Source organism: Brachybacterium sp. AOP42-C2-15 (assembly GCF_052377065.1).
Lineage (GTDB): Bacteria > Actinomycetota > Actinomycetes > Actinomycetales > Dermabacteraceae > Brachybacterium.
The window spans coordinates 1-56,052 of record NZ_JBQSWK010000027.1 but is presented as its reverse complement, the minus strand read 5'-3'; the positions used below and the strand labels follow the sequence as shown (position 1 = coordinate 56,052).

Sequence of the window (56,052 nt, the reverse complement as noted above, 5' to 3'; positions counted from 1 at the left end):
CCGCATCGAGGAGATCGACGAACCCACCGCCGGCGCTGGCGAGGTGCTCATCGACGTCGCCTTCTGTGGGATCTGCGGCACCGATCTGCATGAGTACCTGGACGGTCCGATCTTCTGCCCCACCCCGGACACGCCGACGTCCTGGACCGGGGAGACGGCCCCGGTGACGCTCGGCCACGAACTCTCCGGGGTCGTGGCGGCGCTCGGCGAGGGCATCACCGACCTCGAGGTGGGTGACACGGTGGTCGTCGAGCCCTACATCCTCAAAGACGGCACCGACACCGGTCCGGACTCCACCGACTACCACCTCTCCGAGGGGATGAACTTCATCGGCCTCGGCGGCGGCGGCGGGGGCGGCCTGGCCGAGAAGCTCGCCGTCCCTCGCCGCTGGGTCCACAAGATCGATCCCAGCATCCCGTTGGACCAGGCCGCCCTCATCGAGCCGCTCGCCGTCGCCTATCACGGAGTACAGCGCTCCGGCGCGAAGGCCGGTGATATCGCCGTGATCGGCGGCGCCGGCCCCATCGGACTGCTCACCGGCGCGGTGCTGCGGGCCCTGGGCGTGACAGTGGTGATCTCCGAGCTCTCCTCGCTGCGCCGCCAGAAGGCCCTGGACTCCGGCGCCGCCGATCACGCACTGGACCCGGCCGCGGTCGACGTGGCCCAGGAGGTGCACGACCTCACCGGCGGCAAGGGCGCGGACATCGCCTTCGAGGCCACCAGCGTGCAGGCGGTGCTGGACACCCTGATGGATGCGCTGCGACCCACCGGGGTGCTGCTGAACATCTCGATCTGGGGCCACCGCTCCGACTTCGACATGCACAAGCTGGTGATGAAGGAGATCGACCTGCGTGGATCGATCGGATACGTCAACAACCACCCGGCGGTCATCGAGCTCGTGGAGAGCGGCAAGATCGATCTCGCTCCCTTCATCACCGGGCGCATCCAGCTCGAAGACCTGATCGACAAGGGGTTCGACACCCTCATCCATCGCAACGAGACGGCCGTGAAGATCCTGGTCTCCCCCTCCGGCAAGGGCGTCGACCCGGCCTGAGCCGGGGTGCCGTGACGTTCGGCGGCCGCGATCGGAGCTCCTCGCCTCGCGGAGCTCCGGTCCCGCTGTTTCTCTCGGCGTCTCCGTGCAGCCGCGGGAGCGAAATCTTTGGGCGGAACCGGAACTGAGCGTCATCCATCTCGCGCCCCGCCTCCTCGCCCCGTCGGCCCGCACCTGATGGAATGTCCCCATGAGCCGACGTCGCCATGACCGCCACCCGCTCGGACGGGGCGTCGCCCGCCAGCGCTCGAACCGCCATGCTCTACACACTTCACGACATGCGCCCTCCCCCGTCGAACCAGCGGCGGAGAACCCTCTGATCCGGGTGCTCCGCCCAGCGCTGCGTTCCGATGATCCGTCCGCGTTCTGGGTGGCTGCGGCGCCGTTGGTCACGGAGCTCGCGAATCTGGAGCACCAGGCCGAGGTGCTGCCCGAGGGGGTGGACCTGCTCGACACCTTCCTCGAGATCAACGTCGCGGAGACCACCGCGCTGCTGCACATGGTCGCCGCGATGAGCCCCGATGAGGGTCTCCGCTCCCGGGCGCAGGTGGGACTCACCGCCCGGCGCCAGCCGATGCCGCCGCAGGTCTCCGGGCTCGCGCAGGCGTCCGTCGCCGAGGCAGTCGCCTTCTCCGACGGCGCCGGGGAGAACCTGATGGTGGAGCTGGTCCTCCCCCGCGGCGTGCGGGCCGTGCTCATCTCCTACATCCCGTGGAGTCCGTCGCCGTCGGCCCCCGGGCGCGGGAAGACTCCTGACGATCTGCACTACCAGTCGATCGTCCGTATCCCCGCCACGGCCAGCAGGTCGAGTACTCCGTGCTGTCGATGCCGAAGGCGAGGGCGACCCACAGCGCCCGCAGCCGCCCGTGCTCACCGCAGATGACCGCCGGGGCCCTCGAGCGGGTGCGCCGCCGGACTGGGCGGCTGCGGCGGGCTTCCGAGCTCGACGTGGATCTCCTGGGCGAGCAGCACGGACATGTCACGTCGCCATTCGGGCAGGCCGTGGATGTCGTCGTGGACCAGCTCCCACGGCAGCGCCGCTTCGACTCGCCTGGCCACCTCCGCCGCCCCGACGTCGAGCGGGAGGTCCAGCTGCACTGGCCGCACCGTCGCGGCGGTGACGGTGAGGCGGATCCTGCCGTCCCTCAGGTCACGACCGATCAGCAGCACGCCGGAGCGGCCGAGGTTCGACAGCGACAGTCGACGGAACGCCGCCCGGGTCTCGAGCGCGGCCCGCGGGACGAGGAAGGAGCGGATCAGCTCCCCCGGGGCGAGCGCGGTGCGCCGGTCGCCCGTGACGAGCTGTGCGACCGGCAGGCGCCGACGGCCCCCGCCCGGCCCCCACACGGTCGCCTCGGCGTCCAGGCCGGCGAGCAGTGAGGTCATCGGCCCGGCGGGCAGCGCAGCGGCGACGTTCCCGCCGACGGTCGAGGTGTTCCAGATCTTGAAGGAAGCGACGAAGGCGTCGCAGCAGGGGCGGAGCATCTCGGTCGCCGGCCACTCCTCGACGCCCGGGAATCCGTCGGCGCGGGGCTGCGCGGTGACGCCGGGACGGAGCACCCGGTAGGGCGCCTCCGTGCCGGGCAGGGCGTAGAGCTCGGCGATGGTGCAGGTCGCGGCCAGCTCCAGGCCCCCCTCCCGCACGGTCCACGGCTCCCATCCGGCGGAGCGGAGGTCGAGCAGACGGCGCAGCCGGTCGCTGCCGTAAGAGAACAGGACCGTGCCGCCGCCGAGCCAGGCATCGCCCTCGCGGAAGTCGTCGGGGTCGGCGGTGGCGCGGACCTCCTCGACCGTAGAGAGGTCCACGGACTCAGGCCTCCGTCCCCATGCGCCGCAGCACCAGCCGCTCGAGCAGCGAGACCAGGCCGTAGAGCACGAGCGACGCCGCGGTCACGACCACCACCGACGCCCACACCGAGTCGTAGCGGGCGCGGGAGACGTCCGAGACGATCTGGTAGCCGATGCCCTGGCCGGTGGCGAGCCACTCCGCCAGCAGCGCCCCGGTCAGCGCTCCCGGGATGGAGATGCGCAGCGCGGTGAACAGGGCGGGCAGCGAAGCGGGCACGGCCACGGCACGGAAAGCGGTGAACCGGCTGCCCCCGAACACTGAGATCACGTCGATCATGGCCGGGGAGGCGGAGCGCAGGCCGAGCACGATCGTCACCAGCGCGGGGAACAGCACGACGATCCCGCCCATGGCGGCGACGGTCGCGGTGCCCCGGCCGAAGATCAGGATGAGGATCGGCGCCATCGCGACCAGCGGCACGGAGCGCAGCAGCATGGCCAGCGGCAGCAGGGCGTCCTCCACCCCGCGGACCAGGGTGAACCCGGCCGCGACGATCATCGCCAGCGCCAGCCCCGCCACGAAGCCGATCGCCGCGTCGGCGAGGGTGATGCCGAGGTTGCCGAGCACGGCGGCGCGGTGGTGGGCAGCGTCCTCGTCCAGTACGAGATGGCCGACCACGTCCAGCGGACCCTTGCCGATGAAGCTGGAGACGTCGAGGACCCGCAGGCCCCCGGCCCAGATCGCGAGGACCACGGCGAGCGAGATCAGCACCCCGAGGAGGGTGCTCGAGAGGGATTTCAGGGCGTGGGTCATCAGGACCTGCCTCCTTCGGTGCCGGTGGACCAGGGGGTGGCGAAGCGGGCGACGAGCGCGAGGATCGCGAAGGCGACGCCGGCGAGCAGGCCGCACACGATCGCGACTCCCCACACCCGCTCGATCTCGAGGGACTGCTGGGCGTTGACCATCGCAGGGCCCAGGCCCCGGTCGACGCCGCCCACGTACTCGCCGAGCACCGCGCCGAGCAGCGCGCCCGGCGCCGCGATCTTCAGGGAGCTCAGGACGCTGGGCAGGGCGGAGATGACCTGGACGGTGCGCAGCTGCGTGAGGCGGGTGCCGCCGTAGACGGTGATGACGTCCAGGGCGGCCCGGTCGGCGCTGCGCAGGCCCAGGATCGAGCCGACCAGGGTCGTGAAGAAGACCGACAGCGCGGCGAGGACGACGGCGGTCCCGGAGGGGGCGCCGGAGGCGGGCGGACCGAGGACGATGAAGATGATCGGACCGATCGCGACCAGCGGCAGGCAGTAGCTGATGACGCCCAGCTGGGTGATGATCCGCTCGAGCGCGGGCACCAGCATCACCACCGCGGCGAGCAGCAGGGCGAGCGCGTTGCCGAGGAGGTAGCCGAGGCCCGCCTCCGCGAGGGTGACCGAGGCGTTGCGGGAGTAGTAGGTCCACCCGTCGGCCACGAGCTGGGCGAGGATCGCGCCGGGGGTGGGGATCGCACCGCCCTCGGCGGCCCCGGCCCCGGAGAGCACCGTGCCGGCGAGGATCCACCACCCGGCGATCACGGCGAGGGTGCCGAGCACGCCGATCGCCCAGCGGGGCAGCGGCCGACGGGCGGGCAGGGAGGGGACGGCGGGGATCTCGTCCGCGACGGCGGTGGTGGGGGTGGCAGCGGTCATGGCATGGTCCTCCTTCTCCCGCGTCGGCGGGCTCACGCGCTCTCGGGCAGCGCGGCGGCGTCGGCCGGGGCGCCGAACAGCACCTCCGAGGCGTGGTCGCACAGGGCGTGGAACTCCGGGGTGCGCATCATCTCGGGGGTGCGGGGGCGCGGCAGGTCCACGTCGAACACCTCGACGATCCGGCCGGGCCGCGCGCTCATCACGGCGACCTGGTCGGAGAGGAACACGGCCTCGGAGATGCCGTGGGTGACCATCAGGGTCGTCGCGGGCTTCTCGGTCCAGATGCGCAGCAGCTCGAGGTTCAGGCGCTGACGGGTCATGTCGTCGAGCGCGCCGAAGGGCTCGTCGAGCAGCAGCACCTCCGGCTTGACGACGAGGGCGCGGGCGATCGAGACGCGCTGGCGCATGCCGCCGGAGAGCTGGCCCGGCTTCGCGTTCTCGAAGGCGCGCAGCCCCACCAGGTCCAGGAGGTCGTCGATGTAGGGCTCGTTCTCGAGCTTCCCGGCGACCTCGAGGGCGAGACGGATGTTGCCGCGCACGGTGCGCCAGGGCAGCAGGGCGGAGTCCTGGAAGGCGATCCCGAGGCGGGAGCTGGCGCGCAGCTGCTCGGGGCTCATCCCGTCCACGAGCGCGGTGCCGGTCGTCGGCGCCTCGAGACCGGCGAGGATCCGCAGGATCGTGGACTTGCCGCATCCCGAGGGGCCCAGCAGCGAGAGGAACGAGCCGCGGTCGGTGGCGAGCTGGGTGTCCTGGAAGGCGGTCACGGGGCGGCGGCCCGAGGTGAAGGTCTTGCTCAGGCGCCGGAGGTCGATGCCGGTGGCGCCGGCCTCGGGCATCTTGACGCGGGACGGGATGGGGTGCTGCGTGGTCATGGGGTGCCCTTCAGATCGAGGTCTGGTCGGTGGCCGAGGAGTTCGGGTCAGGAGCCGAGCAGGTCGGGATGCTCCTCGTAGACCTCCTGCAGCAGGGTCGGATCGAAGAAGGAGCCCTGGTCGACCTCGTGGCCGGCGAGCGCCAGCAGCTCGACGTTCGTCGCGGCGAGCTCCTCGGAGATGGTGAACAGGCCGTTCGCCGCGGTCTCCTCGCTGACGACGAGCTGGTTCTGGGCCTCGGCCTGGCGCTGCTCCTTCTCGGGGTCCAGGCCGAGGTCCGCGCCGTACTCCTCATAGGCGAGCCGGGCGGACTCCGCCGGGTCGGCGAGGGCGTCCTGCCAGCCGCGGATCGTGCCGAGCAGGAAGGCCTTGAGCTCCTCCCGCCGCTCCTGGACGTTCGCCGCCGTGGTGACGAAGGCGCCGGAGACGAAGGGCAGGCCGTTCTCGGCGAGCGGCAGGTTCACGGCCTCCAGGCCCGCGAGGGCGACGGTGATCGCCTCGTTGGTGAGGGTGCAGATCTGCCCGTCGACCTCCCCGTTGATCAGGGGCTGCGGGTCGAACTGGACGGTCACCCGCTCGACGTCGGCGGGGTCGATCCCGTTGATCTCCAGGAGCGCGTCGAAGAGCACCTCGTTGGTGCCGGTGGCGACGCCGATCCGCCGGCCGACGAGATCGGCGGGGGTGGTGATCGGGGAGGCGGAGGTGGAGCAGATGGTGAAGGGGTTGCGCTGGAACTTCGCCCCGAGCAGCACGAGCGGCGCCTCCTCCCCCGCGACCATCGATCCGGCGGCGAGCGGGGTGGTCATACCGACGAGCGCGGAGTCGGAGAGGACCATCGCCTCGGAGGAGGTGCCGCTGGGCCCGCCGGGGATGAGGGTCACCTCGTCGAAGCCGGCCTCCGCGTAGTAGCCGCGGGAGTCGGCGAAGTACTCGCCGGCGAACTCGGTGGTGCGGATCCAGTTCTGGTTCACCTCGAGCCCGCCGAGGCTCCCGGCGTCGGCGCCCGACCCGTCGGCCGCGGAGCACGCGGTCAGGGCGAGGGCCGGGGCGGCGAGCGCCCCGCCCAGCAGCAGGCGACGGGAGGGACGGAGCCGGCGCGGGCCGACGAGGGCGGGTCGGGGATAGGACACGGGAGCCCCTTTCTGGGAGGACGGTCCGGCGAGCCGCGCACGGTGCTCCGAGGTCGGTCACCGCACCAGGTCTTCCGGTGGCGGCCACGCTATGGAACGACTGTTTCGCCAGCGGTGCGCTCCTGTTTCGGCGGCGTAAACCCGGGTCCACCGGCACCCGGACCCCGGCACGACGGCACCCGCGGAAACATGGCCGACACGTCCCGCCCCTAGCCTGACGGCGACCGGAGGGTGCGAGTCCGCACCGTCATCAGACCGCCGGGAGGCAGCCCATGGACCAGCACGCATCCACCGCCCGTTCGACCTTCGGCGTCACCATGCCGGACTGGGTCGCGGAGGAGGTGGCCGCGCTCGGCGCCGCCCCGAGCGGCGACTCCCCGGCCGCGCGCACCGTGCTCATGCGGCTGCTGAACCGGCTCGCGGAGCGGAACGTGCGCGAGGGCGGCGGCGGGCCCTTCGCCGCCCTGGTGCGCGACGGCGCGAGCGGGGAGATCGTCGCGGCTGGCGTGAACCGGGTGCTCGCCTCGGGGCTGTCCTCGATGCACGCCGAGGTCACGACGCTCTCCCTCGCGCAGACGCGGCGGGGTGCCTGGGATCTGGGCGCCGCCGGCGCGGCCCCGCTCGAGCTGTGGGTCAACGCGCGCCCGTGCGTCATGTGCTACGGCGCGACCATGTGGTCGGGGGTGACGCGCCTGGTCATCGCTGTGGACGGACCCGAGGTGGAGGAGCTCACCGGCTTCGACGAGGGCCCCATGCCGGAGGACTGGATCGGCCGGTTCCGAGAGCGGGGCATCGAGGTGGAGACCGACGTGCTGCGCGAGGAGGCGGTCGAGGTGCTGGCCGGCTACCGGGACCTCGTCTCCGCGGGCTCCGCGACGCTGTACAACGCGCGGGGCACCGGGGTGCACGCGGGCTGAGGTCCCGTCAGCCCATCACCCCGGCGGCCTTCATCGCGAGGTACAAGCGGTCCCGGCTCATGGGCAGGGACGTCACCCTCACCCCGACGGCGTCGCGGACCGCGTTGGTGAGCGCCGGGGCGACGGGCGTGTACGGGCTCTCGCTCATGGACTTCGCGCCCAGCGGGCCGAGCCGGTCGCTCGTGGTCGCGAAGAGCACCTCGGTGCGGGGGACGTCGGCGTAGGTGGGGATGTGGTACTGGCGCAGGATGTCGGTGCTCACCCGCCCCTCCGCCTCGACCACGACCTCCTCGTGGAGGGCGGCGCCGAGGGCCTGCGCGGCGCCGCCCTGCACCTGGCCGCGGCACTGGTGGGGGTTGACCACGAAGCCGGCATCGGCCGCCTGGATGCTGCGCAGGATCCGCAGCTCGCCGGTGCGGCGGTGCACGGCGACCCGCACCCCGTGGACGTTGAAGGCGACGGAGCGGGGCGAGCCGTTCCAGTGGGCCTCCGCCTCGAGCGGCCCCGGGGAGTCCGGGCCGGTGGTGCTCGCGGCGAGCTCGTCCCAGGGGACGAGGGTCGCGGTCACCCCGTGGCGGAGACCGGCCTCCTCCCCCGCCCAGTCCGCCGGGTCCGTGGTCGTGCCGCGGAGCTCCGACGCCCTCTCGGCGAGCCGGCGGGCGAGGGCCTGCGCGGCGTGGAAGGTCGCCTTACCGGCGACCACGGTGCCGGCCGAGCCGTACGCCCCGGTGTCGTGGCCGACCAGGGCGGTGTCAGACTGCAGGATGCGTATCCGCTCCGAGGCGCAGCCGAGCGCGGCCGCGGCGAGCTGGACGTGGACGGTGGTGGTGCCGTTGCCGAACTCGGCCGTGCCCGCCCGCACCTCAATCCTCCCGTCGCCCCGCAGGGCGAGCCGGCTGTGGGAGTGGTGGCCGCGCGGCGGCACCGTGTCCAGCATCGACAGCGCCATGCCGGTGCCGATCGCCCAGTCGGGGCCGAGCCCCGCGGCCCCCCGGGCACCGCCGTCGGCCCCCTCCGCCGGGGCGGCGAGCGCCTCCTCGACCAGGTCCAGGCACTGGTCCAGGCCGTAGGAGCCGTACTCGACGTCCGTCGTGGGCGTCGGCGACGTGGAGATCATCGGATCGCCCTCGCGGATCACGTTCCGGCGGCGGAACGCGAAGGGGTCCAGGCCCAGGGCACGGGCGAGCTCGTCCATCACGGACTCGATCGCGAAGACGGTCTGGCTGAGCCCGTAGCCGCGGAACGCCCCGGAGGGGACGGTGTTCGTGTAGACGACCTCTGCGTCCACCGCCTTGGCCGGTGCGCTGTAGACGGCCAGGCATTCGCCCGTGCCGTGGAACATGGTGCCGGGGCCGTGGTTGCCGTAGGCGCCGGTGTTCGACAGCAGCGAGAGGTGGATCGCGGTGAGGCGACCGTCGGTGTCGGCCCCGGCCCGGACCCGCAGCCGCATGGGGTGGCGCACCGAGGTGGAGGTGAACTGCTCGGTGCGGGTGTGCTCGAGCTGCACGGGCCGGCCGGTGCGCAGGGTCGCGAGCGCCACCAGGTCCTCGGTGAACACCTCCTGCTTCCCGCCGAAGCCGCCGCCGACCCGTGGAGCGACCACCCGGACCTTCTCAGCGGGCAGGTCGAACAGGCGCGCCAGGGTGCGGCGGGCGAGGTAGGGGACCTGGGTGCTCGAGCGGACCACGAGCGTGCCGTCGGGGTCGAGGGAGGCGATCGAGGCGTGGGTCTCGAGGCTGACGTGCTGGACGCGCTGGGTCTCGAACTCGCGGTCGATCACGACGGCGGCACGGGCGAGGCCGGCCTCGAGGTCCCCGACCCGGGTGTGCAGGACGGCGACGAGGTTCGTGGCCGCGTCGGCGATGCCGGAGCCCTCGGTCTTCTCGCCGTGCAGGGCCGGACCGGTGCGGGCTCGGGTGGGGTCGGTGTTCGCCTCGAGGAGCTCGTAGTCGACCTGCAGGGCGCGCACCCCGGCCTCGGCCGCCGCGACGGAGTCGGCGAGCACGGCCGCGACGCGCTGCCCGACGAAGCGGACGGTGTCGTCGAGCACCCGGGTGTCCAGAGGGTCGTCGGCGAGGTGCTCGTGCTGGCCGGTGGAGAACAGGACGTCCGGGGCGTCCTCGTGGGTGAGGACGCTGTGCACGCCGGGGACGGCGAGCGCGGAGGCGGTGTCGATCGCCCGGATCCGGGCGTGGGCGTGCGGGGAGCGCAGCAGCTTCAGGTGCAGCAGCCCGGGCAGCGTCGCGGGGTCGACGTCGAGGGTGTACGGCTCGGTGCCGGTGACGACGCGGCGGGCGGCGGGGGCGCCGAGGCTGCGACCCGCGGCCGCCCCCTCCTCGACGTGGACGCAGCCGGCGATCGCGTCCTCGATCGCTGAGTAGCCGGTGCAGCGGCAGAGGTTGCCCTTGAGGGAGCGGGGCAGGTCGGCGCGGTCCCCGTCGGTCAGCGCCGCGGCGGTCATGATCATGCCGGGGGTGCAGAACCCGCACTGGAAGCCCTGCGCCTTGCGGAACGCGCACTGGACGGGGTGCTCGGGCGGGGTGGCAGGGCCCGCCGGGGCGGGCGGGGTCGCATCGGCCGACGGGGCTGCGGCATCTGCCGGGATCTCGGTGGGTGCGGGGGCGGTCGCGGCGAGGCCGTTGATGGTGGTGACGGCGGAGCCGGCGGCGCGCACGGCGGGGACGACGCAGCTGTGCACGGGCTTGCCGTCCAGGTGGACGGTGCAGGCGCCGCAGTCGCCTCCGTCGCAGCCCTTCTTCACGCCGAGCCGGCCGAGGTCGCGCAGGTAGGTGCGCAGGCACTGGCCGGGGCGGGGCGGGGCCGCGGCCGGGGTGCCGTCGACGATCACGGGGGCTCCGGCCGGGGGTGCGGGGCGGGAGGTCTGCGGGGTGGTGGTCATGCGGGGATGCTTCCGTGCAGGGGGCCGGTGGTGGTGCGCAGCGGCTGGGCGGCCGCGCGACCGGTGCGCTCGGCGACGACCTCCGCCATGACGGAGAGCGCGAACTCGGCGGGGGTAGAGCCGCCGAGGTCCAGGCCGATCGGCGAGTGCAGGGCCTCGAGCTGGGCGATGGTCACGCCCCGTTCGAGGAGGCGGCGGATCCGCTTGTCGTGGGTGCGGCGGGAGCCCATCGCGCCGACGTAGGCGACCGGGAGGGAGAGCGCGGTCTCGACCAGGGGGTCGTCGATCTTCGGATCATGACCCAGGCACGCGATGACGGTGCGGTGGTCCAGCCGCCCGGCCTCGTCCTCCTCGCGGAGGTAGCGGTCGGGGCGGGCGACGACGATCCGGTCCGCGGCGGGGAACCGCTCGCGGGTGAGGAAGGTACTGCGCGGGTCGACGACGGTGGTGTCGTAGCCGAGGGTGTGGCCCTGGGCAAGGAGGGCCGCGGCGAGGTCGGTGGTGCCGCTGACGATGAGGCGCGGGGCGGGGCGCCTCACGAGGAGGAACAGCTCGGGGGCATCGGGTGCGGGCAGGGTCGGGATGCCCTCGGCGAGCAGACCGCAGTCGGTGGGGAGGGAGACGATGCCGGTCTCGCCGGCGGCGGTGCGGGCGGCGAGCTGTGCGGCGAGGCGGCGCACGAGCGCGGGGTCGACGAAGAGCACGGGCTCGCTGGCCCCGCCGGTCGCGTCGGCCTCGAAGGTGGCGCCGGGCCCGTCGGCCCCGGCGAGCAGTGCCGCGAGCGGGCCCTCCCACTCCCCCGCGTCGTCGGCGAGCGGGACGGGCAGGGCGAGGCGTCGGCTCGGTTCGTCGAGGCTCCACAGCAGCGCTCCCGGTGCACCGTCCAGCAGCGCGTCGAGTCCAGCGGCGGGGTCCGGGGCGGCGAGAGGCTGGACGAGCACGTCGATGCTGCCGCCGCACATGAGACCCACCTCCCAGGCGGCGGCGTCGGTGTAGCCGTAGGTGCGGCGCTCGGGCACGCCGGTGGCGAGCACCTCGAGGCCCTGCTCGATGAGGTCTGACTCGACGCAGCCGCCGGAGAGGGAGCCGCGCACCAGCCCGCCCTCCCCGATCACCATCGTGGTGCCGAGCGGCCGGGGCGCGGAGCCCTCGGTCGCGACGATGGTGGCGAGCGCGAGGGGCTTGCCGGCCTCGAGCCAGCGAGTGCAGGCCGCGGCGAGGGCACCCTGGAGCGGCGCGGCGAGGGTGTCGCTCATGCGCCCGCTCCCGCCTGCTCCGCGCCGGGCGCCGTCGCCCCGTGCCCCGTGAGGAACCGGCCGCGCGGGGACGCGTCCTCGTCGGCCGTGAGGATCTGCCCGCGCAGCACCGCATCGACCACCGCGCCCTGGAGCGCGAGGCCGTCGTAGGCGGAGAGCGGGTGACGGTGAACGAAGCGGTCCGCGCGCAGGGTCTGGGGGCGGGCCGGGTCGTAGAGGATCAGGTCCGCGTCGGCGCCCACCTCGAGGCGGCCCTTGTGGGCGAGGCCCACGAGGTCGGCGGTCGCCCGCGCCATCCAGCGACTCACCTGGGCGATGTCGATGCCGCGGGTGCGGGCCTCGGCGGCGACGGCGGTGAATCCGGCCTGGAGTCCGGAAATCCCGCCCCAGGCCTGCTGGAGGTCGGGGGCGCCGCGGTGCTTCTCCGCCGGGGAGGACGGCGAGTGGTCGGTGACGATCATGTCGATGAGCCCGGCCTCGAGGCCCTGCCAGAGGGCGTCGCGGTTGCCGGCGTCGCGGATCGGCGGGCAGCACTTGTACTCCGGCGACGCATCCGGCACGGCCTCCGCGGCGAAGCACAGGTAGTGCGGGCAGGTCTCGACCGTGAGCGGCAGACCCTCCGCCTTGGCCTGCTGGATGAGGTCCAGGGCGCGGGCGCTGGAGAGGTGGAGCAGGTGGGTGCGGGCCCCGGTCTCGCGCACCGCCTCGATGAGCCCCGCGATCGCAGTGACCTCGGCGGACTCGGGCCGGGAGGCGACGAAGTCGGTGTACTTCGCGGACGGCACCGCCGGGGCGGCGTCGATGGTGGAGGCGTCCTCGGCGTGGACGATCACGAGCCCGTCGAAGCTGGCGACCTCATGCATCGCCGCGCGCAGCTGGGCGGCATCGACCGGCGGGAACTCGTCCACCCCCGACGGCAGCAGGAAGCACTTGAAGCCCATCACACCCGCCTCCCACAGCGGGCGCAGCTGGGCGGTGCTGCCGGGGACGATCCCGCCCCAGAACCCGAGGTCCACCGCGAGTGCGTCGCGGGCGGCGGCCTGCTTCACACGCAGCGATGCCACGTCGATCGTGGGCGGGATGGAGTTCAGCGGCATGTCCACGAGGGTCGTGACCCCGCCGAGCGCGGCGGCGCGGGTGGCGGTCGCGAAACCCTCCCATTCGGTGCGACCGGGCTCGTTGATGTGCACGTGGGTGTCCACGTTCCCGGGCAGCACCTGCAGACCGTCGGGGACGACGAGGGTGCCGGGCAGGCGCGGTGCCCCGTCCGGGAGCGGGCGGATCACGGTGATCCGGCCGTCCTCGATGTCGAGCTCGGCCGCGACGAGCCGGTCCCCGAGCAGCATCTCGTGGGCGCGGACGGTGTGCAGCTCGCCGGAGCTCGTCCCGGCTTTCGTCGCGGCCGTCGTCCCTGGTCCTGGCATGGTCCGGGGCCTCAGCAGAATCCGCCGAGCCACTCCCAGGCGGCCGGCTGGTCGGGCTCGCCGGGGCGGGTGACCGCGGCCTGCATGAGCCCGTAGGGGCGGTCCCCGGCGATGAACACCTCGTTGTCGTTGCCGAGCTCGAAGGGGCTGAGGTCCACGAGGTAGTGGTGCTTGTTGGGCATGACCATGCGGATCTCGGCCAGCTCCGGACGGGCGGCGAGCACGGCCTCGCCGATCGCGAAGAGGGTCTGCTGCAGGGACAGGGAGTGCGTGGTCGCGAAGGTCTCCAACAGCACCGCGCGCACCGCCGCGAAGGTCTCGTCCGGGTCGACGCCGGAGGTCCCGTCGGCCGCGACGGGCTCACGGAAGCGCCAGCGGGCGGTGACCTCGGTGGCGAGGATGCGGTCGGTGGTCTCGGGCAGGGTCGTGTACCGGTCCCGCGGGAAGCCGTGGAACTCGCTGCCGGTCGACTTCAGGACCACGAGGTCCTTGATCCCGCCGATCACGTGGGTGGCGCCGTCCTGGACGGTGACGGCGGCGGTGCGGACCTCGGGGCCGGTGCGCACGAAGGAGTGGTCGTGCCCCTCACCTGCGGCGGTGATGCGCTCCCAGCCGAACTGCTCGGCCTCCCAGCGCCCGCCGGTCAGCCACGTGCCCTCGGCCATGAAGTGCTCGGCCAGGCGCAGCAGGAACCGCTCGGGACCGGCGACGCCGTACTGCTTCGCGAAGGCGTAGACGGTGTTCTTCTGCGTGTCGGTGGCGATGACGCGCGCGTTGTCGCCGGTGCGGTAGCAGTCCTCGAAGTCGCCGCGCAGCATCGAGGTGACGTTCAGGTCCGTCAGCGCATGGCGCAGGGCGGAGCGGCCCACGTGGACGAGCCGCACCTCGGCCTTGCCGTACTGGTTCCGGCCCAGCACGGCGGTGGGGGCGGAGCCGGCGGGCGCGGAGCCCGCGGGGGTGGCCGACGGGGCGGGGGTCTGCGGGGTGGTGGTCTCGAGCATGTCAGCTGCCTCGGTAGGTGGAGTGGGCGAAGGGGCTCAGCAGGAGCGGCACATGGGCGTGGGCTTCGTCGAGGGAGAAGGCCACCTCGACCTCGGGGAAGAACGTGTCCTGGCGGCGTTCGGCGTAGTAGGCGCCGGTCGCGAAGCGGAGACGGTAGGTGCCCGGCACGAGCGCGATCGGGCCGAGGTCGCGCACGCGCCCGTCGGTGTCGGTGACCCCGGTCGCGACCTCGGAGCCGCCAGCATCCAGGAGAGTCACGGCGACGCCGACAGCGGGCCGGCCGGTGCCGGTGTCGAGCACGTGGGTGGTGACGTGGCTGATGACGGCGTCCTTCCTCCGGCGGTCGGCGGGTCCCGCGCGCCGCCTGCGACAGGCTGCGCGGCCGGCTCCCACCCTGGTTCCTCCACGCTAGAAATCGAGTGCGGCCGGACCGTTTCTCCCGTGTAAAACATGTGTTTCGCGGGTCTGCTCTGCAGATGTAACCACCGTGAAACAGGCCCAGACGCCCGCTGAAACACACGATCCCTAGCGTCGGACTCGCCGCCACTGCCCCGAGGCGCTGCACCCCTTGAGAAGAAGGCGAACGCCATGAAGATTCCTCGCACCTCTGCCTCCACCCCGACCCGACGCGTCGTGATCGGCACGTCCCTCGCCGCGCTCGGCGCCCTGTCGCTGGCCGCCTGCGGCGGGGCCGACGCCGAGTCCGCCTCCGGCGGCTCCTCCGACGGCGGGGAGGGCGCGGCCGACTACGGCACGCTCGACATCAACCTCTCGTGGATCAAGAACGCGGAGTTCGCCGGCGAGTACATGGCCATCGACCGCGGCTACTTCGAGGAGGCCGGGTTCTCCGAGGTGAACCTCATCGCCGGCGGACCGTCCGGCACCTCGAGCGAGACGATGGTCCTCTCGGGCTCGGCGATCATGGGCACCACCTCGCCGCTCGGCGTGGCGCCGCTGATCCAGGACGAGGAGGCGCCGCTGAAGATCATCGGCACCACCTACCAGAAGAACCCCTTCACGATCATCTCCCTCGGCGACGCGGCCCCGATCGCGACCCCGGCGGACCTCGTCGGCAAGAAGATCGGCGTGCAGACCGGCGTGAACGAGACCCTGTTCGACGGGTTCCTCGCCGCCAACGGGATCGACGCGGCCCAGCTCGAGAAGGTGCCGGTGCAGTACGACCCGCAGCCGCTCGTGAACGGCGAGGTCGACGGGTTCTTCGGCTACCTCACCAACGAGGCGCTGACCCTGGAGCTCGCCGGCGAGGACGTGGTGAACCTGCCGCTGGCGGACAACGGCCTGCCGTTCATGGCCGAGAGCCTGGTGGTCACCCAGGAGAGCATCGAGACCCGGCGCGAGGCGCTCAAGGCCGCGCTGCTCGCCCTCATCCGCGGCTGGAGGGACGCCGTCGCCGAGCCCGAGGAGGGCGCCCGGCTGGCGGTCGAGGAGTTCGGGCAGGATCTGGGCCTGGACCTGGAGAAGGAGATCCGGCAGGCGGAGGAGCAGATCGACCTGGTCAGCACCGAGGAGACCACCGCCAACGGGCTGCTGACCATGTCGGCCGAGCTGATGCAGCAGAACGTGGAGGCACTCGCGGGAGCCGGGTACGAGCTCACCGTCGAGGACTGCTTCGACACCACCCTGCTCGAGGAGGTCTACGCGGAGAACCCCGACCTGATCTGACATGGGGGAGCCGACGGGGGCGGACCGCAGGGTCCGCCCCCGTTCCCGTGCGCGCGGGGAGCGGCCGCCTGCCGCTCCGGCTCAGCTGCCCTCGAGCTCCCCGAGGGCGTCATAGGCGGCGGTGATCCGGCTGATGCGGCGGGCCCCCTCCGGCCCCAGCCGGTTCAGCACGCCGTTCGACAGCACCGACACCAGCGCCATCGCGGTCGAGTAGGAGTCGAAGGCGCCGTCGGAGTCGATCGGGCACTCGAGCCAGCAGTCGGCCCCGGCGGCGTAGGGGCGGGCGGTGCCGTCGCCGATCAGCAGGCACGAGGCCGGTCCGTCGGAGATCGCCGAGGCGAGGTCGGGGAAGGTGGCGGGACGTCGTCGGAAGCCGACCAGCACCACCAGGTCGTTCGCGCCGATGCCGACCAGCTCCTCCCCCAGCGCCTGGCCCGGCCGCGGCGCCACCCGCACGTCCTCCCGCGCCTGGATCAGCTGCTGGTGCAGATGCAGGGCGACCGGATAGCTGTTGCGCAGGCCGATGACGAGGATCCGCCGCGCCCTGCTCAGCAGGGCGGTGGCCTGCTCGAGCCCCCCGGCGGAGAGCACGCTGAGCAGACGGTCGTGATTCTCCCGCTCCGCGCGCAGATGCGCCTCCAGACCGGGCCCCAGTCCCGGCACGCCGGTCCGGGTGGGCGCCGCGAGCGGCGTGCCGGCGCTGCGCATGGCCCGGGTGTGCTCCTTGACCTCGCGGAAGTCCGCGAAGTCCAGCTTGCGGAACAGCCGACTCACCGTCGCCTTGGACACCCCGGTCTCGCGACTGATGTCCGCGGCGCTGAACACGGCCAGGTCGCCGAGGTGCTCGAGCAGGAAGTCGCAGATCCGCCGCTCCTGGGGCGTGAGCTCGGCATACCTGCCGTCGATCCGCGCGTCGATGCGGGCACCGCTCATGCCGCGCCCGCGGTGTGCAGGACGGCCGCCTCGAAGGCCTGCAGGGCGACGGCCACGTCCTCGACGGTGACGGACTCGTCGGGGTGGTGGCTGACGCCATCGGCGCAGCGGACGAACAGCATGCCGATGTCGGTGACGGCGGCCATCGCCATCGCATCGTGACCGGCGCGGGAGAACAGCTCCATCGGCTCATCATCGCCCGTCGCACGGATCCCCGCACGCACCGCATCCATCAGACGGGGTGCGCAGCGCACGGCCGGGGCCGCGTGGATCTGCTCCACGTCCAGCGTGAGCCGCCGCTCAGCGCAGGCGCCGCGCACACGCTCCAGGATCCGCTCGAGCACCTCGTCGCGCAGCCGGTCCGTCTCGGCGCGCAGGTCCAGCGACATCTCCACCCGTCCGGGCACCACGTTGACCCCGCCGGGGAACGCCTCGAGGCGGCCGACGGTCGCGATCGCTCCGTGCTCCCGGGCGATCCGCTCGATGTCGAGCACCGCACGGCTCGCGCCGATCAGCGCGTCGCGGCGCCGCTCGTAGGGGGTGCCGCCGGCATGCCGGGCCTCCCCGTGGATGGTGAGGGCGAAACGGCGGGCGCCCGCGATCGAGGTGACCACGCCGAGGGGCCGGTCCGCCGCCTCGAGGAAGGGGCCCTGCTCGATGTGCACCTCGAGGTAGCCGGCGAGGTCCTCGCGGCGCAGCGCCGCCTCGTCGATCCGGGCGGGGTCCAGGCCGAAGGAGGCGAAGGCCTCGGCCATGGTCACGCCGTCCGCGTCGGGCAGGTCGAACCACTCGGGCTCCCAGGTGCCGGCCAGCGCGCGGCTGCCCAGCAGGGTGACGCCGAAGCGGGTGCCCTCCTCGTCGGCGAAGGCGACGACCTCGAGGGCGAAGGGCAGCTCCGCGGCCCGCTCCCGCAGCCGGGCGACGGTCTCGACGGCGAGCAGCACCCCGAGGATCCCGTCGTACCGCCCGGCGTCCGGCACCGTGTCCAGATGGGAGGCGAGCACCAGGGCGGGCAGTCCTTCCCGGGAGCCCTCGAGCCGCCCGCGCTGGTTCCCGGCGGCGTCCTGCCAGGTGCGCATCCCGGCGGCGGTCATCAGTTCGGCGGCCACCGGGTTGTGGCGGGCGTGCTCGGGGGTGAGGTAGGTGCGCTCGATGCCGTCCTCGCGCGCGGAGATGGCGGCGATCCGGTCGCAGTCGGCCATGATGCGGCGGGCTGCCTCGAGGGCGTCGGCGCTCATCGCGCACCTCCCGCGCTCTCAGGGGTCGCTCCGTCGTAGTGCTCGAGGGCCGCGCCGACGCCTCCGCCGCCCCGCACGCTCACGCCGCCGCGGCGGAGCACCTGCTCGAGCGCGGCGAGGGTGAGCAGCACGGCGTCCCGGCGGGCGTTGTAGCCCATGGTGCCGATGCGCCACACCGTCCCGTGCAGCGGCCCGAAGCTGGTGCCGATCTCGATCCCGTAGTCCTCGAGCATCGCGGCACGGGCAGCGTCCCCGTCGATCCCGTCGGGGATCCTCACGGCCAGCACGTTGTGCATCCGGTGGGTCTGGTCCCCGAACAGCTCCAGCCCCAGGCCCTGCACGCCGGCGGCCATCGCTCCCCCGTGGAGACGGTGGCGGACGACGGACGCCTCCATCCCCTCCTCGACCAGCAGCCGGGCGCACTCGCGCGCGGCGTACAGCATGCTGGTCGCCTCGGTGTGGTGGTTCAGCCGCTGCTCGCCCCAGTAGTCCAGGATCATCGAGAGGTCGAAGTAGTTCGAGGCGATGCGTCGGCCGCGGCCGGGGCTGCCGTCGGCGATCCCGGCCTCGACGTGCCGCCGTGCGGCGATGACCTCCCGTGCCCGAGCGGAGAGGGTCAGCGGGGAGCTGCCCGACGGGCCGGCCAGGCACTTCTGCAGTCCGGCGGTGGCGGCATCGATACCCCACGCGTCCACCGCCAGCTCGTTGCCGCCGAGGGACGCGGTCGCGTCGGCGTACAGCAGGGCGCCGTGTCGCGCGGCGATCGCGCCGAGCTCCTCGAGGGGCTGGTTCATGGTGGTGGAGGTGTCGCCCTGGACAACCGCGAGCAGCTTCGGACGCTCCCGCGCCACGGCCTCCTCGATCCGGGAGACGGGGACCACCTGACCCCACTCGGCCTCCACGGTGCTCACCGCCGCGCCGCAGCGCTCGGCGATCTCCACCAGCAGGTGGCCGAAGCGGCCGAACACCGGGACCAGCACCCGATCCCCGGGCTCGAGCAGGGAGACCATGACCGCCTCGGTGCCGGCCCGGGAGGTGCCGTCCACCAGCAGGGTCGCCTCGTTCGCGGTGCGGAACACCTCGCGGTAGAGGGTCTGGGTCTCGGTCATCCAGGCGGTCATCGCGGGGTCGAACTGGCCCACCAGCGCGGCGGACATCGCGCGCAGCACGCGCGGATCGGCGCTGATCGGGCCGGGACCCATCAGGAGCCGATGCGGCGGATCGATCGGGGCGGTGCTCATGGGTGGGATCCGTTCTGGGGACGTTCCTGGGGCGAACCCCCAGTCAATGCAACAGACGTTTCACGGGTGTTTCGGGCCGGGGTCAGTCCGCGATCAGGGCCTCGAGGCGGAGCAGCGCGATCTGGCGGAGCTGCTCGGCCCGTTCGGCCCGCTCCGCCTCGTCGTCCTGACCGAGGCGGCGCTCGAGCTCGGCGAGCATCTCGGCCTGGCTACGGCCCGCGGCGCGGATCAGGAACACGGTGCCGAAGCGTCGCTCGTAGCGGGCATTGGCGAGGACCCACGCGTCCGGGTCCTCGACCCCGGCCTGCTCGGCGGAGGAGTGCGCCGACTCGGCGGCGCTCAGTCCCGCGGCCCGCTCCCCGATCCGCGGGTGATGGGAGAGCGCGCCGAGAACGTCCTCGGTGCTCCAGGCGCGGGCGCGGGCGGACGCCTCGGCGAGCAGCGACTCCCGGCCGGGGTACGGGCGGGCGGCGATCAGACGCCTCACCCAGCTCTCGATCGGGGCGCAGGCGCGCAGCTGCTCGGCGAGCCCCGCGGGCGGGGCGCTGTTCAGACGGTCCAGGGCGGTGCGCGGTGTCATGCGAATCCTCCTTCGAGGCGGGCGGCGAGGCGGATCAGGGCGAGGTCGCTGCCGGGCGGGCCGACCAGGGTGAGGGCGGTGGGGAGGGCCGGTCCACCGGGAGTCGGCGCGGTGGACAGCGGGACGGCGACGGCGGGCAGCCCGGCGAGACCCGCGAGGCAGGTCAGGCGGAGGGTGCGGGCGCGGTGCCCCTCGAGCACAGGCGAGCCCGCCGCGGCCTCGTGCAGCAGCGGGGCGACGGACGACGCCGCCGGCACCACCAGCACCCCGTCAGCGAGCCGCGCGCTGATCGCGTCGACGGCGCGGGTGCGCACCGCGCGGGCGGCCTCCTCGTCGGCGGGAGTGAGCGAGGCGGCGGCGTCGAAGCGGGCGCCGACGTCGGGGGCGAGCGCCTCGCGGTGGGCGCGCACCCACCCGCCGTGGGCGGCCCAGGCCTCCCGCGCCTGGAGCACCCGGAACGCCTCGGCCCAGCTCTCCAGCTCCTCCGGCGCGAGCGGTGCGGCGGCCTCGAGGCGCGCCGCGGCGGACCAGCGGCGCAGCGTGCTGTCCAGGGTTCCGGCGACCTCGCCGTCCAACAGATGCTCGAGGCCCGGGACGGGGCGCAGCACCGGATCCTCGAGCACCGATGCCGGCTCCGGCAGGAGGACGGTCGCGGCACGGGCGAGCAGCGCCGGATCGCGGGTGAGCAGGCCGACGGTGTCGAAGCTCGGCGCGAGCGGGAGCACGCCCTCCCGGGAGACGGCGCCATAGGTGGGACGCAGCCCCCACAGCCCCTGGAAGGCGGCGGGGACCCGGATCGAGCCGCCGGTGTCCGTGCCGAGGCCGATGCTCGCGTGGCCGAGCGACACCGCGGAGGCGGGGCCGGAGGAGGAGCCGCCGCTGATCCGGTGCGGGGCACGAGGGTTCGGAGGCGTGCCGTAGTGATGGTTCGTCCCGGCGAGGCTGTAGGCGAGCTCGTCGGTGGCGGCGATTCCGCGCACCTCCGCACCGGCCGCCAGCAGGGTCTGCAGGGCGGCGGCATGGCGCGGCGCGGGGCGGGCCCGGTCGAGCAGGGCGGGGCTTCCGCCGCCGAGCCGCTGTCCCTCGACGGCGATCACGTCCTTGACGGCGATGCTCTCCCCGTCGAGCGACCCCGGTCCCTCGCCGGGCGGGCGCGAGGAGGGGAGCAGCGGATCGCCGACCACCCGCCAGATGCGGCGGTCCAGGGCGGGGGCGGCGACGGCCACGTGGGCAACGGCGACTTTCCAGCCGTCCTCGCCCCGCCGCCACACCTGGGTCTGCTGGCCGCGGCCTCCGCGCAGCAGCTCGGTGGTCGCCACCACGGCGGCGTGCTCCGCGCCGAGGGCGCGCACCTCGAGCGCGACGATCCGCCTCGCCGGCGCCCCGCCGCGCCCGCCGCGGAAGGCGCTGATCGCGTCGTGGCCGCGCAGCAGCCCGACGGCGTCCCCGCGCAGGGTGTCGGGACCGGGCGCGAACAGCGTGTCGAGCATGGGGAGATCGTCGGCCATGAGTGCGGTCTCGTAGGCCCAGAACGCCTCGAGCAGGCCCGGGATCTCGGGTCCGTGGGCGACAGGTCCGTCGGTCGAGGGCGCAGCGGCGGGGCCGTCGGTCGAGGGCGCGGGGACGGGTGCGGGTGGGGTGGACGGAATGCTCATCGACGGACCTCCGCGAAGTCGGCCGTGCGGATACGGGCGTGCACGCCCTTGACGACGTCCACCACCTGGGAGATGTCGAAGTCGGTGGCGGCGCTGAGATAGGCGTAGGCGTGCTCCGGATCCAGGCCCCAGCGGGCCTGGAGCAGCGCGATCGCGTGGCGCACGCAGTCCTGGACGGCGCGGTCGAGGTCCTCGTCCATGCCGGTGGGGACCAGGTGCTCGGCGGTCTCCGCGAGGGGCCCGGCGATCTCGCCGAACTGTGCGACGGCCTCCTCGCGGGCGATCACGTCCAGCTGTAGCCGGCTGCGGAGGCTGGCCTCCATCGCGGTCAGCGCCACCTCCCCGTCGCCCTGCGCGAAGTGGGGGTCGCCGAGGTAGGCGAGCGCCCCCTCGACCTGCACCGGCAGGTAGAGGGCCGAGCCGGCAGTCAGCAGGTTCAGGTCGATGTTGCCGCCGTGCGCGCCCGGCGGCACCGAGTGCGGGCGCTGCGTGCCGGGAACGGCCACGCCCATGATCCCCAGGAACGGATGCAGTGGGAACCGGATGCTGCGCTCGGCCCCGGCGCGCGGCGCCATGGTCCCGAGCAGGCCGTCGGGTCCGTCCTCGACGCCGGCGAAGACGCTCACCGTGCCCTCGCCGCGCGGATACTCCCCGGGCAGGGCGCCGCGGCCATGGCGGTTGGAGACCACGCCGTAGGGGACGCGCGGGGTGTGCTCGAGGATCGTGATCCGCAGCAGGTCGCCGGGGCGGGCTCCGGCGACGTGGATCGGTCCGGTGACCACATGCGGGCCGTCGCGTCCGGGATCGCGGCGGCCGTGTCCGGCGGCGATCGCGATCGCGTCGGGCAGCACCTGTTCGGGGTCGACGCCGTGGGCGGCGAAGAAGGCGAGCGGGTCGCGGCCCTGGTCCTCGAGGATCCCCTCGTGGCTGAGGGTGTCCACGACCACCTCGTCGCCGGGATCGAGGCGCAGCACCGGGGAGTCCGCGGCGCAGGGCAGTCGGCCCCAGACGGTCGTCGCCTCCTCCACGGGGAGATGGACGGCTCCGGGCCCCGGGCCGTCCCCGGGGGCGCCGTCCGGTCGCAGGATCTCGGTGGTCATGCTCCTCCTCAGGTCGCCGCCCACGCTAGCGGCGGGGTTTTACGCGCCTGTTACACGGCTGTGCCGTCGGGGTTTCGCACGATGCATAGCGTCCGAGCCATGACGGACACCTCCTCCCCCGACCTCGCCGCCGCCCCGGAGGCCGCACCCGCCGACGGAACCCCCGTCGGACCCCCGGCGCGCGATCCGCAACGAACCCACCTGCGCCTGATGCTCACCCTCACCTTCGCCACCGGCATCGTCGATGCCGTCGGCTTCCTGGGGCTGGACCGGGTGTTCACCGCGAACATGACCGGCAACGTGGTGATCCTCGGCATGGCGCTGACCGGGGCGGACGACCTCCCAGTGACCGGGCCCGCGCTGGCCCTGGTCGGCTTCGTGCTGGGCGCGGTCCTGGCCGGCCGCGCCCTCGGCAGCCTCACCGGGGCCTGGTCCGCGATGTGCACCGGCCTGCTCTGCGGCGTCGGGACGCTGGTGATCTGCCTCGGGATCCTGCTGATGCTGTGGGCAGATGCCCCGCACCCGGTGCTGCTGGGGGTGACCGGGGCGCTGGGCCTGGCGATGGGGGCGCAGGCCGCGACCGCCCGGGCGATCGCGGTGAAGGACGTGACCACCGTGGTCATCACCTCCACGATCACGGGCCTGGCGATGGACTCCCGCCTGGCCGGAGGCTCCGGGCCCCTGTGGGCGCGGCGCCTGCTCGCGGTGGCGCTGATGCTGGTCGGCGCGACCGTCGGGGCACTGCTATTGCGGGTGCATGTCGGGGCGGGCCTGGTGCTGGCCGGTCTGATCTGCGCGGTCACCGCGCTGATCGGGCACCGGCGGGGTCGGGTCTGAGATCGGGGTCGGGCGCAGGGCCGGCCTGTGTCAGCGGGCCGCGCGCAGCCCCAGCCGGGCGAGATCCACAGCGGTGTCGAGATCGCTGCCGTCGTCCAGGTCGCGGCAGTCCACGAGGTCTACGCGCCCTGCGTGAGCGCGCAGCCAGTCGCGCGCGCCACGGTCCCCGTGGGCCTGAGCGGCGGCTTCCCGGGCGTCGGCCGCGTCCATCAGCACAGGATGGCGGCGCAGGAGTCTGCCGTCCGGACCGGGATACGCCGCTGCGGTCGCGCGTCCCGGCCGATGCGCCCGGAGCAGCCGACGCACCAGCTCGGCGTCGAGCCCCACCTGATCCACCAATGCGATCAGCAGATGCGGGGCACGGGCGGCGGCCACCCCGGCGCGCAGCGAGACGGAAATGCCGAGCCGCCACAGCGGGCTGTCGACTACCACCGCGCCCGCCTCGCGCGCCACCGCGCCGACCTGATCGCCGTAGGCGCCGACGACCACCACCACGTCCCGGCAGCCGCCCGCGAGCAGGCGCCGCGTCTGCACGGCGACCAGCGGCTCGCCGTCCTTCTGCAGCATCGCCTTGGGACCGCGGCCCAGACGGCGCCCCTCACCGGCGGCAAGCAGCACGGCCGTGGTGTCCGGGAGCTCGCGCTCGTCGGGCGAGGGGCGGGGGCGGGTCTCGGACTGTGACACGGGGGCCTCAGGCGCTCTGCAGCTCGGAGACCGCCAGGTCGAAGCGGTAGCCGACGTTGCGGACCGTGTGGATCGCGGAATCGATGCCGGTGCCGAGCTTCGCGCGGAGGCGACGCACGTGCACGTCCACCGTGCGGGTCCCGCCGAAGTAGTCGTATCCCCACACCTCCTGCAGCAGCTGGGCTCGGGAGAACACCCGTCCCGGGTGCTGGACCAGGTACTTCAGCAGCTCGAACTCCTTGAAGGTCAGCTCGAGCGGCTGCTCGTCCAGGGTGGCGGTATAGCTCGTCTCGTCGATCACCAGGCCGCCCACGGTGATCAGCTCGGGTCCGACCTCGGGGGCGGGCGCGAAGCGGAGGGCGAGGCGCAGCCGGGCGTCGACCTCGGCCGGTCCGGAGGCGGGGAGCAGATAGTCAGCGGCTCCCCAGTCCTGATGCGCGGCGGCCAGGCCGCTCTCGGCCATGATCAGGACGAGCGGCAGGGTGAGCCCGGCCGCCTCGAGTCGGGTCACCATGTGCGGGGCCCAGGTGAGATCCGCGGTCGCGTCGAACACCGCGACGTCGCATTCAGGGGCGCGCTGCAGCTCGGGCTGCGACGCCCCGGCGTAGTGCACGGTGTGCGGCAGGATCGCGAGCGCCCGGAGGACGGGGCGATGCAGGGCGAGGGGTGCCGGGGAGATGTGCAGGACGCGCAGACCGGAATGCGAGGGACGGCTCACCGCGGGACCACCTTCTGGATCAGGACAGGGCGGCTATGAAACGTCCCCGTCGCGTTCCCCCACTCCACCGCAACACTCATTTCATGCCCATGCCGGAGTGCCGCCGAGACCGAAACGTGACCAGCGGTCCATGGGAGGGAAGCTCGGCGGCGGAACCGCCAGGGCGCCCGGGCGGTGGTCTCCGACGCTGCGGTCCTCGCGCTCGGGAGCTCGCGGGTGGCGGTGCCGGGGGCGGGGGACTGCCGCACCGTCAGGTGACAGTTTGACCTGCCCGTGCGGCAGTCCCGCTTCACAAGACCCTGTCAGTCATCGAGAAGTCATCGACGACGGCGTGGAGCAGACACCACTCCATCGCGCTCGGCGAGGACGACGGCCAGGTGGTACTCCCTGACGTCAGCACATCGTGGCTCGATCGAATGCGCACGGCCGATCAGCGCGGCTCCGTCGTGTAGTGGGCCGGCGCTGAGCGCCGTGCGGAGAAAACTGCTGCGGACACTCTCGGAGGCGACATGGCATGGATTTCCGAGGAGGAGTGCGAATAGCGCCGTGGTGAACGCCGTCGCGTCCGGCACCTGTTCGAGGGTGTCGAGGAAGAGTTCGACACCGTGATGACGCAGATCAGTCATGCTGCGTACGGGAAGGCCGCGGTCGATGAGCTGTGCCACGATTCTCCGCACGCATGACCCCGCCCGTCACCCTGGACGTGGGGGTCGACGTGCTCGAGGCGACCCCCGAGCAGCTCCGCCATCTGCGCGGCAGCCGCATCGGCTATGTGCTGCAGGACGCCCTGGTCTCCCTGGATCCGCTGCGCACGGTGGGCACCGAGATCGCCGAGCCGCTGCGCGCGCACCGGGTGCCCGCCGCGCAGCGCCCTGCCCGGGTTCAGGAGCTGCTGACCTCGGTCTCCGTCCCGGAGCCGGAGCTGCGCGCCCGGCAGCTGCCCAGCGAGCTCTCCGGCGGGCTGCGCCAGCGGGCGCTGATCGCCGCCGGGCTGGCATTGGATCCCCAGGTGCTGATCGCCGACGAACCCACCACCGCACTGGATGTGACCGTGCAGGCCCAGGTGCTCGAGCTGCTCGAGCAGAACCTCTCCGCAGGCCGCGCGATCATCCTGATCAGCCACGACCTCTCCGTCGTCGAACGGCTCGCCGACCACGTGCTGGTGATGCACCAGGGCCGCGTCGTCGAGGAGGGGCCCACCGCGCAGGTGCTCACCTCCCCGCAGGACCCGTACACGCGCCGACTGCTCGCGGCGATCCCCTCGGCCTCCTCCCGGGGCGACCGGCTCTCCGACCTGCCGCCCGCCACGATCACCGCAGTGCCCCGCGAACGCGCCCCGGAGGCGGGCCCCGTGCTCGAGGCGATCGGGCTGGGCAAGAGCTACCGCGGGCCCGACGGGCGCACCCGCCCCGTGGTCCAGGGCGTGTCCTTCACCCTCGATGCCGGGGAGACCCTCGGGATCGTCGGCGAGTCCGGGTCCGGGAAGTCGACCACCGCCTGGATGGCGCTGGGCCTGACCCCACCGAGCACCGGGCAGGTGCTGCTGGACGGCGAGGCGTGGACAGGCATCCCCGAGCGGAAGCGGCGCTCCCGACGGCACCGGATCGCCGTCGTGCAGCAGGATCCGCTCTCCTCCTTCGATCCGCGCTGGACCGTCGGCCGCACCATCGCCGACGCCCTGGGCGTCGGGCAGGGCCGGCGGGGTGGAGCGCGAGGCTCCGCCGGATCCAGCGGCCGCGAGAGGGACCGCTCAGCGCGGGTCGCGGAGCTGCTGGAGGCAGTGGGGCTCGACCCCGCGTTCGCCGCCCGGCATCCGCTGACCATGTCCGGCGGGCAGCGCCAGCGTGCCGCGATCGCCCGTGCCATCGCCACCGATCCCGAGGTGCTGGTGCTGGACGAGCCGGTCTCCGCTCTCGATGTGTCCGTGCAGGCGCAGGTGCTGGACCTGCTCGGCGACCTGCAGGCAGCGCTCGGCACCGCCTATCTGTTCATCTCCCACGACCTCGGCGTGATCCACCACGTCAGCGACCGGGTGCTGGTGATGCAGGGTGGGCGGGTGGTCGAGCACGGCACCGCCGACCAGGTCCTGCACGCCCCGCAGCACCCTTACACCCGCCAGCTCGTCTCCACCCTCCCCCGCCGCGACCTCCAGGAAGCCTCATGACCACCACCCAGAACTCCCCCGCCACCGATCAGGCACTGCGCGAGTACGACGCACTGCGCGAGCGGTTCGCCCCTGTCCTCGACGAGATCGCTGCCGGCTCCGCCGAGCGGGACCGTGCCCGGATCCTGCCCTTCGCGCAGGTGCGAGCACTGGCGGATTCGGGCTTCACCGCCGTCACCGTGCCCACAGAGCACGGAGGCGGCGGCGCGGGGATCGAGACGTTCTTCCGGCTGCTGATCGATCTGGGCGAGGCCGATTCGAATCTGCCGCAGCTGCTGCGCGCCCACTTCGCCTTCGTGAACGGCCTGCTGCTCGGTGAGGAGGGAGAGGACACGGACGGAGAAGACGCTGCGAGAGAAGACGCTGCGCACTGGTTCCGTCTCGTCGCCGGCGGTGCCGTGTTCGGCAATGCCAGCCACGAACGCACCAGCGCGACAGTCGGCGACCTGGTCACCACGGTCACCGCCGACGAGGACGGCTACCGCCTCTCCGGCGAGAAGCACTACTCGACCGGGTCGCTGTTCGCGGACTGGATCAACGTCTCGGCCCGCACCGGATCCGGCGGCCGTGCCCGAGTGACAGTGCGGGCGGACTCCCCCGGCGTCACGCTGCGCGATGACTGGGATGGTTTCGGTCAGACCCTCACCGGCAGCGGCTCCTCGCTGTTCGAGGATGTCGCGGTGCCGGCCAGCCATGTGCGCGAGCGTCTCGAGGGCGGGGACGGAGCGCCGACGCCGCAGACCGCGTTCCTGCAGCTGGTGCTGCTGTCCTCCCTGGTGGGGGTGGGGCGTGCGGCAGTGCGGGACGCGGTCGAGTTCGTGCGCACCCGCACCCGGGTCTACTCCCAGGGCAGCGGCGCGACTGCCGCAGAAGATCCGCTGGTCCAGCAGGTCGTGGGCCGGATCTCTGCGCGAGCGGCGACGGCGGAGGCGACGGTGCTGGCCGCGGCCCAGCTCCTCGCGACAGCGCAGTCGGCGACCGACGAAGAGCGTGCTCACCTGATCGACGCGGCGGAGCTGCGCACCATCCAGGCCCAGCTCACCGCGGTGCCCGACGTGCTCGCGGTGACCGCGGAGATGTTCGAGGTGGGTGGGGCGTCCGCGACCTCGACCGCACGGGCGCTGGACCGCCACTGGCGCAACGCCCGCACCCTGGCCTCCCACAACCCGGTGATCTATCAGGAGCGCGCCATCGGCGACCGACTGCTGAACGGGACGGGGCTGGTCTACTTCTGGTCCACGGGCGAGAAGAAGAGCTGACCCTCATGCGCACCTGCGGGATGCATCCGGATCAGGTCCCACTCACGCCCATCCCTTCTTCGCCGACGTCTTACCCACCCCCGCGTTGAACATGTTCAGCGGATCCAGCTGTTTGAAGTGCTCGACCATCGGATCCGGGGCGGGGTAGATACGGCCGTAGTTGTGCTCCGCGGGGACGGCGGCGCCGCGGCTCTCGAGCAGCGCCGTCATCGTCTTCTTCAGCGCCACCGGGTCCACGCCCTTCCTGGCCACGTGGTCCTGGTGCAGCACGTGGCAGAAGAAGTGCCCGAAGTAGACGCTCTCGAGCAGCTGATCCGCGATCTCCGGGGGCAGCACCTCGAGCCAGTCCTGGTCATCCCGGCGCAGCGCGACGTCGAAGGTGACCATGGCCGAGGCCTCCGCGCGGTGCATGACGAAGAAGCGACTGGCGGCGCTGGCCACGCCGAAGCGGATCAGCGTGGCGCTCTCGGCCTCGCCGGCGTCGCACTCGAAGAACCCGCCCTCATGCTCGGGAGCGGCGAAGAACTCGGTGAGCAGCTGCTCGGTCGCCGCCTTCTGGTTGCCGCTGACCACCAGCAGCAGATGATGCTCGAAGCGGTCGCGGTACTGGACGAGCCGCGCCGGGATCTTCTCCGGCACCAGCGAGAAGAGCTTCTGGGAGATCGCATCGGCGACCGACGACCCCAGGCCCGGCACCTTCGCGAACACGCCGTTCGCCCAGCCCTTCAGGGCGAACATGCGCACCAGGGTGCGGGAGCCGGCGTGCTTGAGGGAGACGTACGTGTCCTTCCCATAGGTCACGGCCAGATCGAAGGCGTGCGCGCTCATGTACTCCCCCGAGATCGGCAGCGGACCGTCCGCGGCGAGGAAGGCGCGGCGCAGAGCCTCGAGGTACGCGGGATCGTCGGTGCCGATGTAGAAGGTCGCCTTGTCCTTCTCGAGCGGGAAGGTACGGGTGCGCACGGCGAACACCATGAGCTTGCCGGCGTTGCCGGAGGCCTCGTGGAGGAACGTCGGATCCGCGTTGAAGCGGGCCGGGGTGCCGGCGAGCTGGCGCACGTGCTCGGCGTAGGCGGTGCCGGTGGAGTCGGGCGGGGGCGGCGTGACGTCGGCAGCCTCCCACTCGCCGCGCTGCAGCCGGTCCAGGATGTGCGTGGGATCGGTGCCGAGGTCGATGCCCAGGTGGTTCACGAGCTGGATCTGCCCGTGCTCGTCGACCCGCGCGAAGATCGCCTGCTCGGTGTAGGCGGGGCCCTTGCGGATCTGACTGCCGCCGGAGTTGTTCGCGATGCCGCCCACCACGGTCGCCCCGATCGAGCTCGAGCCGATCACCGAGTGCGGCTCGCGGCCGTGCGGGGCGAGCATCTCCTCGAGGGCGAAGAGGGTGGAGCCGGCCAGGCAGATCGCCTCACGGGCGTCGTGGAGCAGATGGATCTGGTCGATCCGCAGCGTGGAGAGGATGACGATGTCGCGGTCGTAGTCCTGGTCACCGGGACCGGAGCCCCCGGTGAGTCCGGTGTTCGCGGCCTGGGTGATGACGATCAGGTCGTGGTCCACGCACACCTGCAGGGCGCGCCACATGTCCACCAGCGACCCCGGCCGCAGCACGGCGAGCACCTCGCCCGCCCCGAAGCGATCCCCGGTGGTGTAGCGGGCCGTGGCGCGGGCCGAGGTGAGCACGTGCTTGCGCCCCATGATCTCGGTGAAGGCCTCGACGGCCCCCGCCGATCGGTGGTTCTGCGGTGCGTGCATGTGCGGATGCTCCTTTGCCTCGGGTCAGCATCCCGATGCTACTCGCGGCCGACTATCGTGCGGTGCAGGGCAGTCACCGTGCTGCCTCGCCCCGCTGGATCCTCCCTGGAAGGACGGCACCATGCAGAGCTCCGAGGATGCGGTCCGTGCGACTGCGGCCGAGATCCCGCCCGGACGCGTGATGACCTACGGGGACATCGCCGTGGAGACCGGCCTGCACCCCCGCCAGGTGGGACAGATCGTCGCCCGCATCTCCGGGGAGATCCCCTGGTGGAGAGTCGTCCGCGCCGACGGAACCCCCGCCGCGTGTCACGGCGGCACGGCTCCTTCGCTGCTGGCGCAGGAGCACGTCCCGTTCGTGGGCGACAAGGTGGATCTGCGCAGGCTGCGCGTTCCGCGCTCGAACTGATCCTGATCCGGCTCAGGCCGTAGTCGCGCCCCCATGCTCAGCGCATCCGCAGGATCGTCGCCGGATCAGGCGGGTCTTGACGACCAGCTGCTCCACTGGGAGGGAGTGGTCGTCCAGGCGTGCGAACAGCCGCTCCGTCGCAAGCTCACCGAGCCGAGCCGGATCCTGGCGGACGACGGTCACCGCGGGATCCAGCAGATCCGCGTGCTCGAAGTCGTCGAAGCCGATCAGCGCGATCTCGTGCTGCTGGCCGCGGCGCTGGAGCGCCCGCACCACGCCGACAGCGATCGCGTTGCGCGCGGCGAACACCGCAGTCGGCGGGTCATCCCCCTCCAGCAGGGCATCCAGGATGCGGGCTGTGTCCTCAGCGGTGGATATCCCGTCGACCACCTGCAGGGAGTCCGCAGGGAGGCCGGCGTCGGCCCAGGCGCTGCGCGCACCGGCGATCCGCTGCGCGGACGTCACCAGGGTCGCCAGATGCGCCAGGACCACGACCCGCCGGTGCCCGTGCTCGATCAGGTGCGTGACGGAATCGCGGGCTCCGATCTCGTTGTCGACCATGAGCGTGTCGATGGAGATGCCCTTCGGCGGGCGGTCCACGGCGATCACCGGTGTGCCGAGGTCGAGCTCGTGCCGCAGGTAGGAGAGGTCGCCGCTCGAGGGCATGAGCACGAGCCCGTCGACCCTCCGTGCCAGGAGCGTGACGGCGCGCTGGCGCTCACGATCGGCGTCCTCGTCGGTGCTCGAGGAGAACACGCTGACGCGGCGCTCCTGGGCGGCGTCCTCGACGGCGCGGTGCAGCTTCGCGTCGAACTCGTTGTCGACGCTCGCGACGAGGAGGCCGATGCTGTCCGTGCGCCCCGCGGCACGGCGGAGGTTCCCGGCAGTCATATCGCGCCGGTAGTTCAGTTCAGCGGCGGCTCTGCGGACCTTCGCCGCCGTCTGGTCGGAGACCCCGGCTTCGTCGTTGACCACCCGGGAGACGGTCTTGAAGCCCACCCCGGCACGTGCCGCGACGTCCTTCATGGTGGCGCGCTTCTTCGTCATGCCGTCTCTTCCGATACGCAGCAAGGGGTGGTGGCCCCGAGGCTGCGAGTCCCGGGGCCACCAGCGTGTCCTGTCTCAGCCTTCGAGGAGCGCGAGACGGTCGGGATCGTCTGCGAAGATCTCTTCCGCGTTCGCCTCGGTCACGACGATCGGATCCAGTGCATAGATCGGCACGTCGATCACGCCGTTGTTCTCCGACTCCTCGGCCGCCGGCGCCTCCTCACCCTTCTGGAAAGCGGCGATGATCTCGACGGTCTTGGCCACGAGGTCCTTCGTCGGCTTGTGCACGGTCGAGTACTGCTCGCCGGCCCAGATCGACTTGATCGACTCCGTCTCGGCGTCGAGGCCGTCGACCACGGGGATGTCCTGGCCGGCGCCCTTGCACGAGGTGATGATCGCGCGGGCGATGCCGTCGTTCGGGGAGAGCACGCCGTCGACGGGCTTGTCCGAGTAGTTCGCGGCGAGCAGCGAGTCCATGCGGGTCTGGGCCTTGCCGTTGTCCCAGTCCTGGGTCGCGACCTGCTGGAAGTCCGTCTGCCCGGAGACGACCACGAGCGTGCCGTCGTCGATCTTCGGCTGGAGGACCGACATCGCGCCCTCGAAGAAGTTCGGGGCATTCGGATCGGCGGGACCGCCGCCGAACAGCTCGATGTTGTACGGGCCTTCGCCCTTGCGCTCGGCGAGGCCGTCGAGGAGGGACTGGCCCTGCAGCTCACCGGTGCGGATGCTGCCGAACTGCACCACACCGTCGACGGCGTCGGTGTTCTCGATCAGACGGTCGTAGCCGATGATCCGCACGCCGGCGTCCTTCGCCGCCTTCAGCGCGCTGCCCAGCTGGGTGCCGTCGATGGGGCCGACGACGATCGCCTTCGCGCCCTGCTGGACCATCGCCTCGATCTGCTGCTGCTGCTGCGGCACCTTGTTGTCCGCCGCCTGGATCAGCGGGGTGAAGCCGGCGCTCTTGAGCTGCTCCTCGAACATGGCCTGGGCCTCGGCCCAGTTCTGCGTCCCGAGCCACGGCAGGGACACACCGATGGTGGCATCGGCGGGGAAGCCGCTGCCGGCTTCTTCACCGCCGGCCGTCTCGCCGCCGCCGCGGCCCTCGCCGCAGGCTGCCAGGAGCAGTGCACCGGCCGCGGCTGCGCCGCCGAGCGTGAAAGTCCTTCTCTTCATGATTTCTCCTCAGGTGATGTGGAGGCCCGCCATCGGGCTCCAGGGTGGGTTGAGTGGGTCAGGTGGGTTCAGTGGCGGGCGCCGCGGGCAGGATCCCGACTGTGGGAGCGTGCCCGGGTGCTGGAGCGTGCCCGGGTGCCGAAGGGTCAGTTCTTGGCAGTTCCCGGCGCGGTCGGCGCGGTCGGCGCGATCTGCGTCGAGTCGGTGGTGCTCTCCGACGTCTTCCGGTCGCCGAAGAGCCGGCCGGTGATCGAGGGGCGGCCCTGCTGCTTGTTGTAGACGTCGAACGCGACGGCGGCGAGGAGCACGAGGCCCTTGATCACCTGCGTCTTGTCCTGGCCCACGCCCATCAGGAACAGTCCCGAGTTCAAGGTGGCCATGACGAGCCCGCCGATCATGGTCGCCGCCACGGTGCCGATCCCGCCGGAGACCGCGGCCCCGCCGATGAACACGGCCGCGATCGCGTCGAGCTCCCACATGTTGCCGTCGGTGGGTCCGGCGGAGGTCGCACGGGCGACGAAGAGGATGCCCGCGAGCGCCGCGAGGAACGACATGTTCATCATGACGAAGAAGTGCACCTTGGCGACGCTCACGCCGGAGAGCGCGGCGGCCTGCTTGTTGCCGCCCACGGCGTAGATGTGGCGACCGAACGTGGTGCGCTGGGTGATGACGTGGTAGACGATCACGAGGAAGACGAGGATCAGGCCGGGCACCGGGAAGGACGTGCCGGGACGGCCGCTGCCGAACAGGTACGTGACGTAGCCGAGGACAGCGCCGACCAGCACCAGGCGGATGATCACCGCGGTGAAGTTCAGTCCGGTCTCGCCATCGGCGACGCGCTGGCGGTGCGTGCTGATCTGGCTCCAGGCGTAGAAGGCGATCGCGAGGATGCCGAGCAGCAGCGTCGAGTTGTTGAGGTTAGTGAAGGCCGGGCCCCACTCGGGCAGGTAGCCCGCGCCGAGCACGTTCAGCTCCGGCGGCACGGGAACGCTGACGGAGCCGCTGAGCCAGATCACGCCGCCGCGGAAGATCATCATCCCGGCGAGGGTCGTGATGAATCCGGGGATGCCGATCTTCGCGAGCCAGAAGCCGTGCCAGGCGCCGATCGCGACGCCCACCACCAGGCCGGTGAGCAGCGCCGCCCACCAAGGGAAGCTGAGGTCGCGGGCGGACAGCGCCACGCACATCCCGACGAAGCCGGCCACGGAGCCGACGGAGAGGTCGATGTGGCCGATGACGATGACCATCACCATGCCGATCGCCAGGATCAGCACGTAGGCGTTGCCGGCGATGAGGTTCTGCATGTTCCCCGGCGTCAGCATGTTGCCGCCGGAGGCGATGTGGAACCCGAGGAGTAGTGCCACAAGGGCGAAGACCATCGTGAACTGACGGAAATCCGTCCCGAAAATCTGCTTCACAACATTCATGAGTGTGCTCTCTCGTTACTGCGTCGGTCAGGCGGCGGAGCCGACGGTGGTGGTCATCATGCGCATGAGCGTTTCCTGATCGGCCTCGGAGCGGGGCACCTCACCGGTGATGCGCCCTTCGCAGATCGTGTAGATCCGGTCGCAGATCCCCAGGATCTCGGGCAGCTCGGAGGAGATGACGATGACCGCCTTGCCCTGATCAGCGAGCTCCTGGATGAGTTTGTAGATCTCGAACTTCGCTCCCACGTCGATCCCACGGGTCGGTTCGTCCAGGATCAGCACCTCGGGTTCGGGGAACAGCCATTTGGCCAGGACGACCTTCTGCTGGTTGCCTCCCGAGAGGGTCGCGACGCCGACGTCGATGCCGGGGGTCTTGATGCGCAGCGACTTGCGGTACCGCTCGGCGACCGCCCGCTCCTTCGACCCGTCGATCAGCCCGCGCCGCACGACGGCGCCCAGGTTCGCGGAGACGATGGTCTGCTTGATGTTGTCCAGGAGGTTCAGGCCGAGCAGCTTGCGGTCCTCGGAGACATAGGCGAGGCGGTGACGGATCGCGTCTCGCACGGTGTTCAGCACGACGGGCTCGCCGTGGAGGAACAGCTGACCGGAGCGGTGGATGCCGTAGGAGCGACCGAACAGCGAGCGTGCGAGCTCGGTGCGGCCGGCTCCCATGAGTCCGGCGAAGCCCACGATCTCTCCGCGGCGCGCGACGAAGCTCTCGTCATCGCACACGAGCTTGCCGGGCACGTTCGGATGCTCCACGGTCCAGCCCTTCACCTCGATGATCGTCTCACCGCCGGTGTTCGGCTCGTGCTCGGGGTAGCGGTTGTCGAGCGAGCGGCCCACCATCGCGCGGATGATGCGGTCCTCGTCGACATGGCCCGCCTCGACCGCGTAGGTCTCGACCGTGCGGCCGTCGCGGATCACGGTGACCGCATCGGAGACGGCGGCGATCTCGTTGAGCTTGTGGGAGATCATGATCGACGTGATCCCGCGGCCCTTGAGACCCTTCATCAGCAGGAGCAGGTTCTCCGAGTCGTCCTCGTTCAGCGCGGACGTGGGCTCATCCAGGATCAGCAGCTTGACGTTCTTCGACAGCGCTTTCGCGATCTCGACCAGCTGCTGCTGGCCCACGCCCAGGTACTTCACCGCCATGTCCGGGTCGACGTCGAGGCCCACGCGAGCGAGCAGGTCGCGGCAGCGGCGCCGGGCTTCGCGCCGGTCGATGAGACCACCGGCGACGATCTCGTTGCCGAGGAAGATGTTCTCGGTGACGGAGAGCTCGGGGATGAGGGCGAGCTCCTGGTGGATGATGACGATGCCGGCGCTCTCCGAGGACTTGATGTCCTTGAACGCCATCTCCTCGCCCTCGAACACGATCTGCCCGCCGTAGGTGCCGTGGGAGTACACGCCGGACAGCACCTTCATGAGCGTCGACTTCCCGGCGCCGTTCTCCCCGCAGATCGCGTGGATGTCGCCGCGGCGGACGGTCATCGTGACGTCGTCGAGCGCGCGGACCCCCGGGAACAGCTTGGTGATGTTCCGCATCTCGAGAACTGCGTGCGGATCGACCATCTCTACCTCCGACTCCTCATTGAGTGCCACCGTGCGGTGGCGTTGCCGTCCCGATGATGCTGGGACGCGGCTGCCCTCACACCGGGAAGACAACGTTGTCAGTGTAGGGCCGCACTCCGACTCTTCGGTCACGCGCAGATCACGATCAGATAACTCGTGCGCGCCCGCAGGTCAGGGCCGACGTGTAGGCCGCGCCCCGGGACCGCTGTGCAGTCCCGAGGCGCGGCAGTCACCTCAGAGTCCGCGCCGCCGGGAGCGGGAGATGACGACTGCCGACGCTCCGGCGATGACCAGTGCGAGTGCGGCCGCCGCTCCCGTGAGGGCGTTGATGCCCGTCATGGCCAGGCTCCCGCCGGCCCGAGGGGGCTCGGAGCTCGCCGGAGCACCGCCCTGGGACGGGTCTCCGGCGCCGGGACCATCGGACGGCACCGCCGGGGCGGCCGAATCCGTCGGCTCAGCCGGATCTGCTGGATCTGTCGGCTCCGTCGGCTCAGCCGGTTCCGTCGGCTCGGCCGGTTCCGTCGGCTCGGCCGGTTCCGTCGGCTCGGCCGGTTCCGTCGGTTCCGTCGGTTCCGTCGGTTCCGTCGGTTCCGTCGGTTCCGTCGGTTCCGTCGGCTCCGTCGGCTCCGTCGATCCTCCTGCGAACATGGTCTGCTCCACCGGGGCCACCGTCGCGTCGACGATCTTCGCGTCGCCGCCCTCGGCGAAGGCGAGCACCTGCTGAGAGTCCGCGCCGGGGAAGATCAGCTCGGTCATCGTCCTGGTGCCGTCCTGCGCGAACACCTCGACGGAGGAGCGGTCCAGCCAGATGCTGAAGGAGACCGTGCCGTCGTCCTCGAGCGTGACCGGCGCCTCGACCTGGCCGGGGAACGCGCTGTGGAAGTCGACCTCGCCCGAGCGCGACCGGTCCACGAAGGCCTTCCCGCGCTCGGCGTCGTAGCCCACGAGGGTTCCCTGCGCGTCGTCGGCGCTGGCGGCCGGATCGGCGGTGAATCCGTCGGACGCACTCACCACGACCCCCGCGCGAGTCGCCGAGCCCGGATCGAGACGCAGATCGATGCGGAGCATGTCCCCGCTGATCGTCTCGCCGTCGGCGCTGAGCGGAGCGGTCCCCTCTGCCACGGCGACATCGGCGACGCTCTGGCGCGATTCCTCCACGAGCGAGTCCTCGGCCTGCTGGACCGGAGCATGAACCAGCTCGATGCCGTGGTCGGTGCGGCTCAGCCCCACCTCACGCGGCAAGGTCATCGCGGAGACCCAGGGAGAGACGGGGACGTCACCGGCGTAGAGCCAGTTGTTCATCCAGCCCTGAGTGATTCGCTTGCCGTCAGGGGCATCGGAGTAGGAGACGGTCGCGTAGTAGTCGCTGCCCCAGTCCATCCACTGATAGTTCTCCAACGAGGAGGCGATCGGCGCGTCCGTGGCGACGAAGTGATCGACGAGGATGTGCCCCCACCCGCCGCTGCTGTTGTCGACGATGCGGAGCGAGGCCTGCTGGCCCTCGAACTCACCCACCTCCCAGTTGTGCCAGTCCAGGTTCTCGCTGTCGGAACCGGTGGCGGTGCGGACCACCTCGCCGTCGACGACGAGGTTCACCGTGGTCTCGTCACCCCGGGGCAGTGCGGCCTCGTCGCCCATGACGACGTGGTCGAGGGTCAGGTGGCCCCAGCCTCCCGTGGCCTCGTCGACCACGCGCAGCTGAGCGGTGCGGCCCTGCAGCTCGGAGAGGTCCCAGTGGCGCCAGTTCAGCGCGCCATCCTCGGGCCCGGTCTGACTCCGCACCACCTCGCCGTCGACCATGAGCTGCACCTCGAGGGTCTCGTCGGACGCCTCCGTACGCGCTCCCCCGCCCACCAGCATGTTCAGGTAGTCACCGTCGATCGTGAATTCGGGAGAGGTCAGCGTCCCGAGGTTGTCGTCGCCCTTGGGGCCGCCCTCCCAGGTGTTGATGCGCTTGTCGCCGAGGGCGTACTCGCCGCCCGCGGTGGACGGGCTGCCTGTGGCGGCGAGGTCGCCGCTGCCGGTCCAGCCCATGTCCGCGAGGGTGACTGCGCCGTCGGCCTCCTCGAAGCCGTTCCAGAGCGCGGTGCCCGCCGGCGGGTCGTTATCAGGCCGAGTGCCCTCCCGATGCGGATTGTTCCCTCCGCCGACGAGGAAGCCGAGATGTTCGCGCTCGATGGTGAACGGCTCGGATTCCATCGCGCCGACCGGCCCGTCGCCGCCGTGGAACGAGTTGACGAAGCCTCCACCCTCGACACCGTTCACGGACTGCTGGCCGCTGACGGGCCCCTCTGCTGGCGCACTCCCGAAGGGGCCGCTCTCGGCCTGACCCTCTTCGTTCGCAACGTCCCATCCGGAGAAGTCCCCGTTCTCGAAGTCCCAGAGGACCTCGCCGTCCGGGGCAGGGATGTCATCCACGATGTTCTCTGCAGTGAAGGTGGTGCCATCGAAGTCGCCCACGAAGTACTGGCCGCCGCTGCCCCCGGCGACGGAGCCGGGGTTGAGGTTCACGATCATGACCCAGCGGGTCTCCTCGGGGTTCCCGTCCACCGGGAGCTCGAAGAGGTCCGGGCACTCCCAGATGCCGCCGACCGCATTGGCGGGCCCGAAGTCGGAGGCGAACTCCCAGTTCAGGAGATCATCCGAGGTGTAGACGACGACCTGGTAGTCGGTCGCCTCGACCGCCACCATGACCCAGTGGGACTCTGCCGGAGTCGCCCCCTCGTACCAGAACACCTTCGGGTCGCGGAAGTTGCCCGAGTCGCGATCAGCGACGGGATTCCCCTCGTACTTCTCCCAGGTGAACCCTCCATCCGTGGAGAACGCGAGAGACTGCGCCTGCTTCCCGGCATGCTCAGGATGGCTGCCCGTATATGCACTGGTGTACAGCGCGATCAGCGGGTCCTCGTCGCCCGTGCCGAGCCCGCTGGTGTTGCCGTGATCCACGACCACGGACCCCGAGAAGATGTCCTCGATGCTGTTCCCGTCATCATCGAAGCTCTGCCCGATCGCGAGGGTCTGCTCGGTCCAGGTCATGAGATCGGGGCTGGTCGCATGCCCCCACGACATATTCCCCCAAACGCTCCCCTCGGGGTTGTACTGGTAATACAGGTGGTAGAGACCGTCGTGGAACACCATCCCGTTGGGGTCGTTCATCCAGTTCCGCTCGGGCGTGTAGTGGTAGCCCGGACGGTTCGGCTCGGAGCCGATCGTGCCCTAGGAGAAGCTGGGCGCCGCGCCCAGCCCGAGGATCAAGGTGGCAGCGGCGCCAGCGCACAGGAGGCGCAGGGCGCGAGGCGGAGCTGTGGTGTGGAGCATGAGTCGGTTCCCTCCATCGGGAGTAGCCGGGATGGCGTCGTAGCGTCCAGGTGCCGTGGACGACGCAGTCGTGACGGACGCTCTGACAACGTTGTCTATTTGGTGCCGACTGCACCCTACTGAACGTTCTGCCCGGTGTCCACCACGTCACGGCACGACGCCTGCCGGATCCGAGCTGGCACTGCAGCGTCGGGCGACAGCGTGCCCCTGACGGCACCTGCGCAGGTCGGACCGGACAACTGCGATGCCTGACCGCGCGAGACCCCCCTGCTCGAAGCAGCCGAGGAGCCATGCTCTATCGTCGTGAACCAGGGGCCACCAGGCGCCCGGAAACGGACACACGTGCAGCCTTCCCAGAATGGCCATGGCGGATCGGTCACCGATGCCCCGCTCACCCTCGGACTGATCGGGGCCTCGCGCAAGCCGGACGAGCGCCGGGTGCCGGTGCATCCCGCGCATCTGGACCGCATTCCCGAGCACCTGCGGCGCCGCATCCTGGTCGAGGAGGGATACGGGCTCCCCTTCGGGATGTCCGACGCGAAGATCGCTGCGCTGGTGGGTCGCGTCGGCACCCGCGAGGAGGTGTTCGCCGCGGCCGACGTGCTGGTGCTGCCGAAGCCGCAGCACGAGGACATCCGCGCGATGCGCGAGGGACAGATCCTCTGGGGCTGGCCGCACTGCGTGCAGGACCGTGAGCTCACGCAGCTGGCGATCGACAAGCGCCTCACGCTGATCGCGTTCGAGGCGATGAACCACTGGGGCCCCGACGGCTCCTTCACGCTGCACGTGTTCCACGCGAACAACGAGCTGGCGGGCTACTGCTCGGTGCTGCACGCCCTGCAGCTGCGGGGCACGACGGGGAACTACGGACGGCGTCTCACCGCCACGGTGATCGGCTTCGGCGCCACGGCGCGGGGCGCGATCACGGCGCTGAGCGCCCACGGCATCTCCCAGGTGCGGGTGCTGACCAATCGTGCGGTCGCGGCGGTCGGCTCCCCGATCCACTCGGTGGACATCGTCCAGTTCGGTCACGAGGAGGGCCCGTACCTGAGCGAGGTCATCACCGACGACGGGGTGGTGCCCCTGGCCCCGTTCCTCGCCGAGAGCGACGTGGTGGTCAACTGCACCCTGCAGGATCCCAACGCCCCGCTGCTCTACCTGCGCGAGAGCGATCTGCCGAAGTTCCGGCCCGGGAGCCTGATCGTGGACGTCTCCTGCGATGAGGGGATGGGGTTCGCCTGGGCGCGCCCCACCACCTTCAAGGCGCCGATGATCGAGCTGGACAACAACATCCACTACTACGCGGTGGACCACAGCCCCTCGTACCTGTGGAACTCCGCGAGCTGGGAGAACAGCTCCGCGCTGCTCCCCTTCGTCGAGACCGTCATGGCAGGGCCCGCGGCCTGGGCCGCCGAGTCCGTCATCGATCATGCGATCGAGATCCAGGACGGCGTGATCAGGAATCCTGCGATCGTCGAGTTCCAGGGCCGCGAGAGCGAGTACCCCCACCGCTGAGCGGCGGGGCATCGCGTCGTCGCGCAGCGCTCAGCGAGGACCCGCGGCCGACCCGCCTCTCAGCCGACGTGCGGCAGGGTCCACCGTGCACCTTGCCCCGCTCCCGGCCCGAGCACCCTGTTTCACCTGCTCCCTGCCACGACCTCGAGCCCGAGCCGCTGCGCCGCCTGCGCGAGCTCACGGTCGAAGGTCGCGAATCCGATCATCGCGTCCCCGTAGAGCAGGGCCGTGGAGAGGTGCAGTGCGTCCATGGCGCGCAGACCTGAGCCGAGCGAGAGGGCGTGGTCGATCACCTCGTCGTCGACCGCGTCGAGGCCGGTCCGGGCGAGGATCGCGTCGACATCGGCATGAGAACCGCCACGGCGATCCACTGTCGCGTGCAGCTCGACCTCGAGCAGCCGCGAGGAGAGCAGCTCCGTCGTTCCCGCGAAGAGGGCCTCGACCTCGACCACCCCCGGTTCTCGGCTGAGGAGCTTGTAGGCCGCCGAGGTGTCGAGGTAGATCATGCGCGGTCCCCGCGCATGTCCTCGATCATCTGCTCGGTGCTCCAGCCGTGGATAGGTGAGGCGACCGTCGGTATCCCGCTCTCGGTGGCGGGCCGCAGCGCACCGCTGGCGAGGCGCCGGGAGCGCCGATCAGACTCGACCCTGGTGATGCGGGCGATCTGGCGGCCACGGTCCGTCACGGTGACCTCCTCCCCCTCCTGCACTCGCGCGAGGACCCGGGCGGTCTGCTGGTTCAGCTCGGTGCGCGTCACGTCAGCCATGGGACCACGGTACGCCTAATACTAGTTCTAGTACAGATGCGATGTGGACGACGAGGGCGCGGGCTTCCTCTCCCCAGGGTCGCAGCACTGTGAAAGAGGAAGTGCAGCCGGTCGCCGCGCTCACCGCCGGGTGATCGCGAAGGCTCCTGCCGGTACGCTCCTGCCCCCGCGGTTCGCAGGGCCCACTCGCATTCCGTCGGCCCGGTACGCACTGCCCGTCTGCCCCGGCACGAGCGCCAGCTTCGCATCAGCCGACACCACGTGAAGCGTCAGCGAATCTCCCCGCTCCACCGCGAGCTCCACTGTGGTCACCGCCGGCAGCAGCATCAGCTCGTCGAGCTCGAGCCTCCCCTCGGCGATGACCTCGATGGCCACAGCGCCCGCCGGGATCGGGACGTCGAGCCGCACGGGCCTGAGCACCCCGTCCCACTCGGTCACGCCCGGATCCCCGGCACCGCCCAGCTCGAGCGTGCCCAGCACTGTCCGTGCTCCGGCCGCGTCGATCGCACTCCAGTGCGCCACACCCGCGTCCTCGGCGAGCCGGTGGATCAGCGGATGCGCCGTCGCGCTTCCGGCGGAGACTGCGGCGAGCGCCTCGGCATCCAGCGTGAAGCGCACTGTGCCGCCGTCACCGGCGAGCACAGAGGATCCGCGCCAGTTCGACTCCCCCGTCCACGCGCTCTCCGGCGTCACGACCGCGGCGTCGCCGCTGAGCTGCGCCGACTCGGCCGGGAGCCACTGCATGCCGTGCACCTCGGGCGTGCCGTTGAGGCTCCGCGCGGTCCGCGCGAGGTCCCGGTCCTGGTCCAGCGCGATCATCGCCAGCAGGGCGTGGATCGTGGACTCCGCGCCGGAGTTGCGGTTGAGGCGCCCGTCGGGCTCGATCCCGTCGACGGTCACGCCGGTGGCCGGATCGTAGACGGGCTCTCCCGCCGGGTTCGCGCCGAAGAACCAGCCGGCGACGAGTGCGGCCAGCTCCCGCAGGCCCTCGCCACCGGTGACATCGGCCGTGCGCAGCAGGGACTCGATGCGGCTCTGGACGCCGTAGGCGATCTGCGACTCCCCGGGTACGGGTGACCAGGCGTTGTACGGGCCGCCGGAGGTGAGCAGCTGCGGGGTGAACACGCCCACGTCGGCCACCGCAGCATCGAGCCCGCGGCCCGTGACCGCGGAGGCGACGGCGAGCGCGGCCGGGGCGAGGCCGCCCCAGGCGTGCCAGAGGCTCTGCGAGCCGGTCCACGGCATGATCGCACCGAAGGGCCAGACGCCCACGGCGCCGGAGGGCATCGCCTCAATACCCTCGGCGTAGCGGTCCAGGGCCTGGGCGACGCGCTCGTCGTCGGGTCGCACCGTGAGGGCTGCGGCGAGCCCGAGCACGGCCTCGCCGGTCGCGTCGGCACCACCGGCGATCACCCAGCCGGGCACGGGGACCCCGTCGGCCGAATCCCACTGCCCGTATCTGCCCAGCGAGGCGCGCTCGAGCGCGGTCAGCGCCAGGTGCAGACGCTCGACCAGGAACGCGGTGAAGTCAGGGTCGACCGCGGCGAACACGGCGATGCTCTCTCCGAGCGCCCAGACGGTGCGGGCCAGCCAGTAGGACTCGTCGGAATCCGAGGGGTCGGGCAGCTCGATGGGGATCGCGCTGCAGTTCAGGGCGCCGTCGGGCTGCATCCACAGCACCACGTTGCCGGCGTTCTGCCCGGAGGTGACCTGGAGGTAGGTGAGGGTGCGCAGCAGCTCCCGGGCGGTCGCCAGATCGGCGTTGTCCCTGAATGCGGAGTGGGCGCGCAGGAACACGATGGCGGTGCGGGAGATGTCGTCGGCGTTGTAGGCGCCCTGGGACCAGTGGCCGGTGGCGGCGTCGAGATCTCCGCCGCCGATGCGGGTGAAGGTGCCGTCCTCTGCGCGGTCGGCGTAGGTCCACACGGCGGTGGCGCGCGGCCTCTCCTCGGCCTGGTAGGTGGTGTGACCGGCGGTGATCGTGCCGCAGCAGATCGACGGGACGTGGTGGATGTACTTCGGCGAGGGCGGGATCTACTGGGCCACCAGCGACGATCTGATCCACTGGACCCCCGGTACCACGGACGACTCTCCGATGTACCTCCCCACCCCCGGCACCTTCGACGAGGCGCTGGTGGAGATCGGCACCTCCCCCGTCCTCACCGACGACGGCCTGCTGCTGATGCTCACCAACGGCGCCACCCGCGAGGTCCACGAGGACGGCACCGTGGACGTCGACTACCGCTGCGGCCAGATCCTCATCGACCCCGCCGCGCCCACCACGGTCATGGCCAGACTGCAAGAGCCCTGGCTGCGCCCCCAGACCTACGAGGACACCCACGGGCTGATCTCCAATGTCACCTTCGTCGAAGGACTCGTGAAGTTCCGCGGGAAGTGGTTCGCGTACTACGGGCAGTCCGATACGACGCTGGCTGTGGCCGTGGCGGATCCGGCGGACGGGTTCGGGGTGGGGCTGCGCGCGGACGGGTGAGGTGAGCCTCCTCATTGCCCCTTGAGGGCGGCGTAGGCCGCGAGCGCTTCCCGTCGCGAGGCCTTCAGATCGACGATCGGCGCCACCCGTTCCGCGGACTCGTCGTCCACCTCGGGCACCCACCGGCGCACGTACTCGCCCTGGGGGTCGAACCGCTCCTGCTGGCGCTCGGGGTTGAAGACGCGGAAGTACGGGGCGGCGTCGTCGCCCGTGCCGGCGACCCATTGCCAGTTGAACGGGTTCGAGGCGTCGTCGGCGTCGACGAGGGTGTCCCAGAACCATTCCTCGCCGAGCCGCCAGTGCAGGCGCAGATTCTTGGTGAGGAAGGAGGCGACGACCAGCCGCACCCGGTTGTGCATCCAGCCGATCGCCCACAGCTCCCGCATCCCCGCGTCGACCAGGTCGATGCCGGTGCGCCCCTGCTGCCAGGCCCGCAGAGCGTCATCGTCCTCGCGCCACTCGAAAGCGTCGAACTGGGGCCGGACGTTCTGGGTCGCGAGGTCGGGCAGGTGGAAGAGCCGGTGCCAGGCGAACTCGCGCCACAGCAGCTCGGAGCGGAAAGTCTCCGGGCCCGTTCCGCGCCCCGCGGACAGGCTGTGGTGCCAGACCTCGTGAGGAGAGACCTCGCCGAAGCGGAGGTGCGGCGAGAGGCTCGAGGTGCCCGCGGTGCCCGGCCGCTCCCGATCCTCGGCGTAGTCGGTCAGCAGGTCCCCGAGCTGCGCGAGCCGCTCCCGAGCTCCCGCCTCGCCGGGGGTCCAGTTCTCGCGCAGCCCGCCGGCCCAGTCGGGCGCCGTCGGGAGCCATCCGCGACCGGACAGCTCCTGCTCGAAGGTCTCCGTGCGCAACCAGCTGCGCACCTCGTGGCCGCCGGCACGGACCTGCTCCTGGGGGCCGGCGAGATGATCGGGCAGGCCGTGCGGTTCACGCGGCGGCCTGCTCTCCCGGCATACGCGGGCGAACGGGGAGTAGACCTTGTACGGTCCGCCGCTCTGGGTGGTGATCGTCCATGGCTCGTGCAGCAGGTAGCCGTCGAAGCTCTCCACGCGGACATCCCGCCTGCGCAGAGACGCCTTCAGCCGCGCATCCATGGCCCGCTTGGGTTCGTGATAGCGGCGGTTCCAGAGCACCGCGGTCGCGTGCACCTCCTCGACCAATGCCGGGATCTGCTCTTCGGGATCCCCGCGGAGCAGGACCAGCGGCACCCCGTGCTCGCGCAGGGCCGCGGCCAGGGCGCTCAGCGAGTGGTGCAGCCACCAGCGCGCCGCGCCGCCCAGCGGGCGCACGCCGCTGATCTCCTCGTCGATGTGCACCGCGAGGACCTCACCATCGGCCGCGGCGGCATGGAGGGCCGGATTGTCGTGAAGGCGGAGGTCATCCCGGATCCACCAGATGCTGGTCATCTGTCCCTGCTCTCGTTGGCGGTGGCGGGCCCCGGCCCGTGGGGCCCGGCCCCTGTGGCGTGCGGCGGCCGGTCCCGGACGACCTCACGCACGTACGTAGCCTAGCTAAGCAAGCTCTTACCGTGCACACGGGCGAGGTCTCGCTCTACTGCGTCACACCGGGCGCGGGCGAGCCGTCCCCCGATCCGCTGCGCGTGCTCGATACCCTCGCGGAATGGCTACCCGTCGACGCTCCAGCACCCGTCGGCGAGGCGGCTCCTCCCGGAGGAAGGGCACCCGCCAGGTGATGCGGGAGCTGCCGTTCGTCGGCCCCGGCGAGCGCACCTGGGTGCTGGACGTCCCCTACGGCACCCAGGTCGAGGGCGCCGCCTGGCATCCCGCCGTCAAGATGCACCTGTACACGGGGCGCACGCTGCCCGCGCACCTCGCGCCCTATGCTCCCGCTCCGCACACCCTCGGGCGATTCCTCGAGAACACCCTGAACCCCGAGGATCCGACGCCGAACCCCGAGCCGGCCGAGGACCTCGAGCCCCGCCAGAACCAGTACGAGGCGGCCGACGCGATCGCGGCACGCGCCGCAGCCGGTGGGCGACAGTTCCTGCTGGCCGACGAACCGGGCGTCGGCAAGACGATCTCCGCCGTGCTCGGAGCCAGTGCAGTGGGCGACCTCCGCGGAGCGCAGCGCGTGCTCGTGGTCGCCGACAGGCCCGCCGCGATCACCATCGGGCACTGGTGCCGCACCATCACCGCGCTCGGCGACAGCGGCCTGGAATGGGTCGTGATCACCTGGGACCGCCTGGAAAAGGTCACGGGCTACGACTGGGACGTGATCATCGCCGATGAAGCCCACGCGCTGCGCCGCACCACCACGAAGCGGTGGAAGCTCTGGGCACAGATCGCCGGCCACCGGCAGCCGCACGAGCAGGCGCCGTTCGTGATCACGACGACCGCGACGCCCGGCCACACGCCGCTCGAGCTGCCCTATCTCGCGCCGGCCTACGCCCAGGCGCATGACGAGCCGATGAAGGAGTGGCTCACGGCGACCCAGCCCGCCGCCACCTTCAACACCGCGCTCGAGCGCCACGGGGTCGGCGTGGACAAGGGCCGCTACGGCGCGTCCTGGACCACCGACCCTGCCCGCCGGGCCGCGGATCTCGCGCTGGTGCGCGGCTGGCTCAAGGACGCACAACCACCTGCCATGCTGCACCGTGCGGCGCCGTGGGGGCCGGTGCCGATCTCCGGAATGCCGGTGACGCTCACGCCCACAGAACGGGACGCGTATGAAGCGGAGTGGGGAGAGTTCTGCCGCGAGATGGACATCGCCCGGCGCGGTAGGAACACGGCCAAAGGGCGCGCGGCGCTGCTGCGCTTCCGGCAGAAGGCCGGACTGATCCGCGTGGACTCCACCGTCGCGTGGATCTCCCAGCAGGTCGAGGCCGAGAGGCAGGTGGCGTGCTCGGTCGAGTTCGTCGGCACCGCCGCCGATCCGATCGCCGAGCGGCTGCGGGACTCCGGCCTCGAGGTCGCCACGATCTATGGTCAGGGCCGGTTCGACGCCGAAGCCGAGCGGCTCCGCTTCCAGACCGGGCAGGCGAAGGTCTGCGTGTTCACCACGGTCGCTTCGATCAGCCTGCACGCCGGCGAGACTCTCGAAGGCGGCCACCAGGCGAGCACCGAGCCGCGGGTCGGGGTGTTCCACCAGGCCCGCTTCTCCGGCATCGCGGGCCGACAGGTCACCGGCCGCACCCACCGCGACCACCAGGTCTCCCCCTGGCACATCGCCTACGCCGAGAGCACCGTCGAGGAGCAGGTCAGCAAGGTGATGGTGGAACGGATCGCCGCCGCCTCCGACACCGTGGGCGGCGACACCGCGAGTCTCACCGACGTGGCGCAGCTGCTCGGGGCGGACTGGCTGCCAGCGGCAAGCCTGACCGGCGATGCGGACTGAACGACGAGGATGACCGCTCCCCCGCCGTCCGGAGGAGCCCGGCGATGTTCAATTTTCCTTAGAATTCCAGTATGTTGAACACATGGACTCGATTGAACTTCCGAGGAGTGCCACGGGCGCCGTCATCAAGGACGTGCTTCACCACCTCGCCGAGCTGGGCATCAGACCAGACTGGCGGTACGAGGAGAATCTTGAGGACCGGATCTGCACCGGCACTCTCCTGCTCGACGACGGAACCGGCGTGCACAAGTTCCCGGCCGTGGCCAGCGCGACTGTCAGCCCTGCCGGGCTCACCCTGCTGCCTCATGACGAGCAGACGGTCCTGCTGACCAGCCGTATCACTCCCGCACGCGCACAGGCACTCGCCTCACGAGGCTGGGGTGGATACGCGGATTCGGCGGGCAACGCGTCGCTGAGGTCACCGGGACTTCTCATCGAGATCGCAGGCAAGAGCGACGCCGAAGAACGAAGGGCACCCACCGCAGCTCCCTTCTCGCGCGCGGGTCTGCCTGTCACCTTCGCCGTACTCGTCGCGAACCAGCAGGAGCATCGAGTACTGCAGCGCGAGTTGGCAGCGTCATCAGGGGCATCGATCGGCACCGTGAACCGTGTCGTTCGGGCTCTGCGCGAGCGCACGCCCCCGATGCTCGACAAGAACTACCAGGTGTTGCGCCCCGCCGCGCTCGAAGACGAGTGGGTCGCGGCCTATACGGCCTTGCAACCCAGCACGTGGCCCGAGGAACGGTTCACGAGCGACGTCTGGAAGAACCCCTCGGACCTCCTGAAGGAGAAGCTCCCCGACGGAGCGCTGCTCGGCTCGGAACTGGCCGCAGCACGCCTCGGCGCACCGATCCGGCCATCACAGGCCCTCATTCATCTTCCTCCCGAAGCCCGACGGGACCTCATCCGCCAGGGGCGCCTGCGCAGAGCACAGGACGGCCCGGTACGGATCCGCCCGACCTTCTGGAACATTCCGCCGAACGGAGAGGATGGCGTCGCTCCCAGACCGCTGCTCAGGGCGGACCTGCTGCTCGAGGACGATCCCCGGCTCGATGAGATACGTGCACAGCTGTTCGGTGACACGCGATGATCGACCTCACAGGACGCACTGACGTACCAGTGGCCGAAGAGGTCCTCACCGAGCTGGCAGGCATCTGTCACGGCTTGGAACTCGAGTTCCTCGTCGTCGGCGCCGCAGCTCGCGATCTCGTCATCCATGCCCTTCAGCACAACCAACCGATCCGCGCGACTGAAGACATCGATATCGCAGTCGCAGTCCGTGTCAGTGAACAGTTCGCCGGCCTGACGGATCGCCTGACGCGGAAGGGGAACTCACAACACAAGTTCGAGGTGCTCGGAGTCGAGGTCGATGTCGTTCCCTTCGGGGGGATCGAGCAAGGCCGCAGCGTTCACTTCGCTGATGACCATCTCCTGGATGTCAACGGACTACAGGAGGCGCACGCCACGTCGACCCTGGTCCGGATGCCCCATGGCACTGAGCTCCGTGTCGCCAGCGCTCCCGCGCAGACCGCGCTCAAAGTGCTCGCGTGGAGGGACCGGCATCATGACAATCCCAAGGATGGGCTCGACCTGCAAGTCATCCTCGCGGCACTCTCCGAGGACCCGTTCGTCGACGAGGTATGGGAAGACCACACGGCGCTCGACGCCACCGATGACGACATCATCGCCGCAGCCAGCTACCACTATGCGCGTCGTGCCGCGGAGGCATTCGCCCCCATCGACGGAACAGCGGTACTCGATACGCTCCTCGATGCCCAGCTGCGACCGGTGTTGCTGCGGCACATGCGGAGCGAACTCGCCGCCGATCTGATCGACGGGTACACGAAAGGATTCGCAGCCGGGCTCAAGCGCTGAGCATCCACGGGGCGTACCTGCCTGACAGCACTTTCTACGCTTTCGGTCGCCAGCTGTACGACGTCACGACGTCGTCGAAGACGTCAACCGCCGATGACCGTGGGCGATCCATTCCCTCTCAGAGCAGGAGCTTCACCAGCAGCACCGGAATGCGCACCACCACATTCAGCACCAGCCCGAGCGCATCGCTCAACTCCAGCAACCCGGACAGAAGGTCACCCCTGATGAACCGATGTCGTTTGTCGCGTCGTCTCATCGGTGCTCCGTTCCCTGTGGTGGAGTGGTGCCGCCCTCATTGACTCGTGGCCGCCGACCCTACACAGGCGACTCTCTCAGGTCATCGCGCGGTCTTGGGCGAGATTGCCCGATCCTGGTCAGCGAGGGCCGCAGAGCGTCGGTCCCGCACCATCGCGATCGCGCCACGCATCGCCACCGGAGCGCGATAGTGCACCATCGGCGTGAGGTAGCTGTCCTCCGGATACTGCCCGTACTCCGCCCACCTATCGTCAGCTCCCTCCAAGGCCCCCTCCCGATCCGTTCGCTCTTCCTCCCGGAGGAGCAGCCCGCTGTCGCGGAGCCGTCCCATGGTGCGTGAGAGCCGCTCGAGCGCACCCAGTCCACGAGCCAGCGGATGCCCTGTCCTGCGGTCGATCGGCACCTCTCGGATGTAGGGATGACGCAGCAGCTGGAGCATGAACTGCACGACCTCGCCGCAGTGGATCAGCTCGCCGTCAGGCGGGATTGTGGGCAGCATCAACCCTTCAGGGCCACTCGCCACGAGCAGCGCGTCCAGGCAGTCCTCATCCAGCCCTTCGTTCCAGTCGGCGAACCCGGCGCTGGTCGCGGACGACTCCAGGGCTGCCGCGAGCAGGCTCCGTGCCCTCCACAGCGCATTTTCCGCACCCTCAGCGCTCTCCTCGTCTCCGGCATGCCCCATTGCAGGTTCCACGTGCCCCTCGCGCTTGACGAGGAGACCACTGCTGAGCAGAACGCTCCAGGCCACATGGAGGATCTGGCTGTTGCTGTACCACTCCCAGGAACGGTGATCGTCGACTGCTGGCTGGATTCTCTCCAGCTGGCGCCGGTCCACCGCGAACAACTCCCCCTGCTTGGTGAGCCGCCGACCTTCCCCGACGAAGGTCACCACCTGATCGATCGCCAACAGGAAGGGCAGTCGGTCGAGCTCGGCGAGCATCTCCGCTCGACCCTCCTCGTCCGTCGGCTCGCTCATCGGGGCGGGGGCGTCGGCGAGACACCAGTGGAGAGGGCGGCTCTGACGTGGGGGAACATCGAACTCAAAGAATTCGGTGGCGTCGGCAGTCATGCCCAGAGCCTGGAGGACTCCCCGCCCGCGCACCACAGCACGATGCGCATTGTGGACAACCGACCGCTGTGGAGGAGAGAAGGCCGGTGGCACCGCGGGCCGGCAGGTCACCGGCCGCACCCACCGCGACCAGCAGGTCGCCGGACCGCGTCACCAGGGGCTGGGCTTGTAATCCTTCACGAAGCAGCCGTACATGTCTTCGCCGGCCTCGCCGCGCACGATCGGGTCGTAGACGCGGGCTGCGCCGTCCACCAGATCCAACGGGGCGTGCCAGCCCTCGGCGGCGATGCGCAGCTTGTCCTGGTGGGGGCGCTCGTCGGTGATCCAGCCGGTGTCCACGGCGGTCATCAGGATCCGGTCGGTCTCGAACGCCTCGCCCGCGCTGGTGCGGGTGAGCATGTTCAGCGCGGCCTTGGCCATGTTCGTGTGCGGATGGCCGGCACCCTTGTAGCGGCGGGAGAACTGGCCCTCCATCGCCGAGACGTTCACGATGTAGGCGCGGCGCGCCCCGGCCTGCACGGCGGCACGCATCGAGGCGCGCAGCCTGCTGATCAGCAGGAAGGGTGCCGTCTCGTTGCAGAGCTGCACCTCGAGCATCTCGAGCGCGTCGACCTGGTCCACCGTCTGCGTCCAGGAGTTGTTGGTCTGCATATCCGGGAGCAGGCCGCCGGCGTCGACCGCGGTGCCCGCGAGGTGCTCCTGCAGGCTCGCCTTGCCGGCGCGCAGCGCGAGCGCCGTCATCGAGGCGGCGGTCTGCGCGGCGCGAGCATGCTCGAGCGATTCCCCGTCATGCTGCGGGACCGCGTCATTCTGCAGAACCCCGGCGATCGCGGCGGGATGCGCCTGGGAGATGCGGTCGAACGCCGACATCTCCGGCAGCGCGAGGTCGGTGGGCAGCGGGGCGTCCTCCGCCTCGACCAGCGCCGAGTAGGCGCTCGGGGAGCGGCGCACCGTCTGCGCGGCGTTGTTGATGAGGATGTCCAGCGGGCCCGCGGCGGCGACATCGTCGGCGAGCGCGATCACCTGGGTGGGGTCGCGCAGGTCGATCCCGACGATCTTCAGCCGGTCGATCCAGTCCGCAGCATCCTCCATCTGGGCGAAGCGCCGCGCCGCATCCTTGGGGAAGCGGGTGGTGATGGTGGTGTGCGCACCGTCGCGCAGCAGGCGCAGCGCGATGTACATGCCGATCTTGGAGCGGCCGCCGGTGAGCAGTGCCCGCTTGCCGGTGAGGTCCGTGCGCTGGTCCCGCTTGGCGTGCGACATCGCTGCGCAGTCCGGGCACAGCCAGTGATAGAACGCATCGACCAGGGTGTAGTCGTTCTTGCAGATGTAGCAGCCGCGGGACTTGTTCAGCTCTCCCGCGAAGGCGCCCTGCGCGCTCGAGACCAGCGGAATCCCCTTGGTCTCGTCGTCGATGCGCAGCGGGGAGCCGGTGGCGGTCGCGGCGATCACGGCGCGGTCCGCCTTGCGCTGCGCCCAGGTCTTCTCTCCGCGACGGGACTTCGCGAGCTTCTTCTCGAAGTTCCGGGAGGCGCGTTTGATCGCGACGAGATCCGCGTCGTCATCCGGCATGGCCGGGGCGTGCCGGAGCACGCGCAGGGCGGTGGCGATGTCCTCCGCGGTCAGTTCTTGGCTCTCGCGGTGACGGGGCGTCGAGGAGGCAAAGGAATCAGAGAGTTCGGGCACCGATCGAGTCTATGGCTCCGCCACCGGCCGACGGGCGGGGCATTGGTCACGTGCCCGCCGCCATGGCGCTCGCTCTAGGCTCGCCCATGAAATCGGCGTCCCTGACCTCCGGTGTCAGATCCAGCCTCGGCACCGAGTGGATCCGAAAGCTCACCCTCTACGGTGAGCACCTGGTTCTCGTCGCCCGCGAAACGGCCCGGCTCGAGCATCTCGCCGCCGAGCTGACGGGTGCCGACGCCTCGGAGGTCGAAGTGCTCAGCGCAAGTCTCTCCTCCCCCACGGGCATCACCGCCGTCATCGAGCGGCTCACGGACGAGGCCCGGCCCATCCAGACGCTGAGCGACAGCGCCGGGTTCGGGCTGCCGCCCGCGTTCGAGAGGAACTACATTGAAGACGAGGCACGCCACCCGCGGCTCCACGTCGAGGTGCCGCTGCGGCTAATGCACACCGCACTGCCGGGGTTGCTCGCGCGACGCTCCGGCACGATCCTCAGTATCGCCTCGGCCCCTGCCGCCATGCCCTGCTCCACGTACAGGGCAGCAAAGTCGTGCCAGGTGACGTTTTCCCGATGGGCCAGCAGCCAGTACCGCTCCCGCGGCGTCACCGTCACCGCAGTGTGCCCGGGCTGCACCCACGCCGACTTCCATGCCCGCCTGGGCCTGCCCGAGGGCAAGGAGGGCACTTCGGGCTGGCCGTGGCTCGAGACGCTTCGGGAGGTCTCCGAGTCGCTGCGCGACGTGGAGAAGGGCGAGGCAGTGTCGATGTCGAGCAAGAGGTACAAGGCGATCTACACCGCTGCGAGGCTGGCGCCCACCGGGCCGATGGCGAAGCTCACGGCGCGGGGGCACTGCGCGGACTGCGCACAGCACGCGCGACCGCCACGGCGTTTGTCCTAGCCGCACCTACGGTATAACGCCCACCGTGCTCTCGCGGATGATCAGCTCCTGCGGCACCTCGACCACAGCTGGGGAGGCGTTGGGGTTCTCGATGCGGCGGATGACCATCTCCACGGCCTCTCGGGCGACGTGAGAGACATCGACGGCCACCGTGGTCAGGGCAGGATTCGAGAATTCACCCTCCAGAATTCCGTCCCAGCCGAGCACTGCGACGTCATCCGGAACGGTTCGGCCGCCTCGTCGGAGCGCCCGCATCGCACCCACGGCGATGAGATCGGTCGCGCAGACGAGGGAATCGAACTCGACGCCGCTGGCCAGGATGCCCTCAACCACGTGGGCGCCGCCGGCGCGGCCGTACGAGACCACATCCACCAGCTGCTCCGATCGGCAGGGGAGTTCGGCTTCGGCGAGCGCTGACCGGAATCCCACGAAGCGGTGCCAACCGGGCCCAAACTGCCTGTCCTCTCGGGCTCCCAGGAAGAGAGGCGCACGCCTCCCCAGGGAGAGGAGGTGCTCCGTCGCCTCCTTTCCGGAGCGGGTGTTGTCGAGCGTGACATGGTCCAGCTCGACCTCCTTTGTACCCTCACCGAGGAGGACCAGGGGCATCGCCTCCGAGGAATCCAGCACCCGCTCGCTGTCGAGGCTGTCCGGTCGAAGGATGATTCCGTCAGCGAGCTGAGTGTCGAACCCTCGGGCCGCGTGCCGCTCCCTCTCCGGATTGCTCTTGGTCTCGGCGATCAGGACCGTGTATCCGCGAGTCTCGGCGACGTCGATGATCTCGTGCGCAAGGCTCGCGAAGTACGGAGTACGCAGATCGGGGACGGCCAGCGCAAGGATGTTCGTGCGTCCGGAGCGCAGCTGCTGACCTGCGCGGCTCTTGCGGTACCCGAGCTCGCTGATGGCCGCTTCGACCTTCTCGCGCGTTGTGGGGCGGACGCTCGGTTTCCCGTTCACCACGTTGGACACCGTCATCCAGGACACGCCAGCGCGGAGAGCGACGTCCTTCACCGTCGGCGGTCGCCGGCGCTTGTTCTCCTGGGTCATCTGTCTACCTCTTTTCTCTCGTCTACCGCCGGTGATGCGAACTCGCCCCGCGGGATACACCGACCGCCTGTCCAGCAGACATGTTGACGACCCGGTGCAGACAATCTACTCTGCCGTGTAACGTGAAAATTTAACGTTAGAAGTGACAGAGAACCACGTTCGAGCCCGCCACTGCTGTCGGCCCATTCGGAGGTAAGTCATGTCCGCAACCACTTTTCACATCCCGCGCCGTCCGGTGCTCGCCGGTGTTGCACTGGCAGGAGCGTCGTTCGCCCTCGGGGGGTGTGCACTCGAACCGGAAGAGGGCGGCAGATCTGGCGGGATTCGGGCAGCCTGGTGGGGAGGAGATTCGGAGAACGGCGCCGTAAACGCAGCCTTGGACGCGTTCACCGAGGAGACCGGCACCGAGATCGCTCGGGAGCCGCAGGCGTGGGACGGGTACTGGGACCGCCTCGCCACCCAGACCGCAGGCGGCAACGCCCCTGACTTCATCATGCAGGCCGGAAGCCAGATCCCTGACTACGCAGGGCGCGGCACCCTGACGGACCTGAACTCGCTGGAGTCACTGGACGCCGAGGCCGTCGACGAGGGGCTGAAGGAGTTCGGCCAGGTGGAAGACGCCCTCTACGGTGTCGTCGCCGCCTCCAACGCGATGAGCCTGGTGGTCAACCAGGGCCTCGCTGGCGAGGCAGGACTGGAAGTCCCCGACGGCGAGTACGCCTGGGAGGAGCTGGCCGAGATGGCCACCAAGTCCTCGGAGTCCTTGGGCGACGACGTCTGGGGGCTGCAGGACGGAGGCGGCGACCTGATCCTATTCATCCTGAAGGTCCGCGACGACGGCCGGCAGTTCTACGCCGATGACGGCACGCTGAACGCCACGGCTGACGACCTCACCAAATGGTTGGAGTACTGGGAGGAGCTCCGTCAGAACGGAGGCGTCCCGCCCGCCGACGTCACCGCCGAGGCGCAGGGCGAGATGGCCAGCAACCCGATGGCGACGGGGCGGGCAGCGATGAGCTTCGGATGGACGCAGGACTTCATCTCCTACACCCGCCTCGTGGACAGCCCCCTGACGCTCCACATACCTCCCTATGTTCAGGCGTCGCCGAGCCTGTGGATGAACGCCGCCAGCCTGTGGTCGCTCTCCTCCACCTCAGCGGACGCCGAGAAGGCCGCCGAGATCGTGAATTTCATGATCAACAGCGACACCGCCATCTCAGCGCTCGGCGTCTCCCTGGGCATGCCGCCGTCGCAGGGAGCCCGCGACCAGCTCGCAGGGACGCTGTCCGATCCGGAGCAGATGGCGATGGACTTCATGGACAAAGTCGCCGAGACCTCCACACCGTTGAACCGGCTCTGGCCCGCAGGTTTCGCGGAGCTGCGTTCCCTGCTCGGAGACCTCAACGAAGCCGTCGCCTTCGGCGAGACCCCGATCGCGGAGGCGGTCGAGCAGTTCTTCACGACTGCGGACAGCTTCGAATGAGTATGGGAAGGACGAAGCTCGCCTCCCCGACATCCCCACAGAGTGGCCCTCCTGCAGAGCAGGAGCCTCTGGTGAGCCCACCTGTCAGGCAGGGGCAGCGTCGAGGCACCAAGCGACGGCGCTCGGCGACGGTCGCGGGGTACCTCTTCCTGGCCCCCTGGTTCATCGGCCTGTTCGGCCTGGTCCTCGGACCCATGGTGGCCTCGGCCTACCTCTCCTTCACCGAGTACGACCTGTTCACCACAGCGCGCTGGGTGGGCCTGGACAACTACGTGACCATCCTTGGATCGGACACGAAGTTCCAGCAGTCGGTCGGTGTCACGATGACTTACGTGCTCGTCTCGGTGCCGCTGAGGCTCGCATTCGCGCTGGGCCTGGCCATCGTCCTTAATCGCGCACTGCGGGGGATGAGCTTCTATCGATCAGTCTTATACCTGCCCTCCTTGCTTGGCGGGAGCGTGGGCGTCGCTATCCTCTGGCGCCAGCTGTTCGGTCGGGATGGAGCAGTGAACAGCTTCCTGGCGATCTTCGGCATCGACGGACCGAACTGGATCGCAGACCCGGATTACTCGCTCATGACGATCATCGTCCTGGCGGTGTGGCAGTTCGGCTCTCCCATGATCATCTTCCTGGCTGGCCTCAGGAATATCCCGGCGGAGCTCGTCGAAGCCGCAGTGGTCGACGGCGCCGGCACTATCCGGAGATTCCTCTCGATCACAATCCCCCTGCTCACGCCCATCATCTTTTTCAACGTCGTGATGCAGACGATCGTGGCATTCCAGGCTTTCACGCCGTCTTTCATCATAAGC

General features: G+C 70.9%; 49 protein-coding genes (1 of these 49 only partly in view). 16 read left to right on the top strand and 33 right to left on the bottom strand.

The features are described from left to right. Together ACT3SQ_RS14145 and ACT3SQ_RS14140 are read left to right on the top strand one after the other, a co-directional pair. A protein-coding gene (locus ACT3SQ_RS14145) for a 2,3-butanediol dehydrogenase (RefSeq protein ID WP_444601247.1) crosses the window boundary here: on the top strand, positions 1–1,054 show its 3' portion. The gene continues 35 nt to the left of window position 1, outside the view; 1,054 of the gene's 1,089 nt are visible here — the last part of the coding sequence; the start codon falls outside the window, past its left edge; the stop codon is at positions 1,052–1,054. A gap of 190 nt (positions 1,055–1,244) precedes the next feature. Beyond that, a complete protein-coding gene (locus tag ACT3SQ_RS14140; RefSeq protein ID WP_444601246.1) occupies positions 1,245–1,937 on the top strand; it encodes a hypothetical protein in 693 nt (230 codons plus the stop codon). Here the strand turns inward: ACT3SQ_RS14140 and ACT3SQ_RS14135 are convergent. The 5 genes from ACT3SQ_RS14135 to ACT3SQ_RS14115 are packed head-to-tail and all read right to left on the bottom strand — an operon-like array spanning position 1,925 to position 6,524. Further along, complete coding sequence (locus ACT3SQ_RS14135) at positions 1,925–2,860, bottom strand: FAD binding domain-containing protein (protein ID WP_444601245.1); 936 nt, start codon at positions 2,858–2,860, stop codon at positions 1,925–1,927. The genes ACT3SQ_RS14140 and ACT3SQ_RS14135 overlap by 13 nt on opposite strands. Before the next feature lie 4 nt (positions 2,861–2,864). Further along, positions 2,865–3,653 carry an ABC transporter permease gene (locus ACT3SQ_RS14130; RefSeq protein ID WP_444601244.1) on the bottom strand — a complete coding sequence of 263 codons (789 nt, stop codon included), beginning with the start codon at positions 3,651–3,653 and terminating at the stop codon, positions 2,865–2,867. After that, on the bottom strand, positions 3,653–4,522 hold the full coding sequence (locus tag ACT3SQ_RS14125) for an ABC transporter permease (protein WP_444601243.1): 870 nt from the start codon (positions 4,520–4,522) through the stop codon (positions 3,653–3,655). Before ACT3SQ_RS14125 ends, ACT3SQ_RS14130 begins: the two co-directional genes overlap by 1 nt. Positions 4,523–4,554: 32 nt before the next feature. Further along, positions 4,555–5,394: an ABC transporter ATP-binding protein gene (locus ACT3SQ_RS14120; protein ID WP_444601242.1), complete on the bottom strand. Its 840-nt coding sequence runs from the start codon at positions 5,392–5,394 to the stop codon at positions 4,555–4,557. A gap of 47 nt (positions 5,395–5,441) precedes the next feature. Then, complete coding sequence (locus tag ACT3SQ_RS14115; protein ID WP_444601241.1) at positions 5,442–6,524, bottom strand: ABC transporter substrate-binding protein; 1,083 nt, start codon at positions 6,522–6,524, stop codon at positions 5,442–5,444. 272 nt (positions 6,525–6,796) lie between these two features. Here ACT3SQ_RS14115 and ACT3SQ_RS14110 point away from each other — a divergent pair, with 272 nt between their 5' ends. Next, a complete protein-coding gene (locus ACT3SQ_RS14110) occupies positions 6,797–7,441 on the top strand; it encodes a nucleoside deaminase (protein WP_444601240.1) in 645 nt (214 codons plus the stop codon). Positions 7,442–7,448: 7 nt separating this feature from the next. Here the strand turns inward: ACT3SQ_RS14110 and ACT3SQ_RS14105 are convergent, their stop codons facing one another. The 5 genes from ACT3SQ_RS14105 to uraH are packed head-to-tail and all read right to left on the bottom strand — an operon-like array spanning position 7,449 to position 14,343. Next, a complete protein-coding gene (locus ACT3SQ_RS14105) occupies positions 7,449–10,340 on the bottom strand; it encodes a molybdopterin-dependent oxidoreductase (protein ID WP_444601239.1) in 2,892 nt (963 codons plus the stop codon). Then, the gene (locus tag ACT3SQ_RS14100) at positions 10,337–11,596 is read right to left on the bottom strand and encodes an XdhC family protein (protein WP_444601238.1); all 1,260 of its coding nucleotides are present in this window, start codon (positions 11,594–11,596) and stop codon (positions 10,337–10,339) included. Before ACT3SQ_RS14100 ends, ACT3SQ_RS14105 begins: the two co-directional genes overlap by 4 nt. Next, a complete protein-coding gene (gene allB, locus ACT3SQ_RS14095) occupies positions 11,593–13,020 on the bottom strand; it encodes an allantoinase AllB (RefSeq protein WP_444601237.1) in 1,428 nt (475 codons plus the stop codon). The genes ACT3SQ_RS14100 and allB overlap by 4 nt, the downstream gene beginning before the upstream one ends. Positions 13,021–13,031: 11 nt before the next feature. Further along, positions 13,032–14,021 (bottom strand): factor-independent urate hydroxylase, encoded by a 990-nt coding sequence (gene pucL / locus ACT3SQ_RS14090; RefSeq protein ID WP_444601236.1) that lies wholly within the window; start codon positions 14,019–14,021, stop codon positions 13,032–13,034. A 1-nt stretch (position 14,022) separates the two neighbouring features. Next, entirely contained in the window at positions 14,023–14,343 is a 321-nt protein-coding gene (gene uraH / locus ACT3SQ_RS14085) for a hydroxyisourate hydrolase (protein ID WP_444601249.1), read from the bottom strand. Positions 14,344–14,610: 267 nt separating this feature from the next. Between uraH and ACT3SQ_RS14080 the strand changes: the two genes are divergently transcribed. Next, positions 14,611–15,705, top strand: a complete 1,095-nt coding sequence (locus tag ACT3SQ_RS14080) for an ABC transporter substrate-binding protein (RefSeq protein WP_444601235.1) — start codon at positions 14,611–14,613, stop codon at positions 15,703–15,705. Between the two features lie 81 nt (positions 15,706–15,786). Here the strand turns inward: ACT3SQ_RS14080 and ACT3SQ_RS14075 are convergent, their stop codons facing one another. From ACT3SQ_RS14075 to ACT3SQ_RS14050, 6 genes are all read right to left on the bottom strand, one after another. Then, positions 15,787–16,638: a MurR/RpiR family transcriptional regulator gene (locus tag ACT3SQ_RS14075; RefSeq protein ID WP_444601234.1), complete on the bottom strand. Its 852-nt coding sequence runs from the start codon at positions 16,636–16,638 to the stop codon at positions 15,787–15,789. Then, positions 16,635–17,876, bottom strand: a complete 1,242-nt coding sequence (locus tag ACT3SQ_RS14070; protein ID WP_444601233.1) for an allantoate amidohydrolase — start codon at positions 17,874–17,876, stop codon at positions 16,635–16,637. Before ACT3SQ_RS14070 ends, ACT3SQ_RS14075 begins: the two co-directional genes overlap by 4 nt. After that, complete coding sequence (locus ACT3SQ_RS14065) at positions 17,873–19,117, bottom strand: pyridoxal-phosphate-dependent aminotransferase family protein (protein ID WP_444601232.1); 1,245 nt, start codon at positions 19,115–19,117, stop codon at positions 17,873–17,875. The genes ACT3SQ_RS14070 and ACT3SQ_RS14065 overlap by 4 nt, the downstream gene beginning before the upstream one ends. An 82-nt stretch (positions 19,118–19,199) precedes the next feature. Next, positions 19,200–19,697: a 2-oxo-4-hydroxy-4-carboxy-5-ureidoimidazoline decarboxylase gene (gene uraD, locus ACT3SQ_RS14060; RefSeq protein WP_444601231.1), complete on the bottom strand. Its 498-nt coding sequence runs from the start codon at positions 19,695–19,697 to the stop codon at positions 19,200–19,202. After that, the gene (locus ACT3SQ_RS14055; RefSeq protein ID WP_444601230.1) at positions 19,694–21,352 is read right to left on the bottom strand and encodes an AtzH-like domain-containing protein; all 1,659 of its coding nucleotides are present in this window, start codon (positions 21,350–21,352) and stop codon (positions 19,694–19,696) included. The genes uraD and ACT3SQ_RS14055 overlap by 4 nt, the downstream gene beginning before the upstream one ends. Beyond that, positions 21,349–22,452, bottom strand: a complete 1,104-nt coding sequence (locus tag ACT3SQ_RS14050; protein WP_444601229.1) for an acetamidase/formamidase family protein — start codon at positions 22,450–22,452, stop codon at positions 21,349–21,351. The genes ACT3SQ_RS14055 and ACT3SQ_RS14050 overlap by 4 nt, the downstream gene beginning before the upstream one ends. Positions 22,453–22,551: 99 nt before the next feature. Between ACT3SQ_RS14050 and ACT3SQ_RS14045 the strand changes: the two genes are divergently transcribed. Beyond that, entirely contained in the window at positions 22,552–23,289 is a 738-nt protein-coding gene (locus ACT3SQ_RS14045; protein ID WP_444601228.1) for a YoaK family protein, read from the top strand. A 30-nt stretch (positions 23,290–23,319) separates the two neighbouring features. On the opposite strand, the gene ACT3SQ_RS14040 is transcribed toward ACT3SQ_RS14045, so the two are convergent. From ACT3SQ_RS14040 to ACT3SQ_RS14030, 3 genes are all read right to left on the bottom strand, one after another. Then, positions 23,320–23,973, bottom strand: a complete 654-nt coding sequence (locus ACT3SQ_RS14040; RefSeq protein ID WP_444601227.1) for a nucleotidyltransferase family protein — start codon at positions 23,971–23,973, stop codon at positions 23,320–23,322. A gap of 7 nt (positions 23,974–23,980) precedes the next feature. Continuing rightward, positions 23,981–24,691 carry a winged helix-turn-helix domain-containing protein gene (locus ACT3SQ_RS14035; protein WP_444601226.1) on the bottom strand — a complete coding sequence of 237 codons (711 nt, stop codon included), beginning with the start codon at positions 24,689–24,691 and terminating at the stop codon, positions 23,981–23,983. A 317-nt stretch (positions 24,692–25,008) separates the two neighbouring features. Next, the gene (locus ACT3SQ_RS14030; RefSeq protein WP_444601225.1) at positions 25,009–25,356 is read right to left on the bottom strand and encodes a hypothetical protein; all 348 of its coding nucleotides are present in this window, start codon (positions 25,354–25,356) and stop codon (positions 25,009–25,011) included. 14 nt (positions 25,357–25,370) lie between these two features. On the opposite strand from ACT3SQ_RS14030, the gene ACT3SQ_RS14025 reads away from it, so the two are divergent. Both ACT3SQ_RS14025 and ACT3SQ_RS14020 read left to right on the top strand, forming a co-directional pair. After that, the gene (locus ACT3SQ_RS14025) at positions 25,371–26,855 is read left to right on the top strand and encodes a dipeptide ABC transporter ATP-binding protein (RefSeq protein WP_444601224.1); all 1,485 of its coding nucleotides are present in this window, start codon (positions 25,371–25,373) and stop codon (positions 26,853–26,855) included. Next, a complete protein-coding gene (locus tag ACT3SQ_RS14020) occupies positions 26,852–28,114 on the top strand; it encodes an acyl-CoA dehydrogenase family protein (RefSeq protein ID WP_444601223.1) in 1,263 nt (420 codons plus the stop codon). The genes ACT3SQ_RS14025 and ACT3SQ_RS14020 overlap by 4 nt, the downstream gene beginning before the upstream one ends. 42 nt (positions 28,115–28,156) lie before the next feature. Here the strand turns inward: ACT3SQ_RS14020 and dld are convergent, their stop codons facing one another. After that, the gene (gene dld, locus ACT3SQ_RS14015; protein WP_444601222.1) at positions 28,157–29,866 is read right to left on the bottom strand and encodes a D-lactate dehydrogenase; all 1,710 of its coding nucleotides are present in this window, start codon (positions 29,864–29,866) and stop codon (positions 28,157–28,159) included. 121 nt (positions 29,867–29,987) lie between these two features. Between dld and ACT3SQ_RS14010 the strand changes: the two genes are divergently transcribed. Further along, entirely contained in the window at positions 29,988–30,275 is a 288-nt protein-coding gene (locus ACT3SQ_RS14010; RefSeq protein WP_442332809.1) for an MGMT family protein, read from the top strand. 12 nt (positions 30,276–30,287) lie between these two features. Here ACT3SQ_RS14010 and ACT3SQ_RS14005 read toward each other — a convergent pair whose 3' ends face one another. From ACT3SQ_RS14005 to ACT3SQ_RS13985, 5 genes are all read right to left on the bottom strand, one after another. Then, positions 30,288–31,322 (bottom strand): LacI family DNA-binding transcriptional regulator, encoded by a 1,035-nt coding sequence (locus ACT3SQ_RS14005; RefSeq protein WP_444601221.1) that lies wholly within the window; start codon positions 31,320–31,322, stop codon positions 30,288–30,290. Positions 31,323–31,397: 75 nt separating this feature from the next. Beyond that, complete coding sequence (locus ACT3SQ_RS14000; RefSeq protein ID WP_441445230.1) at positions 31,398–32,495, bottom strand: substrate-binding domain-containing protein; 1,098 nt, start codon at positions 32,493–32,495, stop codon at positions 31,398–31,400. 146 nt (positions 32,496–32,641) lie between these two features. Beyond that, entirely contained in the window at positions 32,642–33,922 is a 1,281-nt protein-coding gene (locus ACT3SQ_RS13995) for a sugar ABC transporter permease (protein WP_442332806.1), read from the bottom strand. 27 nt (positions 33,923–33,949) lie between these two features. Further along, on the bottom strand, positions 33,950–35,497 hold the full coding sequence (locus ACT3SQ_RS13990; protein ID WP_444592449.1) for an ATP-binding cassette domain-containing protein: 1,548 nt from the start codon (positions 35,495–35,497) through the stop codon (positions 33,950–33,952). 234 nt (positions 35,498–35,731) lie between these two features. Continuing rightward, positions 35,732–38,707, bottom strand: coding sequence for a GH32 C-terminal domain-containing protein (locus tag ACT3SQ_RS13985; protein WP_444601248.1), 2,976 nt, complete (start codon positions 38,705–38,707; stop codon positions 35,732–35,734). A gap of 450 nt (positions 38,708–39,157) precedes the next feature. On the opposite strand from ACT3SQ_RS13985, the gene ACT3SQ_RS13980 reads away from it, so the two are divergent. Then, on the top strand, positions 39,158–40,330 hold the full coding sequence (locus tag ACT3SQ_RS13980; RefSeq protein ID WP_441445233.1) for a N(5)-(carboxyethyl)ornithine synthase: 1,173 nt from the start codon (positions 39,158–39,160) through the stop codon (positions 40,328–40,330). A 122-nt stretch (positions 40,331–40,452) separates the two neighbouring features. Here the strand turns inward: ACT3SQ_RS13980 and ACT3SQ_RS13975 are convergent, their stop codons facing one another. The 3 genes from ACT3SQ_RS13975 to ACT3SQ_RS13965 form a co-directional block, all read right to left on the bottom strand. After that, positions 40,453–40,836, bottom strand: a complete 384-nt coding sequence (locus ACT3SQ_RS13975; RefSeq protein WP_441445234.1) for a type II toxin-antitoxin system VapC family toxin — start codon at positions 40,834–40,836, stop codon at positions 40,453–40,455. Then, positions 40,833–41,096 carry a type II toxin-antitoxin system Phd/YefM family antitoxin gene (locus ACT3SQ_RS13970; protein WP_299305800.1) on the bottom strand — a complete coding sequence of 88 codons (264 nt, stop codon included), beginning with the start codon at positions 41,094–41,096 and terminating at the stop codon, positions 40,833–40,835. Before ACT3SQ_RS13970 ends, ACT3SQ_RS13975 begins: the two co-directional genes overlap by 4 nt. Before the next feature lie 120 nt (positions 41,097–41,216). Then, positions 41,217–43,022 (bottom strand): hypothetical protein, encoded by a 1,806-nt coding sequence (locus ACT3SQ_RS13965; protein WP_441445235.1) that lies wholly within the window; start codon positions 43,020–43,022, stop codon positions 41,217–41,219. A gap of 49 nt (positions 43,023–43,071) precedes the next feature. Between ACT3SQ_RS13965 and ACT3SQ_RS13960 the strand changes: the two genes are divergently transcribed. Further along, complete coding sequence (locus ACT3SQ_RS13960) at positions 43,072–43,587, top strand: glycoside hydrolase family 130 protein (RefSeq protein WP_441445236.1); 516 nt, start codon at positions 43,072–43,074, stop codon at positions 43,585–43,587. Between the two features lie 11 nt (positions 43,588–43,598). Here ACT3SQ_RS13960 and ACT3SQ_RS13955 read toward each other — a convergent pair whose 3' ends face one another. After that, positions 43,599–44,987: a cryptochrome/photolyase family protein gene (locus tag ACT3SQ_RS13955; protein ID WP_441445237.1), complete on the bottom strand. Its 1,389-nt coding sequence runs from the start codon at positions 44,985–44,987 to the stop codon at positions 43,599–43,601. 214 nt (positions 44,988–45,201) lie between these two features. Between ACT3SQ_RS13955 and ACT3SQ_RS13950 the strand changes: the two genes are divergently transcribed. From ACT3SQ_RS13950 to ACT3SQ_RS13940, 3 genes are all read left to right on the top strand, one after another. After that, a complete protein-coding gene (locus ACT3SQ_RS13950) occupies positions 45,202–46,935 on the top strand; it encodes a helicase (RefSeq protein WP_441445238.1) in 1,734 nt (577 codons plus the stop codon). An 82-nt stretch (positions 46,936–47,017) separates the two neighbouring features. Then, positions 47,018–48,025, top strand: a complete 1,008-nt coding sequence (locus tag ACT3SQ_RS13945; RefSeq protein WP_299305792.1) for a type IV toxin-antitoxin system AbiEi family antitoxin — start codon at positions 47,018–47,020, stop codon at positions 48,023–48,025. Beyond that, positions 48,022–48,810, top strand: a complete 789-nt coding sequence (locus ACT3SQ_RS13940; RefSeq protein ID WP_441445239.1) for a nucleotidyl transferase AbiEii/AbiGii toxin family protein — start codon at positions 48,022–48,024, stop codon at positions 48,808–48,810. Before ACT3SQ_RS13945 ends, ACT3SQ_RS13940 begins: the two co-directional genes overlap by 4 nt. Positions 48,811–48,928: 118 nt before the next feature. Here the strand turns inward: ACT3SQ_RS13940 and ACT3SQ_RS13935 are convergent, their stop codons facing one another. From ACT3SQ_RS13935 to ACT3SQ_RS13925, 3 genes are all read right to left on the bottom strand, one after another. Further along, on the bottom strand, positions 48,929–49,066 hold the full coding sequence (locus ACT3SQ_RS13935; protein WP_299305790.1) for a hypothetical protein: 138 nt from the start codon (positions 49,064–49,066) through the stop codon (positions 48,929–48,931). Positions 49,067–49,147: 81 nt separating this feature from the next. Then, the gene (locus ACT3SQ_RS13930; RefSeq protein ID WP_441445240.1) at positions 49,148–50,134 is read right to left on the bottom strand and encodes a hypothetical protein; all 987 of its coding nucleotides are present in this window, start codon (positions 50,132–50,134) and stop codon (positions 49,148–49,150) included. Between the two features lie 150 nt (positions 50,135–50,284). Further along, entirely contained in the window at positions 50,285–51,706 is a 1,422-nt protein-coding gene (locus tag ACT3SQ_RS13925) for an SDR family NAD(P)-dependent oxidoreductase (RefSeq protein WP_441445247.1), read from the bottom strand. 200 nt (positions 51,707–51,906) lie between these two features. On the opposite strand from ACT3SQ_RS13925, the gene ACT3SQ_RS13920 reads away from it, so the two are divergent. Continuing rightward, positions 51,907–52,716 carry an SDR family NAD(P)-dependent oxidoreductase gene (locus ACT3SQ_RS13920; RefSeq protein WP_444502621.1) on the top strand — a complete coding sequence of 270 codons (810 nt, stop codon included), beginning with the start codon at positions 51,907–51,909 and terminating at the stop codon, positions 52,714–52,716. A gap of 6 nt (positions 52,717–52,722) precedes the next feature. On the opposite strand, the gene ACT3SQ_RS13915 is transcribed toward ACT3SQ_RS13920, so the two are convergent. Beyond that, a complete protein-coding gene (locus ACT3SQ_RS13915) occupies positions 52,723–53,760 on the bottom strand; it encodes a LacI family DNA-binding transcriptional regulator (RefSeq protein ID WP_441445242.1) in 1,038 nt (345 codons plus the stop codon). A 199-nt stretch (positions 53,761–53,959) separates the two neighbouring features. On the opposite strand from ACT3SQ_RS13915, the gene ACT3SQ_RS13910 reads away from it, so the two are divergent. Beyond that, entirely contained in the window at positions 53,960–55,243 is a 1,284-nt protein-coding gene (locus tag ACT3SQ_RS13910) for an ABC transporter substrate-binding protein (RefSeq protein WP_441445243.1), read from the top strand. Positions 55,244–55,314: 71 nt separating this feature from the next. Continuing rightward, the coding region (locus tag ACT3SQ_RS13905; RefSeq protein WP_444601220.1) for a carbohydrate ABC transporter permease at positions 55,315–56,052 on the top strand (738 nt) is incomplete at its 3' end.

Coding starts and splice junctions, on each gene's coding strand:
- ACT3SQ_RS14140 (WP_444601246.1), top strand. CDS start 1,245: ATGAGCCGACGTCGCCATGACCGCCACCCGCTCGGACGGGGCGTCGCC.
- ACT3SQ_RS14130 (WP_444601244.1), bottom strand. CDS start 3,653: ATGACCCACGCCCTGAAATCCCTCTCGAGCACCCTCCTCGGGGTGCTG.
- ACT3SQ_RS14125 (WP_444601243.1), bottom strand. CDS start 4,522: ATGACCGCTGCCACCCCCACCACCGCCGTCGCGGACGAGATCCCCGCC.
- ACT3SQ_RS14120 (WP_444601242.1), bottom strand. CDS start 5,394: ATGACCACGCAGCACCCCATCCCGTCCCGCGTCAAGATGCCCGAGGCC.
- ACT3SQ_RS14110 (WP_444601240.1), top strand. CDS start 6,797: ATGGACCAGCACGCATCCACCGCCCGTTCGACCTTCGGCGTCACCATG.
- ACT3SQ_RS14105 (WP_444601239.1), bottom strand. CDS start 10,340: ATGACCACCACCCCGCAGACCTCCCGCCCCGCACCCCCGGCCGGAGCC.
- ACT3SQ_RS14100 (WP_444601238.1), bottom strand. CDS start 11,596: ATGAGCGACACCCTCGCCGCGCCGCTCCAGGGTGCCCTCGCCGCGGCC.
- allB (WP_444601237.1), bottom strand. CDS start 13,020: ATGCCAGGACCAGGGACGACGGCCGCGACGAAAGCCGGGACGAGCTCC.
- pucL (WP_444601236.1), bottom strand. CDS start 14,021: ATGCTCGAGACCACCACCCCGCAGACCCCCGCCCCGTCGGCCACCCCC.
- ACT3SQ_RS14080 (WP_444601235.1), top strand. CDS start 14,611: ATGAAGATTCCTCGCACCTCTGCCTCCACCCCGACCCGACGCGTCGTG.
- ACT3SQ_RS14075 (WP_444601234.1), bottom strand. CDS start 16,638: ATGAGCGGTGCCCGCATCGACGCGCGGATCGACGGCAGGTATGCCGAG.
- ACT3SQ_RS14070 (WP_444601233.1), bottom strand. CDS start 17,876: ATGAGCGCCGACGCCCTCGAGGCAGCCCGCCGCATCATGGCCGACTGC.
- ACT3SQ_RS14065 (WP_444601232.1), bottom strand. CDS start 19,117: ATGAGCACCGCCCCGATCGATCCGCCGCATCGGCTCCTGATGGGTCCC.
- uraD (WP_444601231.1), bottom strand. CDS start 19,697: ATGACACCGCGCACCGCCCTGGACCGTCTGAACAGCGCCCCGCCCGCG.
- ACT3SQ_RS14055 (WP_444601230.1), bottom strand. CDS start 21,352: ATGAGCATTCCGTCCACCCCACCCGCACCCGTCCCCGCGCCCTCGACC.
- ACT3SQ_RS14050 (WP_444601229.1), bottom strand. CDS start 22,452: ATGACCACCGAGATCCTGCGACCGGACGGCGCCCCCGGGGACGGCCCG.
- ACT3SQ_RS14045 (WP_444601228.1), top strand. CDS start 22,552: ATGACGGACACCTCCTCCCCCGACCTCGCCGCCGCCCCGGAGGCCGCA.
- ACT3SQ_RS14025 (WP_444601224.1), top strand. CDS start 25,371: ATGACCCCGCCCGTCACCCTGGACGTGGGGGTCGACGTGCTCGAGGCG.
- ACT3SQ_RS14020 (WP_444601223.1), top strand. CDS start 26,852: ATGACCACCACCCAGAACTCCCCCGCCACCGATCAGGCACTGCGCGAG.
- dld (WP_444601222.1), bottom strand. CDS start 29,866: ATGCACGCACCGCAGAACCACCGATCGGCGGGGGCCGTCGAGGCCTTC.
- ACT3SQ_RS14010 (WP_442332809.1), top strand. CDS start 29,988: ATGCAGAGCTCCGAGGATGCGGTCCGTGCGACTGCGGCCGAGATCCCG.
- ACT3SQ_RS14005 (WP_444601221.1), bottom strand. CDS start 31,322: ATGACGAAGAAGCGCGCCACCATGAAGGACGTCGCGGCACGTGCCGGG.
- ACT3SQ_RS14000 (WP_441445230.1), bottom strand. CDS start 32,495: ATGAAGAGAAGGACTTTCACGCTCGGCGGCGCAGCCGCGGCCGGTGCA.
- ACT3SQ_RS13995 (WP_442332806.1), bottom strand. CDS start 33,922: ATGAATGTTGTGAAGCAGATTTTCGGGACGGATTTCCGTCAGTTCACG.
- ACT3SQ_RS13990 (WP_444592449.1), bottom strand. CDS start 35,497: ATGGTCGATCCGCACGCAGTTCTCGAGATGCGGAACATCACCAAGCTG.
- ACT3SQ_RS13975 (WP_441445234.1), bottom strand. CDS start 40,836: ATGATCTACCTCGACACCTCGGCGGCCTACAAGCTCCTCAGCCGAGAA.
- ACT3SQ_RS13970 (WP_299305800.1), bottom strand. CDS start 41,096: ATGGCTGACGTGACGCGCACCGAGCTGAACCAGCAGACCGCCCGGGTC.
- ACT3SQ_RS13955 (WP_441445237.1), bottom strand. CDS start 44,987: ATGACCAGCATCTGGTGGATCCGGGATGACCTCCGCCTTCACGACAAT.
- ACT3SQ_RS13950 (WP_441445238.1), top strand. CDS start 45,202: ATGGCTACCCGTCGACGCTCCAGCACCCGTCGGCGAGGCGGCTCCTCC.
- ACT3SQ_RS13945 (WP_299305792.1), top strand. CDS start 47,018: ATGGACTCGATTGAACTTCCGAGGAGTGCCACGGGCGCCGTCATCAAG.
- ACT3SQ_RS13940 (WP_441445239.1), top strand. CDS start 48,022: ATGATCGACCTCACAGGACGCACTGACGTACCAGTGGCCGAAGAGGTC.
- ACT3SQ_RS13935 (WP_299305790.1), bottom strand. CDS start 49,066: ATGAGACGACGCGACAAACGACATCGGTTCATCAGGGGTGACCTTCTG.
- ACT3SQ_RS13930 (WP_441445240.1), bottom strand. CDS start 50,134: ATGACTGCCGACGCCACCGAATTCTTTGAGTTCGATGTTCCCCCACGT.
- ACT3SQ_RS13925 (WP_441445247.1), bottom strand. CDS start 51,706: ATGCCGGATGACGACGCGGATCTCGTCGCGATCAAACGCGCCTCCCGG.
- ACT3SQ_RS13920 (WP_444502621.1), top strand. CDS start 51,907: ATGAAATCGGCGTCCCTGACCTCCGGTGTCAGATCCAGCCTCGGCACC.
- ACT3SQ_RS13915 (WP_441445242.1), bottom strand. CDS start 53,760: ATGACCCAGGAGAACAAGCGCCGGCGACCGCCGACGGTGAAGGACGTC.
- ACT3SQ_RS13910 (WP_441445243.1), top strand. CDS start 53,960: ATGTCCGCAACCACTTTTCACATCCCGCGCCGTCCGGTGCTCGCCGGT.